Here is a 57,671-nt window from a genome sequence, read left to right as displayed (position 1 = left end):
CCGAGCGCCGCCGAAGTACTGACCCATTTCACCGACTTCCTCGGCCAGTTCCTGCCCGACGAAGAGCGTTACAGCGATGCCGACATCCAGCCGAGCGAGGATCCCAACCAGATTCAGCGCGACGCCCTGGAGCGCCTCAAGGCCCTGCTCAATGAGCACATGAGTGACGAACGCCTGCTGATGACCTGGTTCGGCCAGTTCATGACCGAGCCCAAGTACCCCGAGCTGGTTGCCGGCATCGAGATCGAGGAAGAGGACTTCCTCGGCGCACTGGAAGATGGCGCGATCCTCATCCGCAACCCCAGCGCGCGCATGGCCTGGTCGGAAGTCGGCGAAGACCTGGTGCTGTTCGCCAGCGGCCAGAGCCGCCTGGTTTCCGCCCGCCAGCGCGAGCTGTTGAAGCTGATCTGCAGCGCCGATGCGTTACATGTGGAAAACCTCGGCGCCTGGCTGGCCGACGACGAGGGGCGTACCCTGCTATGGGAACTGGTCAAGCAAGGCAGCCTGGGATTTGCCGATGAGTGAGATCACTGTCCGTGTCGCGGACTGGCATAGGGACAATGCCGAGCTTCGTCGCATCCGCGATAGCGTATTCGTCGCCGAGCAATCGGTACCGCCGGAGCTGGAATGGGACGCCGAGGATACCGACGCCGTGCACTTTCTCGCCGAGGAAGGTGATTACCCGGTGGGTACCGCACGCCTGCTACCCGATGGCCATATCGGTCGCGTTTCGGTACTCAAGGACTGGCGCGGCCTCAAGGTCGGCGAAAAACTGATGCAGGCAGTGATCGCCGAAGCGGAAAAACGCGGCCTGCATCAGCAAATGCTCACCGCTCAGGTGCACGCCACGCCGTTCTATGAAAGGCTAGGCTTCAGGATTGTCAGCGACGAGTACCTCGACGCCGGCATACCGCACGTGGATATGGTGCGCACCAGCCAGTAGAGACCGAAATGAACGACAAAGACGACCCGGTCGAACCGATCGATACGCCAGAAGCCATCGAGCTGGCAGCCATCGAATTCGAGTCGCCGGGGCGTTTTACCGTGCACAACCCCGAGCCCATCACGCCAGATGCGGCGCGATGGGAGCCGGCCCCGTTCATACTCGGCCAGCACGAGCGTCTGGAGCGTTTCAGCCAGCCCCAACAGGCTCGAGCCCACATCCTGGCGCTGATCCAGCAGGCGCAGCGCAACCTGTGCCTGTACAGCGACGACCTGGAGCCCTGGCTCTATCACCACAGCAGCATGCAGCAGGCCTGCACCCGATTCCTGCTGAGTAGTCCTCGGGCGCGCCTGCGCATCCTGCTGCGCGACCCGACCCGCGCCGTGAAGGAAGGTCATCGCCTGCTCGCCCTGTCACGCCGACTGTCCTCCAACCTGCATATCCGCAAACTCAATCCGGATTACGCCAGTGAGGAACTGGCCTTCCTGATCGCCGATGACAGAGGCCTGTTCGTGCGGCCTGAACTCGATCAACAATCCGGCTACGCCCTGTACAACGATCCGGCGCGCGTGCGCCAACGCCAAACCCAGTTCGACCAGGCCTGGGATACCAGCATCACCGACCCTGATCTGCGGAGCTTTCTGCTATGACCCTGCGCACGCTGTTCGCCGCCCTGCTTCTCGGCCTGTGCCTGCCGCTGCAAGCGGCCACCGAGGTAATCCCACTGAATTACCGCACTGCCGATGACGTACTCGACGTGGTGCAGTCAATGCTCGGCAACGAGGGCAAGGTCAGCGCCTATGGCAACCAACTGATCGTCAATGCGTCACCGGCCAAGATCGGTGAAGTGCGCGTGTTGTTGCAGCAACTCGACACCCGCCCGCGTCGCCTGCTGATCACCGTGGAGAGCGCCGACAGCAATTACCAGAACGACCGCGGCTATCGCGTCGATGGCACGCTCAGTGCCGGCAATGCCGGAGTACAGGTCGGCCGCGGCGAAGTGAACGGTCGCGACCAGGTGCGCATCATCCGCCGCAGCACCGACAGCCGTGGCGGCGGCACCCAGCAGGTACAGGCCACCGAAGGTTATCCAGCGCTGATTCAGGTCGGCCAGAGCGTGCCGCTGACCACCACCAGTACCGGTCCTTACGGCCAGATTTACCAGGATACTCAGTACCGCGACGTGACCCGCGGCTTCTACGTAACGGCCAGCCTCTCTGGCGAACTGGTCCACGTTGCCATCAGCAGCCAACGCGATCGCGTCAGCAACAGCCGTCCCGGCGTGATCGATGTGCAAAGCACCGATACCCGCGTCAGCGGCCGACTCGGCGAGTGGATTACCTTGGGTGGCGTCAGCGAGGAAACCAGCTCCAGCGGCCGTGACGTGTTGCGTCGACACACCACCCAGGGCCGCGAGGACATGTCGCTGCGCCTGAAGGTCGAAGCGATCGACTGACACCCCGACCAAAGTCGAATCCCTTTCCCTCGCAAGAACGATGGACAACTCACGCAACCCGCGAAATGCCTGAAACGCCCACCCCATGGGCTGCCGAGCGTGACCAGCCAGTCGTCTACTGAATATGTAGTAGTTTTAAAAAACCACTACAAAACGTTTGACGAAGCATTTTCCCAGAGGCATGATGGCCTCGCTCCCGCTAGCCAGGGGTCCTGAAAAGGATCTCCAGACCGCCCGCGAAGTACTTCGCAGCGGTCCGTGTCCCAACAGCCCACAAGGCCGTACGACGAGGTTGCGACTGGAACGAAGTTGTCCTGAGGGACGGGGAAGCGTTTAGCGTCAGACAGATCGAAAGCCCAGCAGGTGCCCAAGGTTTCCACGAGCCAACCGGCCCACGCGATGCTCTCGAACTGTTCGCCACATCTCCCCTCCTCGCGGTCAATCCTCGCCCCAGCCGTATTCTCGCCGTCAAAGTGGAAGCCTCCCGCAGCCGCTGCATCCGTGCACGCATTGCGTGGGTAGTCGGTGCTCAACCAACACATTTTTTGAAGGATTGACCATGTCCGCATATCAAAACGACATCAAGGCTGTAGCCGCTCTGAAAGAGAAGTTCGGCAGCAGCTGGAGCGCTATCAACCCCGAGTCCGTCGCCCGTATGCGCGCTCAGAACCGCTTCAAGACCGGTCTGGAAATCGCTCAGTACACCGCTGACATCATGCGCAAGGACATGGAAGAGTACGACGCCGACTCCTCCGTCTATACCCAGTCTCTGGGTTGCTGGCACGGCTTCATCGGTCAGCAGAAGCTGATTTCGATCAAGAAGCACCTGAAGACCACCAACAAGCGCTACCTCTACCTGTCCGGCTGGATGGTTGCCGCTCTGCGCTCCGACTTCGGCCCGCTGCCAGACCAGTCGATGCACGAGAAGACTGCCGTCTCCGACCTGATCGAAGAGCTGTACACCTTCCTGCGTCAGGCCGACAGCCGCGAACTGGATCTGCTGTTCACCGCCCTGGACGCTGCTCGCGCAGCTGGCGACCAGGCCAAGGCTGCCGAGATCCAGAACCAGATCGACAACTACGAAACCCATATCGTGCCGATCATCGCCGACATCGACGCTGGTTTCGGTAATCCGGAAGCCACCTACCTGCTGGCCAAGCGCATGATCGAAGCAGGCGCCTGCTGCATCCAGATCGAGAACCAGGTTTCCGACGAGAAGCAGTGCGGCCACCAGGACGGTAAGGTGACCGTTCCTCACGCCGACTTCCTCGCCAAGATCGCTGCCGTTCGCTACGCCTTCCTCGAGCTGGGCATCGACAACGGTGTGATCGTTGCACGTACCGACTCTCTGGGTGCCGGTCTGACCAAACAGATCGCCGTGACCAACGAGCCGGGTGACCTGGGCGACCTGTACAACAGCTTCCTGGACTGCGAAGAAGTGTCTGCTGCCGACCTGGGCAACGGCGATGTCGTGATCAACCGCGGCGGCAAGCTGCTGCGTCCGAAGCGCCTGCCGTCCAACCTGTTCCAGTTCCGTGCTGGCACTGGTGAAGACCGCTGCGTACTGGACTGCATCACCAGCCTGCAGAACGGCGCCGATCTGCTGTGGATCGAGACCGAGAAGCCGCACGTTGGCCAGATCAAGGCCATGGTTGACCGCATTCGTGAAGTCATCCCCAACGCCAAACTGGTGTACAACAACAGCCCGTCCTTCAACTGGACCCTGAACTTCCGTCAGCAGGTGTTCGACGCCATGGTTGCCGAAGGCAAGGACGTTTCCGCCTACGACCGCGCCAAGCTGATGAGCGTCGAGTACGACGAGACCGAACTGGCCCAGGTTGCCGACGAGAAGATCCGTACCTTCCAGCGCGACGGTTCGGCCCACGCCGGCATCTTCCACCACCTGATCACCCTGCCGACCTACCACACTGCCGCACTGTCCACCGACAACCTGGCCAAGGGCTACTTCGCCGACCAGGGCATGCTGGCCTACGTGAAGGGCGTGCAGCGTCAGGAACTGCGTCAGGGTATCGCCTGCGTCAAGCACCAGAACATGGCTGGCTCCGACATCGGCGACAACCACAAGGAGTACTTCGCTGGCGAAGCCGCTCTGAAGGCGAGCGGCAAAGACAACACCATGAACCAGTTCCACTAAGAACGGTTCCTCTGCTGCGGACCACGCATCCGCAGCAGCCTGTTTGCCTAATCCGCCCCGGCTTTGCCGGGGCTTTTTTATGCCTGGGCGCAGGGTGTGTCCCGCGTACCAATGCCAGCACAAACACCTGTACTGCCTGCTCTGCAAGAGCCTTGCGACACCCGACGAAGCGGCGCCAAACAGAGGATGGTCGTTAGACCTCCGAGCAGTTTTGTGCAATGGCGCACAGACGCTGTCACTATTCCGTCGTTTTCCTTGGTTAGCGTCATGACTCCGTCGATCAGCCTGACAAGGAGCCCTCCATGCGCAATGAACAAGAGCAAAACGTGCTATTCGGCAATGGCGATGAACCGCTCAGCAACGCCTCCAGCAATCCTCATATCAATGACCTGATCGAAGCCGGCCTGAGCCGCCGCCAGGTGGTCGCCAGCGGCGCTGCGCTCGGCGTCATGGGCTTTCTCGGCGTCGCCATGCCCGGCAGTGCCGAGGCCGCGGACAACCCGCTCAAAGACCAGCTCAAGGAGCTGCTGGAACGCCTGAAGAAACGCAGCAAGCGCCTGCCGTTCAATCCGGTGGCGGTTACCCGTGCCGATACCATCACCGTGCCAGCCGGCTACAAAGCCACCACCTTCATCCCCTGGGGCACGCCGATTCGTGGCAGCTTCCCGGCATTCCTCGACAACGCCGGCAACAGTGCCGCCGATCAGGCTGACCAGATCGGCATGCACCATGACGGCATGCACTTCTTCCCCATCGACGGTCAGCGCGGCGGCGGTCACAAGAGCGACCACGGCCTGCTGGTACTCAACCACGAGTACATCGACGCGCCGCTGCTGCACCCCAATGGCCCCACCCTGGTCGGCGGCAAGCGCAGCAGCGCCGATGAAGTGCGCAAGGAAATCAACGCCCACGGCGTTTCGGTAGTAGAAGTGCGCCGCGTGCGTGGCCAATGGGAGGTGCTGCCCAGCGCCCGCAACCGCCGCATCACGGGCGCCACACCGATGCAGATCAGCGGCCCAGCACGCGGTCACGCCCTGCTCCAGACTCGCTACAGCCCCGATGGCACCGCCACCCGCGGCACGCTGAACAACTGCGCCAACGGCTTCACGCCCTGGGGCACTTACCTAACCTGCGAGGAAAACTGGGCTGGTTATTTCGCCAGCGGCGATACTGAGCGCCCGCGTGAAATGACCCGCTACGGTGTCGGCAGCGCCAGCCGCTACGGTTGGGATCACCTGTCCGGCGACGAGTTCCAGCGCTTCAACGCCACCCGCCTGGCCGCTGAGGCTGCAGGCGACTATCGCAACGAGCCGAACCACTTCGGCTGGATCGTCGAGATCGATCCCTTCGCACCGGAATCGGCCCCGGTCAAGCGCACCGCACTGGGCCGCTTCGCCCACGAAGGCCTGGTATTCGCCCCGGTCAAACCGGGCAGTCCAGTGGTCTGCTATTCCGGCGACGATTCGCAGAACGAGTACATCTACAAGTTCGTCAGCCGCAGCAGGTACGTACCGGGTCGCAGCAACGGCAGTCTGCTCGACGAGGGCACCCTCTACGTGGCGCGCTTCAAGGCCAACGGCAAGGGGGATTGGCTGGCCCTGGACATCAAGGACAAGGCCTTCCAGGCCGCCTGCAGGGCTGCCGGGGTAAGCTTCGCCGACCAGGGCGAGGTACTGATCAACACCCGCCTGGCTGCCGACATCGTCGGCGCCACCAAGATGGATCGGCCGGAATGGGGCGCGGTGAACCCGAACAACGGTGATGTCTACTTCACCCTCACCAACAACAGCTCGCGCACCGTCGTAGACGCGGCCAACCCGCGCCCTGCCAACGCCTACGGCCACATCATCCGCTGGCGTGAGCAGAGCCGCGATTATGCTGGCCGCGAGTTCGTCTGGAGCCTGTTCCTGCTGGCCGGGCCGGAGAACGACAGCCTCGACCCCAACGGCAGACCGCTGACCGCCGACAACCGCCTGGCCAGCCCGGACGGCCTGTGGTTCGACGACGAAGGCCGTCTGTGGATCCAGACCGACATGAGCGGCAGCCAGCTCGCCAGCGGCCCGTTCGGCAACAACCAGATGCTGGTGGCCGAACCCACCACCGGTGAGGTCAAGCGCTTTCTGGTCGGCCCGGTGGGTTGCGAGGTCACCGGCATCACCGCCACACCGGACTTCCGCACGCTGTTCGTCAACATCCAGCACCCGGGTGAAGGCTCGACTCCGACGGATTTTCGCAGCACCTGGCCGGACGGCCCCGGCCGCCGCCCACGCTCGGCCACCGTGATCGTCACGCGCGAAGACGGCAAGCCGCTGTTCTGATCCAAACACCTGCCCTCTCGCCCACGACGAAAGGGCAGGCCCTCCATTCGCTGCATGGACAGGCAAAACGCGACTGCAACTTCTAAGCTGCAAGGCAATCGACTCGCGCAAGGACTGCTCATGCCCCGCTCCATTCTGCTGTTCGGCAGCTGCATTCTGATTTGCAGCATGACACTCGCCTGGTACTGGCAACGCCCCAACGCCGAAGAACCTGCCACCTCAGCATCAGAGCAAACACCAGTGCAACCGGCCGCACAAGGCAGCGCCTCGCCTTCCCCAGCCAATCTGAGCCCCGAGCAAATGCACCTGTTGGCCAGGCCCGAAGTCCAGCAGCAGGAACGCCGCCTGGATTTTCATCGGCGCTACAGAGGGTTCATCGAGCACGCCACGGAACTCGACAGCCGCAGTCGCGAAGCACAAGCGCAAGCGTTGAGTGAGGGCGTCGATGCACTGGAACAGCGAGGGGAATTGGCGCTAAGCGAAGCCCTGTTGTTGCAGATCGCCCTGATCAAGGCAGTCAGCGAAGACGAAGCCGAGCAGAAGAGACGCGCTGAAGCGCTGATCAAGCGTTACCAGGCCATTAGCACTGAGCGTGAGGCCAAACTGGCGCAACGATCTGACCCGAACTTCGAACGCTACAAGGCCGAGGAAAGAAATATCGTCGAAGAAGTGCTCGGCCTGCAGAACATTCCCGATGGACTCACTCGTGATCAGTACCTCAGGCAACGCCTGCAAGAAGCTCGCGAGCGCAGTTACCAACAAACTCCGGATGGCTGAACGCGGCAACAACCCAAGCTGCCGCCGCGTTACCTTCGCGCCGCTTCAGAGCAACTGGTCCAGCAGGTAATAGAGCAGATTGAATGGTTTGTTGCGGTCAGCCACATCGCTGCTTTCCGAAGCATCCAGTACCTGCCCACTGCCATCGAGAACACTGCTGACGAAGTTATCCAGTTGCAGATTCTGCTCCTGGATATCGGAGTTGGCGAACTCGATGATGCTGGTGCAGTGGCTTTCGTTGACGTTACGGAATTGCGGGAAATAACCACCGACATTGCCCAGGCTCGCCAGTTGGCTGCGCAGACGCGTGGTATCCGTTGCCCAGCGCTGCTTGATCAGTGCTTCCTTGGTAGCCTGATTCGGCGCGTTGACGATCTCAGGGTAGAAACGCTCGTAGGAATAGGACGAATAGTTCAGGTCCTGCCAGAAATGCGTATGCCCCATGCGATCACCCGGCAGATTGCTCGAAAGCGCCGGATACAGGCTGCCCAGATCGTTGCTGTTGAAGCCTGGCAGGCGCGCCTGCAGGTATTGCAACGGTCCCTGCGCCGCATCCAGCCCCCAGGCCTGACGGATCAGGGTCTGCAACGGATAGGACGGATAAGCCTGGTTGTCGCCAGCCAGCGCGGTATAGACGGGCCCGGAATCATTGATCAGGTAACCCCGGTTTGGCGCGATGTCCTGGCGCAGGTTGGCGTAGTTGGTCAGGCTGCCCGCGCCGCCTGCACTGCATCCGGTGGTGAGCATCTGGGTCGGCCGCGGCAGATTGTCCTTCAGCCACCCCACCACCGCGCGCATGTTGCGCAAGCCGTTGTGGTGCCACACCAGCGGAGGATTTACCCCCTGCGGGTCTTCGTATACCGCCACCTTGTCGCCGGAGTAGATATCACCCGTGCAATACGGCACATAGACCATGTTCCAGTTCTGCGTCTTGACGCGCGTCCAGGGGTGCAGACGCACGACGAAGGGACTCACCAGACTGGCGCCGGGGTTGAGCAGCGACATGTAGTCGTCGGCGATACCATCGGGATTGCGCGCGCCACGTATGCCGCTTTGCCCGCTGCAACTGGCGTAATCCCAACAGGCGCCACCACCTTCCAGATAAACGATGGTATTGCGCGTGTTCGGCACTCGATTGATGAAGAACTTGTAGGGCGAGCCATTGCCGCACACCGCACCGGTCTGTGGCGCCATCTGAATCGTTTGCCAGCCGTAGTAATTGCCGGGATTGAAGCCGCTATTGAAGCCACTCGGATTGGCCAACAGGGGATACGGCGCCACACGCTGCGCAGGCGTCACCGGATTATCGGCCCTGGGCGGCGACACCAGGTTGCTCAGGCTCTGCCAGAAACTGTAATCCCCCAATTCCGCGCTGGCAGGCGCGCTCAGGGCTAGCAACAGAACGGTGGGGACAATACGGCGCAAAGACTGGACAACAGGCATGGCAAAACCCCTCATGTTGTTATTCGTACGAAGGGTCGGCATACCCAGGCAGGGGCAACTTCGCAGACCCAGCGAATGGTGGGCACTGCTTGATCGATGGCATATCGCTCTCTGGCGATTCATGCACGCTAGTACAAAATCAGCCAGGCAGCCTCACTGAATGAATAAAATTTGGTAATAGAGCAGGCCGTTAAATATGCACTATTGGAATTTAACGCGACGCTCTGCTGCTTTGGCCTTAACACCAAAGTGGCAGTGAATTGCTTATCTCGCCGAGGCTCATCAGATCTCGAAATGAGGCAGATTAGTCAGGTGAATGGCTCCTGGAAATTGCCAGAACAGAGCTGTCAGCTATAGTCCTGAAACGTCGGCCCATGCGGTTCACTGCAGAATTGCATCGATGCGACAAGTCAATCAGAAGCTCGACAGAAACGGTCAAACTGCGCGAATAATTTTTCTCTGAAAAATTTACTTACAGTTGGCCTGCACATAGTATTGTATACACACTTCGCGCCAGCGCCCTTGACGGTGTTTGGCAGCTACTAAATTAAAAGCCGTTCCTTAATTCAAGGAGTACCGGCATGCCTGATGCGGTAACGACCATGTCCCAGAACTGGGCTTTCGCTGTGTTCTTGCTGGGTGTCTGCGGGCTCATCGCCTTCATGCTTGGCCTTTCCAGCCTGCTCGGCAGCAAGGCTTGGGGACGCAGCAAGAACGAACCCTTCGAGTCGGGCATGCTTCCCACCGGCAGCGCGCGTCTGCGCCTGTCAGCCAAGTTCTATCTGGTCGCGATGCTCTTCGTGATCTTCGACGTTGAAGCCCTCTATCTCTTCGCTTGGGCAGTCTCGGTGCGCGAAAGCGGCTGGGCGGGCCTGATCGAAGCTACAGTTTTCATAGCAATTCTGTTGGCAGGTCTTGTCTATCTTTGGCGTATCGGCGCGCTCGATTGGGCACCGCAGGGACGTCGTGAACGGCAGGCGAAGCTGAAACAATGAGGCTTTGGCGATGCAATACAAACTTACTCGGGTCGACCCGGATGCGCCCAACGAGGCGTATCCGATCGGCCAGCGGGAGGTCGTCTCCGACCCGCTGCTAGAGGATCAGGTTCACAAGAACATCTACATGGGCAAGCTCTCAGACGTGCTCAACGGCGCGGTCAACTGGGGGCGCAAGAATTCCTTGTGGCCGTACAACTTCGGCCTGTCCTGCTGCTATGTGGAAATGACCACCGCCTTCACTGCCCCGCATGACGTGGCGCGTTTCGGTGCGGAAGTCATTCGTGCATCACCGCGCCAGGCTGACTTCATGGTCATCGCCGGCACCTGCTTCATCAAGATGGCGCCGGTCATCCAGCGTCTCTACGAGCAGATGCTGGAGCCCAAGTGGGTCATCTCCATGGGTTCATGCGCCAATTCCGGCGGCATGTACGACATCTACTCGGTCGTTCAGGGCGTGGACAAGTTCCTCCCCGTGGACGTCTACATTCCCGGCTGCCCGCCCCGTCCGGAGGCGTTCCTGCAAGGCTTGATGCTGCTGCAGGAATCCATCGGCCAGGAGCGCCGCCCGCTATCCTGGGTCGTTGGCGATCAAGGCATCTACCGTGCCGAAATGCCTTCGCAGAAGGAACAGCGACGCGAGCAGCGAATCGCCGTTACCAACCTGCGTAGCCCCGACGAAGTCTGAGCCGATGCTTGCCTGCGCAAGCATCACGCCCACTTTCTACGTTGATCGACAGCGACCGAGACCATGACTCAAGACACCGTTGTGTCCATACCACCTTACAAGGCTGACGACCAGGACGTCGTCGCCGAACTGCGCGCCCGTTTTGGCGACGACAGTTTCACCCTGCAAGCGACCCGCACCGGCATGCCGGTCCTCTGGGTCGCCCGTGAGCGCCTCATCGAAGTGCTCACCTGCCTGCGCAACCTGCCGCGCCCCTACGTGATGCTCTATGACCTGCACGGCGTCGACGAGCGCCTGCGCACCCAGCGTCGCGGCCTGCCGGACGCCGACTTCACGGTGTTCTATCACCTGATGTCGCTGGAGCGTAACAGTGACGTGATGATCAAGGTCGCCTTGTCCGAGCGCGACCTCAACCTGCCCACCGCCACCAGCATCTGGCCCAACGCCAACTGGTACGAGCGCGAAGTCTGGGACCTGTACGGCATCACCTTCACTGGCCACCCGCACCTGAGCCGCATCATGATGCCGCCGACCTGGGAAGGTCACCCGCTGCGCAAGGACTACCCGGCGCGCGCCACCGAATTCGATCCGTTCAGCCTGACCCTGGCCAAGCAGCAACTGGAAGAAGAAGCCGCGCGCTTCCGCCCCGAAGACTGGGGCATGAAACGCGGCGGTGAGCACGAGGACTACATGTTCCTCAACCTTGGCCCCAACCACCCGTCCGCGCACGGTGCCTTCCGCATCATCCTGCAGCTCGACGGCGAAGAGATCGTCGATTGCGTGCCCGAGATCGGCTACCACCACCGTGGCGCCGAGAAGATGGCCGAACGGCAGAGCTGGCACAGCTTCATCCCCTACACCGACCGCATCGACTACCTCGGCGGGGTGATGAACAACCTGCCCTACGTGCTCTCGGTGGAGAAACTCGCCGGTATCAAGGTGCCGGCCCGCGTCGACGTCATCCGCGTGATGCTCGCCGAGTTCTTCCGCATCACCAGCCACCTGCTGTTCCTCGGCACCTACATCCAGGACGTCGGCGCCATGACCCCGGTGTTCTTCACCTTCACCGATCGCCAGCGTGCCTACAAGGTGATCGAAGCCATCACCGGCTTCCGCCTGCACCCGGCCTGGTATCGCATCGGCGGCGTCGCTCACGACCTGCCACGCGGTTGGGACAAACTGGTCAAGGAATTCGTCGACTGGCTGCCCAAGCGCCTCGACGAATACGAGAAGGCGGCGCTGAAGAACAGCATCCTCAAGGCCCGAACCATCGGTGTGGCGCAGTACAACACCAAGGAAGCACTGGAATGGGGTACCACCGGTGCCGGCCTGCGCGCCACCGGTTGCGATTTCGACCTGCGCAAGGCGCGCCCCTACTCCGGCTACGAGCACTTCGATTTCGAGGTGCCGCTGGCCGTCAATGGCGACGCCTACGACCGCTGCATGGTGCGTGTGGAAGAGATGCGCCAGAGCATCCGCATCATCGACCAGTGCCTGAAGAACATGCCGGAAGGCCCGTACAAAGCGGACCACCCGCTGACCACGCCGCCGCCGAAAGAGCGCACGCTGCAGCACATCGAAACCCTGATCACCCACTTCCTGCAGGTTTCCTGGGGCCCGGTCATGCCGGCCAACGAAGCCTTCCAGATGATCGAGGCGACCAAGGGCATCAACAGCTACTACCTGACGAGCGACGGCAGCACCATGAGCTACCGCACCCGGATTCGCACGCCCAGCTTCCCCCACCTGCAGCAGATCCCCTCGGTGATTCGCGGCAGCATGGTGGCGGATCTGATCGCCTACCTGGGCAGTATCGACTTCGTCATGGCCGACGTGGACCGCTGATCATGAACACGCTTATCCAGACAGACCGTTTCGTTCTCAGCGAAACCGAGCGCTCGGCCATCGAGCACGAGATGCACCACTACGAAGACCCGCGCGCGGCCAGCATCGAAGCGCTGAAGATCGTGCAGAAAGCCCGCGGCTGGGTGCCGGACGGCGCCGCCGATGCCATCGGCGCGATCCTTGGCATTCCGGCCAGCGACGTCGAGGGCGTGGCCACCTTCTATAGCCAGATCTTCCGCCAGCCAGTCGGCCGTCACGTGATTCGCGTGTGCGACAGCATGACCTGCTACATCGGCGGCCATGAGTCGGTGGTCAGTGAGATGCAGAAGCAACTTGGCATCGGCCTTGGCCAGACCACCAGCGATGAGCGTTTCACCCTGCTGCCGGTGTGCTGCCTGGGCAACTGCGACAAGGCTCCGGCGCTGATGATCGACGACGACACCTTCGGCGATGTTCAACCTGACGGTGTCGCCAAGCTGCTGGAGGCCTACAAATGAAAACCCTGACCTCCATCGGCCCAGCCAACCGCATTACCCGCAGTGAAGAAACTCATCCGCTGACCTGGCGCCTGCGTGACGACGCCCAGCCGGTATGGCTGCAGGAATACCAGCAGAAGAACGGCTACGCGGCCGCACGCAAGGCACTGACCGAAATGGCCCAGGCCGACATCGTGCAGACCGTCAAGGAATCCGGCCTCAAGGGTCGCGGCGGTGCAGGCTTCCCCACGGGGGTGAAATGGGGCCTGATGCCAGCCGACGAATCCATGAACATCCGCTACCTGCTGTGCAATGCGGACGAAATGGAGCCCAACACCTGGAAAGACCGCATGCTGATGGAACAGCTGCCCCACCTGCTGGTGGAAGGCATGCTGATCTCCGCGCGCGCGCTCAAGGCTTATCGCGGCTACATCTTCCTGCGTGGCGAGTACGTCGACGCCGCGGCCAACCTCAACCGCGCCATCGAGGAAGCCAAGGCCGCCGGCCTGCTGGGCAAGAATATCTTCGGCTCAGGCTTCGATTTCGAGCTGTTCGTGCACACCGGCGCCGGCCGCTACATCTGCGGCGAGGAAACCGCGCTGATCAACTCGCTGGAAGGCCGCCGCGCCAACCCGCGCGCCAAGCCGCCCTTCCCCGCTGCTGTCGGCGTCTGGGGCAAGCCCACCTGCGTCAACAACGTCGAGACCCTATGCAACGTGCCGGCCATCGTCGGCCAGGGGGTGGACTGGTACAAGGGCCTCGCCCGTCCGGGCAGCGAAGACCACGGCACCAAGCTGATGGGCTTCTCCGGCAAGGTGAAGAACCCCGGCCTGTGGGAACTGCCGTTCGGCGTCACGGCGCGCGAGCTGTTCGAGGATTACGCCGGCGGCATGCGCGATGGCTACAAGCTCAAATGCTGGCAGCCCGGCGGCGCCGGCACCGGATTCCTGCTGCCCGAGCACCTCGAAGCGCAGATGTACGCCGGCGGTATCGCCAAGGTCGGCACGCGCATGGGCACCGGCCTGGCGCTGGCGGTGGACGACTCGATCAACATGGTCTCGCTGCTGCGCAACATGGAAGAGTTCTTCGCCCGCGAGTCCTGCGGCTGGTGCACGCCTTGCCGCGACGGCCTGCCCTGGAGCGTGAAGATCCTTCGTGCCCTGGAGCGTGGCGAAGGCACCCGCGAGGACATCGCCACCCTGCTCGGCCTGGTCAACTTCCTCGGTCCGGGCAAGACCTTCTGTGCTCACGCGCCGGGTGCCGTGGAGCCGTTGGGCAGCGCGATCAAGTATTTCCGTGAAGAGTTCGAGGCCGGTGTGGCCCAGGTGGCGACCACGCCCCGCATGCCGGCAAGTACGAGCTGAACAGACGAATTCCCTTAGCCAGCCGCTTTAATCAGCGGGTAAACGAAGACTCAAAGAAATGGCCACTATCCACGTAGACGGCAAAGATTTCGAAGTCGATGGTGCAGACAACCTCCTGCAGGCCTGCCTGTCCCTCGGACTCGATATCCCCTACTTCTGCTGGCACCCGGCGCTTGGCAGCGTCGGGGCGTGCCGGCAGTGCGCGGTCAAGCAGTACAACGACGAGAACGACACCCGTGGTCGTATCGTCATGTCCTGCATGACGCCTGCCACCGACAACACCTGGATCAGCATCGACGACGAGGAGTCCAAGGCGTTCCGCGCCAGCGTCGTCGAATGGCTGATGACCAACCACCCGCACGACTGCCCGGTGTGCGAGGAAGGCGGTCACTGCCACCTGCAGGACATGACGGTGATGACCGGGCACAACGCCCGTCGTTATCGCTTCACCAAGCGTACCCACCAAAACCAGGAACTCGGCCCCTTCATCGCCCACGAGATGAACCGCTGCATCGCCTGCTACCGCTGTGTGCGCTACTACAAGGATTACGCTGGCGGCACCGACCTCGGCGTCTACGGCGCGCACGACAACGTGTACTTCGGCCGTGTCGAGGACGGCACGCTGGAAAGCGAGTTCTCCGGCAATCTGGTCGAGGTCTGCCCGACAGGCGTATTCACCGACAAGACCCACTCCGAACGCTACAACCGCAAGTGGGACATGCAGTTCGCCCCGAGCATCTGCCACGGCTGCTCCAGCGGCTGCAACATCAGCCCCGGTGAACGCTACGGCGAGCTGCGCCGTATCGAGAACCGCTTCAACGGCTCGGTGAACCAGTACTTCCTATGCGACCGTGGCCGCTTCGGCTATGGCTATGTCAACAACGCGGATCGCCCACGTCAGCCGCTGCTGGCTGGCCAGGCCATCGGCATCGATGCCGCGCTGGACAAGGCCGCCGAGCTGCTCAAGGGCAAGCGCGTGATCGGCATTGGCTCGCCGCGTGCCAGCCTGGAATCCAACTTCGCCCTGCGCGAACTGGTGGGTGCCGACAACTACTACAGTGGTATCGCTGCGGGCGAGCTGGAGAACATCCGCCTGATCCGCGACATCCTGCAAAACGGCCCGCTGCCAACGCCGACCCTGCGCGATGTCGAGCTGCACGACGCCATCTTCGTCCTCGGCGAAGACCTGACCCAGACCGCCGCACGCATGGCCCTGGCCCTGCGCCAGGCGGTCAAGGGCAAGGCCACCGAGATCGCTGCCGGTGCGCGCATTCAGGACTGGCACATGGCCGCCGTGCAGAACGTTGCGCAGCATGCTCGTCACCCGCTGTTTATCGCCAGTGTCACGGAAACCCGCCTGGACGACGTGGCCGCCGAAAGTGTGCACGCTGCCCCTGCTGATCTGGCTCGCATCGGTTTCGCCGTGGCTCACGCCATCGACCCGAGCGCACCGGCGGTCGACGGCCTGGAAGCCGAGGCGCAAGCGCTGGTAAAGCGCATCGCCGACGCCCTGCTGGCAGCCCAACGCCCGCTGATCGTTTCCGGCGCCTCGCTTGGCGACAAAGCCCTGATCGAAGCCGCCGCCAATATCGCCAGCGCGCTGAAGAACCGTGAGAAGAATGGCTCGCTGAGCCTGGTGGTACCGGAAGCAAACAGCCTGGGCATGGCACTGCTGGGTGGCGAGTCCGTCGATGCCGCGCTCGATGCGCTGAGCAACGGCCAGGCCGATGCCGTGATCGTGCTGGAAAACGACCTGTACCGCCGCGCCGAGACCGCCAAGGTCGATGCCGCGCTCAGCGCCGCGCAGGTGGTGATCGTCGCCGATCACCAGCGTACCGCCACCAGCGAACGCGTCCACCTGCTGCTACCGGTGGCCTCCTTCGCCGAAGGCGACGGCACCCTGGTCAGCCTCGAAGGTCGCGCCCAACGCTTCTTCCAGGTTTATGAGCCGAGCTACTACGACGCCGGCATCCTGATCCGTGAAGGCTGGCGCTGGCTGCACGCGCTGCACAGCACCCTGCAAGGCAAGGCCTTGGACTGGACGCAGCTGGATCAGGTCACCGAGGCCTGCGCCGCCAGCAATCCGCTGTTGGCCGGCATCAAGGACGCCGCGCCGAGCGCCTCGTTCCGTATCAAGGGACTCAAGCTCGCCCGCGAGCCACACCGCTACAGTGGGCGCACCGCCATGCGCGCCAACATCAGCGTGCACGAGCCGCGTCAGCCGCAGGATCAGGACACTGCCTTCGCCTTCTCCATGGAAGGCTATGCCGGCAGCAAGGAAGACCGGCAGCAGATTCCCTTCGCCTGGTCGCCGGGCTGGAACTCGCCGCAGGCCTGGAACAAGTTCCAGGACGAGGTCGGCGGCCATCTACGCGCCGGCGACCCCGGCGTGCGCCTGCTCGAAGCCGCCGGTAACGCCCTGCCCTGGTTCGCCGTCAACGCTGCGTTCAACCCGGCAGCCGGCACCTGGCAGGTGGCGCCGCTGCACCACCTGTTCGGCAGCGAGGAAAACTCCGCGCGCGCCAAACCGATCCAGGAGCGCATGCCCGAGCCCTACGTGGCCCTGGCCCGCGAGGAAGCGGCTCGCCTGGGCGTGAACGACGGTGCGCTGCTGGCCGTGCGCATCAACGGCCAGGCGCTGCGCCTGCCGCTGCAGGTGCGTGATGACCTGGCCGTCGGTCTGGTCGGCCTGCCGGTTGGCTTGCCGGGCATTCCGGCAGCGGTCACAGGCGCCAGCGTGACCATGCTGCAGGAGGCCGCGCAATGAGCTGGTTGACGCCCGAACTAATCGAGATCGTCATCGCGGTACTCAAGGCCATCGTCATCTTGCTGGTGGTGGTGGTCTGCGGCGCGCTGCTGAGCTTCGTCGAGCGGCGTCTGCTCGGTTGGTGGCAGGATCGCTACGGCCCCAACCGTGTGGGGCCGTTCGGCATGTTCCAGATCGCCGCCGACATGATCAAGATGTTCTTCAAGGAGGACTGGACGCCGCCGTTCGCCGACAGGTTCATCTTCATCCTGGCACCGATGATCGCCTTCGCGGCGATGCTGATGGCCTTCGCCATCATCCCCATTACCCCGACCTGGGGCGTGGCGGATCTGAACATCGGCATCCTGTTCTTCTTCGCCATGGCGGGTTTGTCGGTCTATGCCGTGCTGTTCGCCGGCTGGTCGAGCAACAACAAGTTCGCCCTGCTCGGCAGCCTGCGCGCCTCGGCCCAGACCATCTCCTACGAGGTGTTCCTGGCCCTGGCGCTGATGGGCGTGGTGGCACAGGTCGGCTCGTTCAACATGCGCGACATCGTCGATTACCAGGCGCAGAACCTGTGGTTCATCATTCCGCAGTTCTTCGGCTTCTGTACCTTCTTCATCGCTGCCGTCGCGGTGACCCACCGTCACCCGTTCGACCAGCCGGAAGCCGAGCAGGAGCTGGCCGATGGTTACCACATCGAATACGCCGGGATGAAATGGGGCATGTTCTTCGTCGGCGAGTACGTCGCCATCGTCACCGTGTCGGCCTTGCTGGTAACGCTGTTCTTCGGTGGCTGGCACGGCCCGTTCGGCATCCTGCCGCAGATTCCGTTCTTCTGGTTCGCGCTGAAAACGGCCTTCTTCATCATGATCTTCATTCTGCTGCGCGCGTCCATCCCACGCCCGCGCTATGACCAGGTCATGGCCTTCAGCTGGAAGTTCTGCCTGCCGCTGACCCTGATCAACCTGCTGGTGACCGGCGCCGTCGTGCTGGCCACGGCCCAGTAAGAGGAGATTTACAAAGCAGCGAACGAAGGTCAGGCAAGGCGAAGTTCGCCGAAAAAGCGGAGTGTACGAGTAGTACATGAGCATTTTGAGGTGGACTTCAACGCAGCATGACCGAGTGCAGCAATTTGTAGATTTCCTCGTAGGAGAGATGAGAATGTTCAAATACATCTGGGACGTGCTGGTCGGTACCGGCACCCAACTGCGCAGCCTGGTCATGGTGTTCAGCCATGGCTTTCGCAAGCGCGACACCCTGCAATACCCGGAAGAGCCGGTCTACCTGCCGCCGCGCTACCGTGGCCGCATCGTCCTGACCCGCGACCCCGACGGCGAGGAACGCTGCGTAGCCTGCAACCTGTGCGCCGTGGCCTGCCCGGTGGGCTGCATCTCGCTGCAGAAGGCGGAAACCGACGACGGTCGTTGGTACCCAGAGTTCTTCCGCATCAACTTCTCGCGCTGCATCTTCTGCGGTCTGTGCGAGGAAGCCTGCCCGACCACCGCGATCCAGCTCACCCCGGATTTCGAGATGGGCGAGTTCAAGCGCCAGGATCTGGTGTACGAGAAGGAAGACCTGCTGATCAGCGGCCCCGGCAAGAACCCGGACTACAACTTCTACCGCGTTGCCGGTATGGCCATCGCCGGCAAGCCCAAGGGCGCCGCGCAGAACGAGGCCGAGCCGATCAACGTGAAGAGCCTGCTGCCTTAGGAGTTTCTGATGGAATTCGCGTTTTACTTCGCCGCCGGTGTGGCGGTGGCAGCAACGGTCGGGGTGGTCACCAACACCAACCCGGTGCATGCCCTGCTCTACCTCATCGTCTCGCTGCTAGCGGTGTCGATGGTGTTCTTTGCCCTCGGTGCGCCCTTTGCCGGCGCGCTGGAAATCATCGTCTATGCCGGCGCCATCATGGTGCTGTTCGTCTTCGTGGTGATGATGCTCAACCTTGGCCCGGCTGCCGCCGACCAGGAGCGCCGGTGGCTGACGCCTGGCATCTGGGTCGGCCCGGCGATTCTCAGCGCCCTGCTGCTCGGCCAGCTGCTCTATGTGCTGCTGAACCACGTCAGCGACGCTCATATCGGCCACACCACAGTGGAAGCCAAGGCCGTCGGTATCAGCCTGTTCGGCCCCTACCTGCTAGCCGTAGAGCTGGCCTCCATGCTGCTGCTCGCCGCACTGGTCGCTGCCTACCACCTGGGCCGCCATGACGCCAAGGAGCCCACCGTATGACCGGCATACCTCTGGAGCACGGCCTGGCCCTGGCCGGCGTGCTGTTCTGTATCGGCCTGGTCGGCCTGATGGTGCGGCGCAACATCCTGTTCATTCTGATGAGCCTGGAAGTGATGATGAACGCCGCTGCGCTGGCCTTCGTCGTCGCCGGCGCCCGCTGGGGCGCGGCTGACGGCCAGGTGATGTTCATTCTGGTGATTACCCTGGCAGCCGCTGAGGCCAGCATCGGCCTGGCGATCCTGCTGCAGCTGTATCGCCGCTTCAACACTCTGGATATCGACGCTGCCAGCGAGATGCGCGGATGAACCTTCTAGCCCTGACTCTATTCTTCCCGCTACTCGGCTGGCTGCTGCTGGCCTTCTCGCGCGGACGCCTCTCGGAAAACACCAGCGCGCTGATCGGCGTCGGCTCCATCGGCCTGGCGGCGGCCAGCGCCGCCTGGGTCATCGCGGCTTTCCTCGGCAACCCGCCGGCCGGCAGCGCCTACAGCCTGACCCTATGGCAGTGGATGAGCGTCGAAGGCCTGGCGCCGAGCTTCACCCTGCATCTGGACGGCCTGTCGGTGACCATGCTCGGCGTGGTCACCGGCGTGGGCTTCCTCATTCACCTGTTCGCCAGTTGGTACATGCGCGGCGAGGAAGGCTATTCGCGCTTCTTTGCCTACACCAATCTGTTCATCTTCAGCATGTTGCTGCTGGTTCTCGGCGACAACCTGCTGGTGCTGTTCTTCGGCTGGGAAGGCGTGGGCCTGTGCTCGTACCTCTTGATCGGCTTCTACTACAAGCACGTGCCCAACGGTAACGCGGCGCTCAAGGCGTTCATCGTCACCCGCGTCGGCGACGTGTTCCTGATGATCGGTATGTTCCTGCTGTTCATCAACCTCGGCACCCTGAACATTCAGGAGCTGATGGTGCTGGCACCGCAGCAATACGTGGCCGGTGACGCCTGGCTGTGGCTTGCCACGCTGATGCTGCTGGGCGGCGCGGTGGGCAAGTCCGCCCAGTTGCCGCTGCAGACCTGGCTGGCCGACGCCATGGCCGGCCCGACCCCGGTGTCGGCGCTGATCCACGCGGCGACCATGGTCACCGCTGGCGTCTACCTGATCGCCCGTACCCATGGCCTGTTCCTGCTGACCCCGGAGATTCTCGAACTGGTCGGCATCGTCGGTGGCGTGACCCTGGTACTGGCCGGTTTCGCCGCACTGGTGCAGACCGACATCAAGCGCATCCTCGCCTACTCGACCATGAGCCAGATCGGCTACATGTTCCTCGCCCTGGGCGTTGGTGCCTGGGATGCGGCGATCTTCCACCTGATGACCCACGCCTTCTTCAAGGCCCTGCTGTTCCTCGCCTCCGGTGCAGTGATTCACGCCTGCCACCACGAGCAGAACATCTTCAGGATGGGCGGCCTGTGGAGGAAGCTGCCGCTGGCCTACGCCAGCTTCGTCGTCGGTGGCGCGGCACTGGCTGCCCTGCCGCTGCTGACCGCTGGTTTCTACTCCAAGGACGAAATCCTCTGGGAAGCCTTCGCCAGCGGCCACAGCGAGCTGCTCTACGCCGGCCTGGTCGGTGCCTTCCTGACCTCGATCTACACCTTCCGCCTGACCTTCATCGCCTTCCACGGCGAGCCGAAGACCGAGGCGCACGCCGGTCATGGCATCGCCCACAACCTGCCGCTGATCGTGCTAATCGTGCTGTCCACTTTCATCGGTGCCTGGATCACCCCGCCGCTGGCCGGTGTGCTGCCGGAAAGCGCCGGCCATGCCGGTGGCGAGGCCAAGCACAGCCTGGAACTGCTGTCGGGGCTGATCGCCGTGAGCGGTATCGTCATCGCCGCCCTGCTCTTCCTCGGCCGGCGCCGCGTCGCCTCCACCGTGGCGCAGAGCGCACCGGGCCGCCTGCTGAGCGCCCTGTGGTTCGCCGCCTGGGGCTTCGACTGGCTCTACGACAAGCTGTTCGTGCGCCCTTACCTTGCGCTCTGCCATCTGCTGCGCCGCGACCCCATCGACCGCGGTATCGGCCTGATTCCACTGCTCGCACGCGGTGGCAACGCTACCTTGGTGCGCAGCGAGAACGGCCAGGTGCGCTGGTACGCCGCTTCGATCGCCGGGGGCGCCGTACTGGTGCTCGCCGCCATCCTCTTTCTGAGTTAAGGAAAACAGCCTGTCATGATTCTGCCCTGGCTAATCCTGATTCCCTTCATCGGCGGCCTGCTGTGCTGGCAAGGCGAGCGCTTCGGCCACGTCCTGCCGCGCTGGATCGCCCTGCTCACCATGGGCCTGCTGTTCGGCCTCGGCCTGTGGCTGTGGGCCAGCGGTGATTTCACCCTGGCACCCGCTCCTGGCGGCGGCCCGCGCTGGGCCCACGAGTTCGTCATCGACTGGATTCCGCGCCTGGGCATCACCATCCACTTGGCGATGGATGGCCTGTCGGTGCTGATGGTGGTGCTTACCGGTCTGCTCGGCGTGCTGTCGGTGCTGTGCTCGTGGAACGAGATCCAGAACCGTGTCGGTTTCTTCCACCTCAACCTGATGTGGATTCTCGGTGGCGTGGTCGGTGTGTTCCTCGCCGTCGATCTGTTCCTGTTCTTCTTCTTCTGGGAAATGATGCTGGTGCCGATGTATTTTCTCATCGCGCTGTGGGGTCACAGCGGCAGCGACGGCCGTACCCGCATCACCGCCGCCACCAAGTTCTTCATCTTCACCCAGGCCAGCGGTCTGATCATGCTGGTGTCGATCCTGGCCCTGGTGTTCGTGCACTTCAACCAGACCGGCGTGCTGACCTTCAACTACGCCGACCTGCTGAAGACCGAGCTGGCGCCGAGCACCGAGTACCTGCTGATGCTCGGTTTCTTCGTCGCCTTCGCGGTGAAATTCCCGGTGGTGCCGGTACACTCCTGGCTGCCGGACGCCCACGCCCAGGCGCCGACCGCAGGTTCCGTGGATCTGGCCGGCATCCTGCTGAAGACCGCCGCCTACGGCCTGCTGCGTTTCGCCCTGCCGCTGTTCCCCAACGCCTCGGCCGAGTTCGCACCGATCGCCCAGTGGCTCGGCGTGTTCGCCATCATCTATGGCGCCCTGCTGTCGTTCGCGCAGACCGACATCAAGCGCCTGGTGGCCTACTCCAGCGTCTCGCACATGGGCTTCGTGCTGATCGCCATCTACTCCGGCAGCCAGATCGCCCTGCAGGGCGCGGTGGTGCAGATGGTCGCCCACGGTCTGTCCGCCGCGGCGTTGTTCATCCTCTGCGGCCAGCTCTACGAGCGCGTGCATACCCGTGACCTGCGCCAGATGGGCGGCATCTGGGCGCGCATGCCGTGGCTGCCGGCCATCAGCCTGTTCTTCGCCGCTGCCGCGCTGGGCCTGCCGGGCACCGGCAACTTCGTCGGTGAATTCCTCATCCTGATCGGCAGCTTCCCCAGCGCGCCCTGGGTCGTGGTGCTGGCCGCCACCGGCCTGGTGCTCGGCTCGGTGTACGCCCTGGCGATGATCCACCGCGCCTACTTCGGCCCGGTGCAACAGGAGGCGCCGCTGCCGGGCCTTAAAGCCCGCGAGCTGGCCATGGTACTCGGCCTCGGCGTACTGCTGATTCTGCTTGGCGTTTACCCGCAACCGGTGCTCGACACCTCCGCTGCCAGCATGCATGGCGTGCAGCAGTGGATGGCTGGCGCCCTCGATCAACTCGCCTCGGGCCGGTAAGGGTAAGGATTAGAGACTCATGGAACATCACGCTGTCGAATTTACCCTGCAACACCTGATCGCCCTGCTGCCGCTACTGGTGACCAGCCTCACCGCCGTGGTGGTGATGCTGGCCATCGCCGCCAAGCGCAATCACGCCCTGACCTTCATCCTCTCGGTGGTGGGCCTGAACCTGGCGCTGCTGTCGTTGATTCCGGCACTGGAAGTGACGCCGCTGGAAGTCACCCCGCTGCTGCTGATCGACACCTTCGCGTGCTACTACATGGCGCTGGTGCTGGCCGCCAGCCTGGCCTGCGTCACGCTGATACATGCCTACCTGGGCGGTGCATCGGGCAAGGGCTACCCGGGCAACCGCGAGGAGCTGTACCTGCTGGTGCTGCTCTCCGCCGCGGGCGGCCTGGTGCTGGTCAGCGCCCAGCATCTGGCAGGCCTGTTCATCGGTCTGGAACTGCTGTCGGTGCCGACCTACGGCATGATCGCCTATGCCTTCTTCAACAAGCGCTCGCTGGAGGCCGGCATCAAGTACATGGTGCTGTCGGCGGCAGGCAGCGCCTTCCTGTTGTTCGGCATGGCATTGTTGTATGCCGAATCCGGCAACCTGGCCTTCGCCGATATCGGCGTCAGCCTGGCGCGCGAGAGCAGTCAACTGGTGCAGATCGGCATCGGCATGATGCTGATCGGTCTGGCCTTCAAGCTGTCGCTGGTACCCTTCCATCTGTGGACGCCGGACGTCTACGAAGGTGCCCCTGCGCCAGTCGCAGCCTTCCTGGCCACTGCCAGCAAGGTGGCGGTATTCGCCGTGCTGCTGCGCCTGTACCAGATATCTCCGGCCATGAGCGGCGGCTGGTTGAGCGACCTGCTGACCCTGATCGCCATTGCCTCGATCCTGTTCGGCAACCTGCTGGCACTGCTGCAGAACAACCTCAAACGCCTGCTCGGTTACTCGTCGATCGCCCACTTCGGTTACCTGCTGGTGGCGCTGATCGCCAGCAAGGGCCTGGCGGTGGAAGCCGTGGGCGTGTACCTGGCCACCTACGTGCTGACCAGCCTGGGTGCGTTCGGTGTGATCACCCTGATGTCCACGCCCTACAGCGGCCGCGATGCCGACGCGCTATACGAATACCGTGGCCTGTTCTGGCGCCGCCCGTACCTGACCGCTGTGCTCACCGTGATGATGCTGTCGCTGGCCGGCATTCCGCTGACCGCAGGTTTCATCGGCAAGTTCTACGTGATCGCCGCCGGTGTCGAAGCGCAACTGTGGTGGCTGCTCGGCGCCATGGTGCTGGGCAGTGCCATCGGCGTGTTCTATTACCTGCGGGTGATGGTCACGCTATTCATGCGCGAACCCAACATGCATCGCCACGATGCACCCTTCGACTGGGGCCAGCGTGCCGGCGGCATCATGCTGCTGGTGGTCGCCCTGCTCGCCTTCATCATCGGCGTGTACCCGCAGCCACTGCTGGAGCTGGTCCAGCACGCCGGACTGCTTGCCCTGGCGCAGTAAACGAACAGCCGCCGCAGATGCGGGGGCTTTCTTTTAAGCATCGCGGCTAAAGCCTCTCCCACAGTCTTCACTGCGATCTGTGGGAGGGGCTTTAGCCGCGAGCTTGTTGCGCTATCGGCGAGCCACCAGAAACAGACGCGGAAACGGCAGCAACACCCGACCATCGGCCTGCGCCGGATAGGCTTCAGCAATCGCCGCCTGATAACGCTCGAGGAAAGCTGCCTGCTGCTCGGCCTCCAGTGGCTGCAGGAACGGCAGCAACGCCGTTGACTTGAACCACTCCACCACCGCCGCGGCATTGTCCAGCACATGGAAGTAGGTGGTGCGCCAGATATCCAGCTCGCTGGCATGGGCGCCGAGGATGTCGTAATAGGCCTGCGCGCTGTGTCGCTCGGCATGGCGCACCTCGCCGATTTGTGCAGCCCAGGGCCCGTCGGCAGCCACCTCGCGGGCCAGACGGTGTGCCGGCTCCTGCAGGTTGTCCGGCGTCTGGATCGCCAACCAGCCACCGGGCGCCAACTGCGCCAGCAATCTCGGGTAGAGCTGCGCGTGATCCGGCAACCACTGCAGCGAGGCGTTGGCCAGGATCAACTGCGGTGCGCGCTCGGCCTGCCAATGCTGGATATCCGCCAACTGGAAGGTCACCTGCGGCAGGCGTTCGCGCGCCGCGCGCAGCATGTCGTCACTGCTGTCGATACCCACCACCCGCGCCTGTGGCGCATGAGCCTGCAATACGGCAGTGGAATTACCGGGGCCGCAGCCCAGGTCGACCGCCAGCTCGGCATCATCGCGCGGCACCGCCGCCAGCAGATCATGCACGGGGCGGGTACGCTGACGTTCAAACAGGGAATACTGCTGGGCGGACCAACTCATCGCATCACTCCTCGATTTCAATCGCGGGCCACAGGATAACAGGCTGACCGCCCCCCAAGGCTTTCGCTGAAACCGGCAAGTTTCCGCTCTCGTCTGACACATGCATGGCGGATATCCGCCACCCAATGTGCGACACGTCACAGCCCTTTTCACACGCCAGGCAGGTTGGCGGAATTTCGCCACAATGGCATAAGCCTTGCGATGGTAAGTCGCCAGCTTCGTTCATCCGCAACAGCTACCAGCGGCTGAGCGACCGCCAAAGTGACCAACACGACGTAGCCGAAAAGGCTCCGCAACCTGATAAGAAGAAAAGGAAGCAGTATGTTCAATACAGTTCGCGTCATGGCCATCTGCGCCATGGCGTTCGCCTCTCTCAGCGCAACCAGCGCGCTGGCCGATGAACCTATCCTGATCAAGTTCTCCCATGTCGTGGCCGATGCCACTCCCAAGGGCCAGGGCGCACTGCTGTTCAAGCAACTGGTCGAGGAACGTCTGGCCGGCAAGGTGAAGGTCGAGGTCTACCCGAACTCCAGCCTCTTTGGCGACGCCAATGAGCTGGAAGCCCTGCGTAACAACGATGTTCAGTTGCTGGCACCGTCTCTTGCAAAGTTCGAGCAGTACACCAAGCAACTGCAGGTGTTCGACCTGCCGTTCCTGTTCGATGACCTGGATGCGGTCAACCGCTTCCAGAAACGCGCCAAGGGCCGCCAGTTGTTGCGCTCGATGGAAGACCACAACATCGTTGGTCTGGCTTACTGGCATAACGGCATGAAGCAACTTTCCGCTACCCGCGCGCTGAACATGCCTGGAGATGCCAACGGTCTGAGCTTCCGCATTCAGCCATCGGCGGTACTGGAGGCACAATTCGGCCAGGTGGGCGCAAATAGTCAGAAACTGCCGTTCTCGGAAGTCTTCAAAGCACTACAGAGTGGCCAGGTACAGGGAGCGGAAAACCCCTGGTCGAACATCTATAGCCAAAAGCTGCATGAAGTGCAGCCCTTCATCAGCGAAACCAACCATGGCGTGCTGGACTACATGCTGGTGAGCAATTCGCGCTTCTGGTACGGCATCCCGCATCAGATCCGGATGGAGCTGGAAGCCATCATCGATGAGGTCACCTACGTGGTGAACAAACAGGCCGAGGCCGCCAACCAGGCCGACCGCCAGCGCATCGTGGATTCTGGCCGCAGTCAGGTCATCAACCTGACCGCCGAGCAGCGCCAGGCCTGGCGCGATGCGATGCGTCCGGTATGGGAACAGTTCCAAGGGCAGATTGGCAGTGACGTGATCAAGGCGGCACAGACGGTGAACCGCAAGCATCGCGAATGACCCACAGCCGGCGTGGCGGTTTTCCGCCATGCCGGCTGTTTACTTACCTCACCTACTGGGGCGCCTGCTGCAGTCGTTCCACCTGCCAGCCACCGCCGAGAGCAGCGATCAGCTGCACACTGGCAGTCAGTCGGCTACCCAGTAGCGTGAGATTGGTGCGTTCGTTGTTCAGCGCGGTGGCCTGTACGGTAACCACGCTGTTGTAGTCGACGGTACCAGCGCGGTACTGGTTCTCGATCAAACGCAGCGACTCGCGCGCCGCATCCAGCGCCTCCTGCTGCACCCCGCTCTCCTGCTCCAGCACGCGCAACTGCACCAGGTAATCCTCCACTTCACGAAAGCTGTCCAGCACGGCCTGGCGGTATTGCGCCACGGTCTGGTCATAGACGGCTTCGCTACGTTCCAGCTCCGCACGCCGCGCGCCGCCGTCGAACAGGGTCAGTGCCAGTTGCGGGCCGAGCGACCAGAAGCGATTGGGTACCTCGATCCAGTCGGCGAAGCTGCTGCCGCGATAGCCACCGGTCGCCGAAATGCTCAGGTCCGGGAACCAGGCCGCTTCCGCCACGCCGATTTGCGCATTGGCTGCCATCACCCGGCGCTCGGCCGCGGCGACGTCAGGGCGACGTTCGAGTAACTGCGACGGCAGCGCCACAGGTACCTCGGGCAGCGCTGGCAGGCTCTCGCGCGGTGCGATGGACAGCTCGGCTGGGCTGACGCCGACCAGCACGGCAATGGCATGTTCGAGCTGCGCGCGCTGCCACTCGAGATCGATTGCCTGCGCCTGCGTGCTCTTGAGCTGAGTGGTGGCCTGGGTCACGTCGGACTTGGGCACGATGCCGGCTCGATACTGGTTCTCGGTCAGGCGCAGCGAGCGCGCGTAAGCGGCCACTGTCGCGTCGAGCAGGCGCTTCTGTTCGTCGAGGATGCGCAGTTGCAGGTAGTTCTGCACCAGTTCGCTCTGCAGGCTCAGGCGCGCAGCGGCAAGATCGGCGGCGCTGGCCTCGAATTCGGCGCGGCTGGCCTCCAGGCCCCGGCGCAGCTTGCCCCAGAGATCCAGCTCCCAGGCTGCATTGAGGCTGAGGTCATAACTCTTGGAAATGCTTGACGCTCCGGAACCGCTGACGGTGACGCCATCGGCGGTACGAATGGTGCTGTCACCACCACCCTGCCCGGCCCGAGTCACCCCGGCGCTGCCGGACAGCGTTGGATAGAAGCTGGCCCGTGCACCGCGCACCAATGCTCTTGCCTGGCGGTACTGGGCCTCGGCAGCGGCCAGGTTCTGGTTGGACAGCTGCAGGCGCTCGGCCAGTGCATCCAGCTCGGCGTCGCCGTACAGCGCCCACCAGTTGCCACGCTCCAGAACATCTGCCGGCGCGGCGGCCTTCCAGCCCTCGACCTGTTTGAACTGTGCAGGTGCCGCCAGTTCGGGGCGCTGATAGTCAGGCCCCAGGGCGCAGCCGCCCAGCACGCCGGCCAGCAGCAAGGAGACAAGAGTACGGGCGAAAGGAGCTCGATTCATAACGGATTTTCCAACGAAGCATCGGTGCGCACGCCACGCCAGCGGTTGACGCGATGGCGCAGGCGGTCGAAGTAGAGGTAGACCACCGGAGTTGTGTAGAGGGTAAGCATCTGGCTCAGCACCAGACCACCGACGATGGTGATACCCAGCGGCTGACGCATCTCCGAACCTTCGGCACTGCCCAGCACCAGCGGCAAGGCGCCAAGAATCGCAGCCAGGGTGGTCATCATGATCGGCCGGAAACGCAGCAGACAGGCCTGACGAATCGACTCCTGCGGGCTGAGGCGTTCGCCCCGCTCCAGTTGCAGGGCCAGATCGACCATCAGGATGGCGTTCTTCTTGACGATACCGATCAGCAGGAACAGACCCAGCAAGGAGATCAGGCTGAACTCCATGCCTACCAGTTGCAGCGCGAGCAAGGCGCCAACGCCGGCCGACGGCAAGGTCGAGAGGATGGTCAGCGGATGCACATAGCTCTCGTAGAGCACGCCCAACACGATATACACCACCACCAGTGCCAGCAGGATCATCAGCGGCTGATTGCCCTGGGTCTGCTGGAAGGCCGCGCCAGTACCGCCCAGCATGCCCTGAACTTCGGTGGGCAGGCCGACCCGCGCCACGGCATTGTCGATGGCGCGGCTGGCCTGATCCAGGCTGACCCCTTCGGCCAGGGAAAAGCCGATGTTCTCGGCGGCGAACTGGCCCTGGTGGTTGACCCGGTCCTCTTCCAGGCTGCGCTCCCAACGGGCGAAGGTGGACAGCGGCACTCGTGCGCCATCGGCGGTAATCAGCTGAATCTGGTCCAGTGCCTCGGGATGCTGGGCGTAACGCGGGTTGATCTCCATCACCACGCTGTACTGGTTCAGCGCCTCGTAGATGGTGGAAACCTGACGCTGACTGAAGGCGTTGTTGAGCACTGCGGTGATCATGCTCATCTCAACGCCAAGGCGCTGCGCAGCCTCGCGGTCGACGACCAGGCGAATCTGCTGGGCGCCCTCGTTCTCGTTCGCGTCGATATCGGTCAGTTCGGGCAGCGCGCGCAGCGCCTCACGCACCTTCGGCAGCCACTCACGCAGGGCATCGAGATCACCCGAAAGCAGCATGTACTCGTTCTCCGAGCTACGCCCTTCGCGCCCACCAATCTGCAGATCCTGATCCGGCATGAGGAACATGCGCCCACCAGGCACCTTCGGCACAGTGGCACGCAGGCGATTGATGACCTGCTGCGACGACACGCCACGCTCATTCACCGGCTTTAGCCGCACGATCATGAAGGCGTTGTTGATCCCCCCCGAGCCACCGATAAAGCCGGCCACACTGTCCACTGCAGGATCGGCCAATACGGCATTGCGGAAGATCTCCATCTTTGGCTGCATGACCTGGAATGACAGTCCATCATCACCGCGGATAAAACCGATCAGTTGGCCAGTATCCTGCTGCGGCATGAAGGTCTTGGGGATGCTGACGAACAGGTAGACGTTCAGCGCGATGGTGGCCAGCAGGCTGATCACCATCAGCAACGAATGGCGCAGCGCCCAGTCCAACGAACGCCCGTAGACGACCAGAACCCGTGCCTGCAGGCGGTCGCCCCACTGCTGCAGGTGACTGCGCGACTGCTCGTCCTCGGCCTTCAGCCAGCGCGCGCAAAGCATCGGCGTCAAGGTCAACGATACCAGCAGGGAAATCACCACCGCCACGGCCAGGGTGATAGAGAACTCGCGAAACAGCCGCTCGACGATACCGCCCATGAACAGGATGGAGATGAATACCGCCACCAGCGACAGGTTCATCGACAGCAAGGTAAAGCCCACCTCGCGCGTGCCTTTGAACGCCGCCGCCATCGGCTTCTCGCCGTTATGGATGTGTCGGGCGATGTTCTCCAGCACCACGATGGCATCGTCCACCACCAGCCCGGTGGCGATGATCAGCGCCATCAGCGACAGGTTGTTCAGCGAGAACCCCAGCAAGTACATGGCGGCGAAACTGCCGATCAGCGACACCGGCACCGCCAGTGCCGGAATCAGCGCTGCGCGCCAACGCCCGAGAAACGCCAGCACCACCAGGATCACCAGGCCCACGGCGATCAGCAGGGTCTGCTCGGCCTCGTGCAGGGTGGCGCGGATTACCGGCGAGCGATCCATCGCCACTTCCAGCTCGACGCTGGCTGGAATCACCTCGCGTAGCGCCGGCAGCTCGGCGCGGATGTCGCTGATGGTCTGCAGTATATTCGCCCCGCTCTGCCGATTGATCACCAGCAGCACCGCTTCCTTGTCGTTGTAGAAGCCGCTGTTGTAGCGGTCTTCGACGCCATCGGTGACCGTGGCTACGTCGCCCAGGCGCACGGCGGCGCCGTCCTGGTAGCGGATGATCATCGGCAGGTAATCGGCGGCCTTGGCCAACTGGTCGCTGGCCTGCACCTGCCAGCGGCGCTGCTCGTCCTCGACCGCGCCCTTGGGCCGCAGGGCATTGCTAGCAGCGATGGTCTGGCGCACTTCGTCCAGCGCAATGCCATAGTGATCGAGCAGGCGCGGCTCGAGGGAAACCCGTACCGCCGGCAGCGAACTACCCCCGACCTGCACCTCACCCACGCCACCAACCTGGGCCAGTTTCTGCGCCAGAATGGTCGAGGCCACGTCGTACAGCTGGCCCTTGTTCAGCGTGGCACTGGTCAGCGACAGCACCATGATCGGTGCCTGCGAGGGATTGATCTTGCGGTAGCTGGGCATGGTGCGCATGCCGCTGGGCAGCAGTTCGCGCGCCGCATTGATCGCTGCCTGCACCTCACGCGCGGCGGTGTTGATGTCCTTGTCCAGGTCGAACTGGATCATGATCCGCGTGCTGCCCTGGCTGCTGCGGCTGTTCATCTGGCTGACCCCGGCGATCGAGCCGAGCGAGCGCTCCAGCGGCGTGGCCACGGTCGAGGCCATGATCTGCGGGCTGGCACCAGGCAGGTTGGCCTGCACGGTGATGGTGGGGAAATCCATCTGTGGCAGCGGCGCCACCGGCAGCAGGCCAAAGCTGACGCCACCGAGCAGCATGATCGCCAGGCTCAGCAGCAGGGTCGCCACCGGGCGGCGGATAAAGGGGGCGGAGAGGTTCATGCGCGATTGGCCCCAAGGCTTCGCCAGTCCTGTAGGAGCGGCTGGGCGGCATTCCGCTTCAGCCGCGAATCTCCTGCAGTGAACTGTTCGCGGCTGAAGCCGCTCCTACGACGGGGGTTCATACCGCGACTCCGGCAGCGCTACGCCCGCTGACGCGGCGTGACAGGCGATCGAAGTAGAGGTAGATCACCGGCGTGGTGAACAGCGTCAGCACCTGGCTGACCAGCAGGCCGCCGACCATCACCAGCCCCAGCGGCTGGCGCAGCTCGGCGCCGGAGCCCGAGGCGAGCATCAGCGGGATGGCGCCAAACAGCGCGGCCAGGGTGGTCATCAGGATCGGGCGGAAACGCAGCAGCGCCGCCTGGTAGATCGCCGCCTCGGGCACCATGCCCTGATGCCGTTCAGCCTCGAGGGCGAAGTCGATCATCATGATCGCGTTCTTCTTGACGATACCGATCAGCAGGATGATGCCGATGATGGCGATCAGCCCCAGGTCGTTACCGGTCAGCAGCAATGCCAGCAGCGCACCGACGCCCGCCGACGGCAGCGTGGAAAGAATGGTGATCGGGTGGATGTAACTCTCGTAGAGCACGCCGAGCACGATATACATGGTGACGATGGCGGCCAGAATCAGCAGCAAGGTCGACGACAACGACGCACGGAACGCCTCGGCGGCCCCCTGGAACTGGGTGTTGATGCCGCCCGGCAGGCCGATTTCCTGCTCGACCCGCTCGATCACCGCCACTGCCTCGCCCAGCGACACGCCAGGCGCCAGGTTGAACGACAGGGTCACCGCCGGGAACTGGCCGATATGGTTGACCAGCAGGCTGGCTGGCCGCTCCTCGACATGCGCCAGGGACGACAACGGCACCTGCTGGCCGTCACCGGTGGCTACATGAATCTGACGCAGCGCGGCCAGGCCGATACGCCCGCCATCGCGGCTCTCCAGCACCACGCGGTACTGGCTGGCCTGGGTGTAGATGGTGCTGATCTGGCGCTGGCCAAAGGCGTCGTACAAGGCATCGTCGATGGTGCCGACGTTGATACCCAGGCGCGCCGCGGCGTCACGGTCGATATCCAGGAACACCTGCAAGCCGCGGTTCTGCAGGTCGCTGGCCACGTCGGTCAGCTCCGGCTGCTCGCGCAGCGCCTCGACCAGACGCGGCGTCCAGGTCTCCAGCAGCGCGCTGTCGGGCGACTCCAGGGTGAACTGGAACTGGGTGCGACTGATGCGATCCTCGATGGTCAGATCCTGCACCGGCTGCATGAACAGTTCGATACCGGGAACCTTCGCCAGCTCAGGACGCAGACGCTCGATTACCTCACTGGCGGTGACGTCGCGCTCGGCGTGGGTTTTCAGGTTGATCAGCAGACGGCCGCTGTTGAGCGTCGGATTGTCGCCATCCACGCCAATCGACGAGGACAGACTGGCCACCGCCGGATCACGCAGGATGACATCCGCCAGGCGCTGCTGACGTTCGCTCATGGCAGCAAAGGAAATCGACTGCGGCGCCTCGGAAATACCCTGGATCACGCCGGTGTCCTGCACCGGGAAGAAGCCCTTGGGCACGGCCAAGTACAGCAGCACGGTCAGGCCCAGGGTCGCCACGGCCACCAGCAGGGTCAGCGGCTGATGCCTGAGCACCCACTGCAGCCAGACGCCATAGCGTTCGATCATGGCGTCGATGGCGCCACCGGCGGCGCGATAGAAGCGCCCTTCCTGCTCGGGTTTCTCGGCCTTGAGCAAGCGCGCGCACATCATCGGCGTGAGGGTCAGCGACACCACCAGGGAAATCAGGATGGCCACGGCCAGGGTGATGGCGAACTCGCGGAACAGCCGTCCCACCACATCGGCCATGAACAGCAGCGGGATCAGTACGGCAATCAGCGACAGGGTCAGCGAAACGAGGGTGAAGCCGATCTGCCGGGCCCCCTTGAGTGCGGCGTTGAGCGGCGTCTCGCCCTCCTCCAGATGGCGGGCGATGTTCTCCAGCATGACGATGGCGTCGTCGACCACGAAACCGGTAGCGATGGTCAGCGCCATCAGCGTCAGGTTGTTGATGGTGAAACCGGCCAGGTACATCACACCGAAGGTGCCGATCAGCGACAGCGGCACGACGATGGACGGGATGATGGTCGCCGACAGCTTGCGCAGGAACAGGAAGGTCACCATCACCACCAGGGCGATGGCCAGCAGCAGTTCGTGCTGCACATCGCGCACGGCAGCGCGGATGGTCTGCGTACGGTCGGTGAGCACCTTGACCTCGACACTGGCCGGCAGGCCCTCGGTCAGGTGTGGCAGCAGGGTCTGGATGCGGTCGACCACATCGATGACGTTGGCACCAGGCTGACGCTGCACGTTGACCAGTACCGCCTGATTGCGGTTGGCCCAGGCGGCCAGGCGCTCGTTCTCGGCGCCATCGATGATCTCGGCGACATCCTTCAGGCGCAGCGCGGCGCCGTTCTCGTAACTGAGGATCAGCTCGCGGTATTCGTCGACCGATTTCAGCTGGTCATTGGCGTCGAGCTGCGAGACACGGGTCGGGCCGTCGAAGTTACCCTTGGGCTGGTTGACGTTGCTGGCCGTGATCAGGCTGCGCACGTCGGCCAGGCTCAGGCCGTAGGACGCCAGCGCCTCCGGGTTGACGCGAATACGCACCGCCGGACGTTGCCCGCCGGCCAAGGTCACCAGGCCGACACCGCTGGTTTGCGCGAGCTTCTGCGCCAGGCGGGTATCGACCAGGTCGTTGACCTGCGGCAGCGGCATCGTCTTTGAACTCACCGCCAGGGTCAGCACTGGCGTATCGGCCGGGTTGACCTTGTTGTACACCGGCGGCGCCGGTAGATCGCCAGGCAGCAGATTGCTCGCCGCGTTGATCGCCGCCTGCACTTCCTGCTCGGCCACCGCCAGGGAAACATCCAGATTGAAGCGCAGGGTGATCACCGAGGCGCCGCCCGAACTGGTCGAGGACATCTGTTTGAGCCCGGCCATCTGCCCGAACTGGCGCTCCAGCGGCGCCGTCACGGCACTGGTCATCACATCCGGACTGGCGCCTGGATATAAGGTCAGCACACGGATGGTCGGGTAATCCACTTCCGGCAGCGCCGACACCGGTAGCAGGCGATAGGCGATCAGACCGCTGAGGAAGATCGCCACCATCAACAGCGTGGTGGCGACCGGCCGCAGGATGAAGGGGCGGGAAATATTCATGCGTCGTTCCGTGCTGCGCCCGGACGTGCGGAGCCATCGCGCTTGCCCTGGCGATCTCCAGGCTCGTTGGCCGCGCCGTCGGGGCTCTGCACCAGGTTCGGGTCGACCACTTCCACCTCGCTGCCGTGGCGCAGGCGGTCGGTGCCCTCCAGCACCAGCCGTTCGCCAGGCTGCACGCCACCGGCCACCAGGCTGCGCTCAGCGTCGCTGGCGGCGATGGTGACCTGACGGATGCTCACCCTGTTATCGTCACCCACGACGTAGACGAAGGTACCCTGGGTGCCGAACTGCACCGCAGCGGACGGAATGATGGTGGCGGCCTCACGGGTTTCAACGCGCAGACGCACGTTGACGAACTGATTGGGGAAGAGCATCTGCTCGGCGTTGTCGAAGCGCGCCTTGAGCTTGACCGTACCGGTGGTGGTGTCGATCTGGTTATCCAGGCTTTCCAGCACACCCTCGGCCAGTTTGAGACGCTCACCACGGTCCCAGGCCTCGACGGCCAGGGTCGTGCCGCCGCGGCGGCGCTGCAGCACGGCAGGCAGATCGCCCTCGGGGATGGTAAAGATCACCGCAATCGGATCGGCCTGGGTGATTACCACCAAAGGCGTGGTATCGCCGCTGCTGACCAGGTTGCCGATATCCAGCTGACGTAGGCCGAGGCGACCGTCGATGGGCGCGCGAATCTGGGTGAAGTCGAGGTTGAGCTTGGCCGTGGCGACATCGGCCTGGTTGCTCTGCAGACTGCCACGGTACTGATTGACCAGCGCCTGCTGGGTGTCCAGGGTCTGTTTGGCGATGCTGTCTTCGTCGTACAGCCCCTTGTAGCGCTGCAGGTCCAGTTCGGCGTTCTTCAGTTGCGCCTGGTTTTCCTGCAGCGCCCCCTGCGCCTGCTGCAAGGCCACCTGATAAGGACGTGGATCGATTACCGCCAACAGGTCGCCAGCCTTGACCTGCTGGCCCTCCTCGAACAGCACCTTGACCAGCTCACCGTCGACCCGCGAGCGTACGTTGACCGTGTTGTAGGAAGTTACCGTGCCAAGCGCCTTGAGCTCGATGGCGAACTCACCCTGCTTGACCTCGGCCACGCGCACCGGCACCGGCCCCATGTCTCCGAAACGGCCACGGCCCATCTGCTGGCTTTCTGGCTCGCTCGGCCAGAACCACCACAGCAGCAGAAGCAGCACAGCGAGCAACGTCAGGCCAATCAGCCACTGACGGGAGGAATTCGATGGAGACGGGGAAGCATTCGACATGGCAGGCGCAATATCACTTTTAAGGGGAGTCGGCACGATAAGCACTGGCCCGCGTCAAGCAAAGCCCATTTACCCGCTTTTTACGCTGCCCTTACGTTACTAACTGTTTGAGTCCGCGAAAAAATCTGGATCGGGCAAGGACTGTCGGCGTGCTCAGAACGTTCGGCTTGGTGCACAAATAAAAACGGCCTGCAGAGCAGGCCGTCTGGTTTTACTTGCCAATTACTTGAGCGCGGCCAGGGCAGCTGCGTAATTCGGCTCATCAGCGATTTCGCCAACCAGCTCGCTGTGCAGCACCTTGTCGTTTTCATCCAGCACTACCACGGCGCGCGCGGCCAGGCCGGTCAGCGGGCCGCTGGCGATGGCCACACCGTAGTTCTTGAGGAAGTCGGCGCCACGCAGGCTGGACAGGTTGACCACGCTTTCCAGACCTTCGGCACCACAGAAACGTGCCTGGGCGAACGGCAGATCAGCGGAGATGCACAGCACCACGGTGTTGTTCAGTTGACCGGCTTCGGCGTTGAACTTGCGCACGGAAGTAGCGCAGGTCGGGGTGTCGACGCTGGGGAAGATGTTCAGCACCTTGCGCTTGCCAGCCAGGCTGGCCAGGGTGACGTCGCTCAGGTCGCCAGCGACCAGGCTGAACGCTGGTGCCTGTTGGCCAACCTGCGGCAGTTGACCCTCGACCTGCACCGGGTTGCCTTTGAGAGTGACTTGCGCCATGGGAGTTTCCTTATCGTTCAGGGAGTTGAAGGGCAAATGTGTGACATGGGGTTCGCCGTGGCGAATGCTCCATCGAATGGCAGGTCACGGCCCGACCATGCGTCCAGACTAGCGCAGAAGCGCCGCCGATACACCCGCAGCCATGTAGGGATTTAGCAAAAGGTGGCGCGACCATCAGAAGTCCCGGCGATAGAACAGGTCGAGCGAGCTGGCCAGACCGCTGGCGGCCTCAAGATACAGGCGCCGGCTCAGCTCGTAACGCAGCGCGATGGTGTTGGCCGGCTCGAACACGCCCACGCCGTAACGCAGACTCAGGCGCTCGGTGATATTGCCGCTGGCCACCACACTGGTGGTCACGCCACTGCCCTCGGTGTCGAGCTGAAAATCCTGAATGCCCAGACTGGTGGCCAGGCTGGTGGTGAGCGAACTGCTGCCGGCCAGGCCAAGCGCCAGCGCTGCCTGGCCAAGCATGTTGTTGTCCCCCGTGCTTTGCCCCAAAGGCCGACCCAGTACCAGATAGGACAGCGCCTGTTCCTGGCTCATGGCCGGCTCGGCGAAGACCGTGGTGCTCGGCTGCTCGGCGCTGCCGGACAGACGGATACCGGCGACGACCGTGTCGACCCGGCGAATCGCTTCCACATCGAGGAACGGCTGATCGATGGGCCCGGTGAACAGCAGGCGTGCGCGGCGAATGGTCAGGCGCTGGCCGTAGGCGCGATAGCGGCCATTGACCAGATTCAGTTCACCGCGGGTATCGAGGTTATCGCCGATGTGCACGCGTCCACGCAGGTCGGCAGTCAGGCCGAAACCGCTGAAGGCCAGTTTGTCCTGCCCCACCTCGACATCGACATCCATGGCGACGCCCATGCCCTGCTCAGCTTCCGGGGTTTCACGACCGACCACCCGTGCATCACCGGAAACCTTGACCGTCGATGGCGGTAGTTCACGTACGCTGATCAAGCCACGCGGCACGCCAACCCTGCCGCTGACGGCCAGACGCTGGGCACGCAGCTGCAATTGCAAATCAGGCTCGACTTCCAGCTCGGCATAGGGCTCGACCTTCACCGGCAAACGCTGTCCCTGCAATGCCAGATCGCCGCTCAGCCCCTCGGCCCAGGTCAGTTCGCCACGCAGATTGCCACGCCCCTGCTCACCGCTGCGCCAGTCGCCGGAGAGCTGCACCTGCTCGCCCGAGATCAACGCCTGCAATTGCAGGTTCTCCAGGCTGATCGGCAGTTCGCTGCCGGACAACTCGCCGTCATCCAGACGTAGCTGGCCGTTGATCTGCGGCGCCAGCAGTTGGCCACTTATATTGCCGCTGCCCTGCAGCTTGCCTTCGAGCCTTTCCGCCATGGGTACGAAGGGACGCAGCACGGCGAGATCGAAACCGCTCAATCGAAACTCACCGCTGACCGGCTTGCTCGCCGGGCGTGGATCGATCTGCGCCTGCAGCAGCAACTCACCCAGGCGGCCACTGACGAAACGCAGCTCGCTGACTACACGCTGTGGTCGCAGCGTGCTGTCCAGACGCAGGCTGTCGTAGGGAAAGTCCAGCCACTGCTCTTCATCCGGCTGACGAATACGCAGATTGCCAGCGCCAGCATCGAGCCTGATCTGGCCGTTGGGACCGCTGTCGGGTAGCTCGACTTTCAGCTGTCCATCGAGACGGCCCTGCCAGGCGAAATCCTCGGGCAGCCAGGGCTGCAGGCTGGCCAGGGGGAAATTCTCCAGGCGCCAGTCCAGGCTGGGCTGCGGCATCAGCCGCTGCTGCCCGCCGCACAGGCTGGCATCGCCGGACTGCCAGCAATGCGCGCCCAGGTTCATGCGGCCGCTGGCCAAGCGCTCCAGGGTCGCCGCCTGCTGCAATTGCCAATCCTGCCCGCCGCTCTGTACACGGCCACTGGCAATACGACCGCGCCAGTCGCCCTGCTCGTTCAAGCCACCGTCCAGGGCCAAAGCCAGCTGCAGCAGCGGACCTTGCAGATCGATGTCCAGCGCCTGGCGACGCTGATCGCCACGACCTTCGGCCTGCAAGCGCCCAAGGTAGGTATCGCCGATGCGGATACCACGCAGATTCAAACCGATGCGCGCCTGCTGGCGGGCATCCAGCGTCGCGTCCAGCTGCAGGCGACGCAGACTGGGGTCGCCAAACGCAAGACGCTCCCCACTCAGCGCAAGCTGGCCTTGCGGCGCCTGCAAGGTGCCCGCCACGGACAACTGGCCCTGTACCTGCCCTTGCAGACCGGGCCAGAGTTGCCCCAGACGCGGTAACACCAACTCCAGCTGACCACGCAAACGCTGATCCAGAGCGCCCTGGCCGCTGATCCGGTTATCACCCAGACGTACCAGCAACCGCCCGAGCTGCCACTGCTCGCCGCTACCGGCACCCTGTACCTGCAATTGCACTGGCTGGCCACGCAGACGGCCATTGAGGTCGATATCGGCCTTGGCCTGCAGCGCACCGGCATTGAAGCTGCCCGAGGTATTCAGCGGCCCTGCCAGATTACCCGACATTTCCGCCAGCCAGTAGCCCGGGTCGAGGGCGCTGAGCTGCAGCATGGCCTGCCAGTCGACGCCGTCGGCAAAACCGACCTTGACCACCCCTTCGGCGCGGCCCTGGCCAGCAACCAGCTGCAATTGCGGCAGGCTGACCTGGCCGAGATCGCCACTGACCGGACTGCTCAGGCTGAAGGCACCCGCAGGCCCCTGCAACTGCGCAGCGAAGTTACCCAGGTAATTGCCTTCGCTATAGCTGACTTCGGCCTGCAGTTGTTGCAGTGCCACGGGTGGCGGCTCGTCCAGCGGGTACAGACGCTGCCAGGGGAAACTCAGCCAATCGAGCTTGGCATCGGCCTGAAACGCTTTGCTCCAGGCGAGCGTACCGCTGAGCTGCAGATGCTGCTGATCCTCGGCCTCGATTCGCAGCAATTCGATATCCGCCCCCCTGGCATCGACCCTGCCGCGCAAGGTCAGCGGCATCGGTGCCTGCTCGGCGGGCAGAGTGGCGCTGCCGTCGATGCGATAACCGCTGCTCAGGTCACCCTTTGCCGACAACGTCAGCGCCTGCAGGTGCAGCGTCTGCGGCAAGGCACTGCTGGCCTGAAAATCCTGGCTGGTTAGGCGCAGTTCGGCGGGCAGGTGCTCGGCCAGCGCCTGCACCTGTCCTTCGAGACGGGCGTCGAGATAGCCGCTGCTGTCAGCCTCGATCTTCAGGCTGCGCTGCAATTCGCCAGCTACCTGCAGCGCCACCTGCCAGGCCTTGCCATCGACTTCCGGTAACTGCAGGCGGCCGCTCAGGGCCAAGGGCCAATCGCCCTGCGGCGTCAGCTGGCCACTGAGGTCCAGGCTCAGGTCATCACGTTGCAAGGCCAGGCGCTGCAGCTCCACACCCTGCTCGTTCCAACTGGCGATCAGTTCGAGATCGCTCAGTTGCGTCTGGCCGTCCAGGCGCAGTTCGCCCAGCTGGATATCGCCCAATTGCAAGCGCAGTGGCAGTTTGAGGTTAGGCAGGCTCAACGGCTCATCGCTGCCCTCCCCACTGTCGGGCAGGGTCACGGCAATCTGCTGCAGATGCAGACGATCCAGGCACAGCGTCAGGCGCAGCAGGCAGGACGGCGACCAGACCATGTCCAGCTGCTGCAGCTCAACCCGCATATCATCTTGCTGCCAGATCAGCGCATCGGCCTGCCAGGCACCGCCCAGGCGTCCTGCGAAGTTGTCGACCTGCAAGCCTGGCACCTGGGCCAGCAGCCAACGGCTACCACCCTGGGTACCGAGCAGCGTCCACAAAGCTGCTACGAGCAGCAACACCAGACCGAGCAGACCGCCGGCCAGCCATTTCAGCAGGCGCCGACTCATAGCTCAGGCCCCATGGAGAAATGCAGGCGCACGCCACCGTCGTCGTCCAGCGCATGAGCGAGGTCCAGGCGCAGCGGGCCAACCGGCGATACCCAGCGCACGCCGAAGCCGACGCCGGTCTTCAAGGTGGGAATGTCCAGCGAATTGAAAGCGTTACCCTGATCGATGAAGGTCGCCAGGCGCCACTTGTCGGTGAGGCTGTACTGGTACTCGGCGCTGGCAGCAAACAGGTAACGGCCGCCAATCTTGTCGCCGCGATTGTTCTCCGGCGACAGGCTCTGGTAGTCGTAGCCACGCACGCTCTGATCGCCACCGGCGAAGAAGCGCAGCGACGGCGGCACGGCAGAAAAACCATTGGTTTCGGTACCGCCAAACTGTACCCGCCCGAGCAGACGGTGATTGTCGAATACGGTAGTCAGGCCCTTGAGCATGACGTTACCGTGCAGCACGTTGGCGTCGGACAGCACGCCATCGACAGCGCCGCGCAAGTCGAACTGCACGCGGTAGCCCTGGTTCGGGTCGAGGCGGTTGTCGCTGCGCAGCAGCGAGTAGCTGACGCCCGGCATCAACAGGGTGCTCAGCCCGGAATCGTCGCCCAGGCGATATTCCTCACGCTGCCATTTCACCGACAGCACGCGCTGCCAGCCACCGGGGCGCTGGCTGTGCCATTCCGGACCGAGGGTGAGTAACCGGCTCAAGCTGTCCTTGCTGGCCAGCTCCTCATATTGATAGCCGCCGGCCAGGCGCAGTTTGTCGGTCAGTGGCGGGTCACCGGGAATGTCGTACCACAGGCCAACGTTCTGCCGCGGGGCGGACAATTCGGTTTCCACCCCGTAGCTGTGCCCCTGCGGATTGCGCCAGTGGCGCGTCCAGTTGGCGCGCAGGCGCGGCCCGACGTCGGTGGAAAAGCCCAGCCCCAGGCCCATGGTGCGCGGCTCGCGCACCTGCAGCGCCACCGCCACGGGAATACGCAACTGGTCGGCCTGAGTCGGGATGGCATCGACCCGCACCGATTCGAAATAGCCACTCGACTGCAGCGCCTGATACAGCTCGGCGATCAATTCGGAGTCGTAGGGTGTGTCCGGATCGAACGGCACCATGCGCAGCAGCAGCTCTTTATCGAACGGGAAGTCACCGCTGAAGGCGATATCGCCCAGGCTGTAACGCGGCCCGCTGACGAACACCAGCTCGATATCGGCCACGCCGGCGGCCGGATCGATTTCCAGGCGCTGCCGGGAGAATCGGCCGTCGAAGAAGCCATAGCGCGAGGCCTGATTCTGGATCAGTCGCTTGGCATCCTCATAGCGCCCATGGTTGAGCACCGAGCCTGGCTGCAAACGACCGGCACTGGGTACACGAAAGGCAGACAGCTCGCTGGCAGGCCCTTCGATACGAATGTCGACGCTGCGCAGGCGAATGCGCTCGCCGGGCTCGACCTCGATCACCAGGCGCGGCGTTGCGCCCTCTTCGATACGGCTACGAATGCGCGCCTGGTAATAACCCAGGGCCTGAGCCGCCTTGTCGGCCTCGTTCTCGGCGATACGACGCAAGCGCCGCAACGACTGCGCGTCACGCCCATCGAGGCTGCCGACATAACCTTCGATATTGGCCTTGAGAGCCGAATTGCTCGGAGTGATTCGTACGTCGAGTTCGCTCGCTGCGAAAGCACCCGTACTGATCAGCAGCAGCGCCAGGCTACGCTGAAAATGTCCATATACGCTCATGGCGGAGGATGCTACCACGGAGCAGAGCCCACGCCAGAGCCGTTGCACGTGCGCCAGACAGCCGGAGTTCAGGCGCTGGCTCTGACCACCGGTTGCGGGTTGGGATGAAAGAACACGTGTTCGACCACCGGGCCTATGGCCAGCTCGCCGATTTCCTCGTAGCCCTGGCGCCGGTAGAAATCCAGATAGCGCGCATTGCCGGTATCCAGCACCACGCCTTGCGAGCCGCTGTCCTGTGCACACCAGTCGTGTAGCGCCTCGAGCAGCTGCTCGCCGCGATGCTGCCCCTGAAACTCGGGGTGAATGCCCAGTAGCGGCAGCACATGGTAAGGCCCGGGCGGCAGGCTGCTGAGCACCGCATCGTGGTACTCGAGATAGCGCTTGGTGCAGCTGAAACCGGTGCTCAGCAGCATGCGCAGACGCCACCCCCAGCTTTCGGTGATATCCAGGCGGCGCTGCGGTGGCGCGATCAGTGCTGCGCCGATCAGGCGGTCATCGATCAGCAGGCCAATGGCTGGCAGATCCTCGGCGAAGTGCTGCTGCACAAGTTCGCGAATCGTCGCGCGCACACGCTGATCAAAACCCGGTCGCTGCGCTTCGAACAGGTAGGCGAAGGTCGGCTCGTGGCGATAGGCGTGGTAGAGCAGCGAACGGACCTCGCGGGCGTAACCACCATCGAGCATGCGCACTTCTGCTGGAGCGTTGTTGGGCATGGCAGACCTCTGTTGTTATGCGTTGTGGGTCAGGCGCGTCCCAGCCAACTTAGCACCACCTCATGACGCCCGCCAGGCGCTGGCCGCGAGCGCCGAGGATCGGCTAGCATCGCCGTTTAATCTGAAAGTCGCGCAGCGACACCTTCACTCATACCCTTCTCCCTCCGGGAGAAGGTGGCGCGAAGCGCCGGATGAGGGAGGGCATGCCGCGAAGGCTTTCATCATCCGGGATGCTTCTCTTGGCATGCCCGTTAGCCCAGGACCCGCTGCCCATGAAAATCGTCTCCTTCAATATCAATGGCCTGCGTGCGCGCCCTCATCAACTGCAAGCCTTGGTCGAAAAACACCAGCCGGATGTGATCGGCCTGCAGGAAACCAAGGTGGCCGATGAGCAGTTCCCCGAAGCCGAGATCCGTCAGCTCGGCTACCACGTGCATTACCACGGCCAGAAAGGCCACTATGGCGTCGCCCTGCTCTCGCGTCAGGAGCCACTGAGCCTGCACAAGGGGTTTCCCGGCGATGGAGAAGACTCTCAACGCCGCTTCATCTACGGCACCTTCGCCGATGCCAATGGCAACCCGGTCACCGTCATGAATGGCTATTTCCCGCAGGGCGAAAGCCGCGATCACCCGGTGAAGTTCCCGGCCAAGCAGCGCTTCTATGCCGACCTGCAGCAACTTCTGGTGGAGCACTTCGATCCGCAGCAGGCGCTAGTAGTGATGGGCGACATCAACATCAGCCCGGAAGATTGCGACATCGGCATCGGCGAGCCCAATCGCCTGCGCTGGCTGAAAACCGGCAAGTGCAGTTTCCTGCCGGAGGAACGCGAGTGGCTGGCGACGCTGAGGAACTGGGGCCTGGTGGACAGCTTCCGCCACCTCAATCCCGAGGTGAATGACCGTTTCAGTTGGTTCGACTACCGCAGTCGCGGCTTCGAAGACGAGCCAAAGCGCGGCCTGCGCATCGACGTGATCCTCGCCAGCCAGCCGCTGCAGGCGCGCTTCAAGGATGCCGGCATTGATTACGACCTGCGTGGAATGGACAAGCCATCGGACCATGCGCCGATCTGGCTGGAACTGGCGTGAGACTGGGCGCGTGTAGATGACGCGCCCTGTAATATGACTGCAACTCGACTGACTTAATCTGCGCGGCACTTTCTCTCACCCACTAGAAGGTGCCTGCCGCATGCCGCGCGCCCTGCCTGCCATCGACCGCGACCTCTGGGGTCGTACTCTGTCCCTGCTGCTGATCGGTTTCATCTGCTACGCCCTCCCTCTTTCCGTCTTCGCCGCACTACCAGCCTCCGAGGGTAACCAACCGGTACTGCGCATCCAGGGCTCCAACACCATTGGCGCCAAGCTCGGCCCGGAGCTGGTCAAAGGGCTGTTCGAAGCTCAGGGCCTGCACGATATCCACAGTGAAGAAGGTGCCCGGGAAAACGAGCAGCGCCTGCTCGCGCGACGGGCCGACGGTCGCCAGGTGATAGTCGAAGTTGCCGCTCACGGCTCCGGCACCGGTTTTACCTCGCTCAAGGACGGCAGCGCCGATCTGGCCGCCTCGTCGCGGCCAATCAAGGATGGCGAAGCCGCTACCCTGGCGACCCTTGGCGATCTGCGCAGTCCGCAGAGTGAACAGGTCATCGCCATCGATGGTCTGGCGATCATCGTCCATCCATCGAACCCGATTGGAACGCTGAGTGTGGAGCAGATCGCGCAGCTGTTTTCCGGCGAGATCGGAGACTGGGCTGCGCTGGGCGGCAAACCCGGCAAGGTTCGCCCCTACGCACGCGATGACAATTCCGGCACCTACGACACCTTCAAGGAGCTGGTGCTGGCTCCAGGCGGGCGCGCACTCGCCGCAGGCGCGCAACGCTTCGAATCCAGCACCCAATTGTCCGACGCGGTGAGCAGCGATGCCAATGGCATCGGTTTCATTGGCCTGCCCTACATCCGCCAGGCCAAGGCTGTCGCCGTCGCTGCGGGTAATTCTCAGCCGATGCCACCGAGCACCACGCTGATCGCCACCGAGGACTATCCCCTGGCACGCCGCCTGTTTCTCTACAACGACCCGCAACTGGCTAATCCCTGGGTACGCGCGCTGATCGACTTCGCCCACAGCCCACGCGGCCAGGCCATTGTCGACAATAGCGGTTTCATCGCCCAGACCGTCCAGGCGGTCAAGGTCGCCGCGGATGCGCAGATGCCAGCGGAGTACCAGCAACTGGCAAAGCAGGCGCAGCGCCTGTCGGTGAACTTTCGCTTCCAGGAAGGCAGCGCAACGCTGGATAACAAGGCCCATCGCGATTTACAGCGAGTACTGGACTATCTCAAGCAACACGACAAGCTGCAGGACAAGGTGGTGCTGGTGGGTTTCGGCGATCCGAAGAGCGACCCCGAGCGCGCCGAACTGCTGTCGAAACTGCGCGCCATGGCCGTGCGCCGCGAGCTGGCCAAACAAGGTGTGCTGTTTCGTGAAATCACCGGTATGGGCAGCGAGCTACCGGTGGCGGCCAATGATCAGAACAATGGCCGTATCCGTAATCGCCGCGTCGAAGTCTGGGTCTACTGACGCCTGAAAATATTTCCTTACAAAGGGCTTGGCAGAGTGAGGGCTCGGCGCTAGTCTTTGCAGCGCGTGACGCCGGGCCCCTCTGGCGGTGAGTATTCTCACCGTGATGTCGGAGTCACTGAGTCGATTTCTTTCAACTCAGGCAGACATAAGGGAGGGCTCATGGACGCTCTACTTGCATTTTTGACATCCCCCATCTTCGGTACCCCCGGCTGGTTCTGGCTGGCCTTTCTGGTACTGATCATCACCCTTCTGGTACTCGACCTCGGCGTGCTGCATCGCGATCAGCATGAAATCGAGATGCGCGAGAGCCTGCTGCTGTATTCCGGCTATTTCAGTGTCGGCGTCGCCTTCGGCGGCTGGATCTGGTGGCAGCTCGGCGGTACCAAGGCGATGGAGTACTACACCGGCTTCCTGGTGGAGCAATCGCTGTCGATGGACAACGTCTTCGTCATGGCGATGATCCTCGGCTACTTCAACATCCCGCGTAAGTACCAGCACCGCGTGCTGTTCTGGGGCATTCTCGGGGTGATCGTGCTGCGCGCGATCATGATCGGTCTGGGCACGGCCCTGGTGCAGCAGTTCGACTGGATTCTCTACCTCTTCGGTGCCTTCCTGCTGTTCAGCGGCATCAAGATGCTGCGCAGCGGCGGTGACGAAGAGTCGCATCCGGACCTGGCGCAGAATCCGGTGATCCGCTTCGTGCGCAAGCACATTCGCGTCACCGATGAGCTGCACGAAGGCAAGTTCCTGGTGCGTCTGAAGGATCATGTCAGTGGCAAGCCGCTGCTCTATGCCACCCCGCTGCTGCTGGCGCTGGTGCTGATCGAACTGGCCGACCTGGTGTTTGCGGTGGACAGTGTGCCGGCGGTACTGGCCATCTCGCAGGACCCGTTCATCGTCTACACCTCGAACATATTCGCCATTCTTGGCCTGCGCGCGCTGTACTTCGCTCTGGCCGCACTGATGCACCGCTTCATCTACCTGAAGTACGCCCTGGCGCTGGTGCTGATGTATATCGGCGGCAAGATCTTCCTGCACGACCTGATCAAGGTTCCCGCCCTGCTCTCGCTTGGCGTCACCCTGGGACTGCTGGCAGGCGGGGTGATCCTGTCGCTGCTCAATACCCGCGACCAGAGAGCCCCGGAACACTGAGAAACGGCGTAGCCCAACAAAGTCGACGACTGACAAACAAAGAGGCCCGCAGATGCGGGCCTCTTTGCTTTGGCTTGCGGGATCAGCGGCTGGCTTTCATCACGTCGCGGGGCACGTACTTGCCAATCTCGAACTTGCCGATGGCTGCGCGATGCACCTCGTCCGGGCCATCGGCCAGGCGCAGGGTGCGCTGCATGGCGTACCAGTAGGCCAGCGGGAAGTCGTTGGAGACGCCCGCGCCGCCGTGCATCTGGATCGCCCGGTCGATCACCTTGAGCGCCACGTTGGGCGCCACCACCTTGATCTGGGCGATTTCGCTGGCGGCGATCTTGTTGCCCACGGTATCCATCATGTAGGCCGCGTTCAGGGTCAGCAGACGCGCCTGGTTGATCTCCATGCGCGAATCGGCGATGTGATCGATATTGCCACCCAGACGCGCCAGCGGCTTGCCAAAGGCGGTCCGCGAAACGGCGCGCTTGCACATCAGCTCCAGGGCGCGCTCGGCCATGCCGATCGAACGCATGCAGTGGTGGATACGGCCCGGGCCGAGGCGTCCCTGGGCGATCTCGAAGCCACGCCCTTCACCGAGCAGTACGCTCTCGTAGGGCACGCGCACGTTCTCGAACAGCACTTCAGCATGGCCATGCGGCGCGTCGTCATAACCGAACACCGGCAGCGGGCGCAGTACGGTGACGCCTGGCGCATCCATCGGCACCAGGATCATCGAGTGCTGCTGGTGGCGCGGCGCGTCCGGGTTGGTCAGGCCCATGAAGATCATCACCTTGCAGCGCGGGTCGCAGGCACCGGAGGTCCACCACTTGCGGCCATTGATGACCCACTCATCGCCTTCGCGGCGAGCATTGGCCTGCATGTTGGTGGCGTCGCTCGAAGCCACGCCTGGCTCGGTCATGGCGAACGCGGAACGAATCTCGCCGGACAGCAGCGGCTCCAGCCATTGCTGCTTTTGCGCCTCGTTGCCGTAGCGCACCAGCACTTCCATGTTGCCGGTATCCGGCGCGGCGCAGTTGAACGGCTCGGGGCCGATCAGCGAACGTCCCATGATCTCCGCCAGCGGTGCGTACTCGGTGTTGGTCAGGCCGGCACCGTAGTCCGACTCGGGCAGAAACAGGTTCCACAGACCTTCGGCTTTGGCCTTGTTCTTCAGCTCCTCCATGATCGCGGTCGGCTGCCAACGATCACCTTCGGCCACCTGCTGCTCGAACACCGCTTCAGCCGGGTAGACGTGCGCCTCCATGAATGCGCTGACGCGCTCACGCAGCTCTTGAACCTTCGGGGAATAGGCGAAATCCATGGAATTACCTGTTTGCAATAAAGGGTGAGAGGTTGTGGAAATGATGCTAGAACAGCGCTTAAGATTTATCTAACCTATTTTCAGCGTGTATGAACATTCATAACCGATATATGATCGATTGAAATCGACGCCCCCTGGAGCACTGCCGGCATGAACCTGACCAAGGTGGATCTGAACCTCTTCATCGTCTTCGACGCCATCTACACCGAGGCCAACCTGACCCGTGCCGGGCAGATCGTCGGCATTACCCAACCAGCGGTTTCCAACGCCCTCGCCCGTCTGCGCGAAACCTTCAACGATCCGCTGTTCGTGCGTACCGCACAGGGCATGGTGCCGACGCCGATGGCGCAGAACATCATCGGCCCGGTGCGCAACGCCCTGCAGTTGCTGCGCGTTTCCGTGCAGGAAAGCCGCACCTTCAACCCGCAGCAGGCCGGCAAGACCTACCGCATCAGCATGACCGACCTGTCGGAGCAGATCCTCCTGCCACCGCTGTTCCAGCGCCTGCGTCGCCTGGCGCCGAACGTGTGCATCGAGAGCTTTCTGGCCAAGCGCCGCGAAACCACCAAGGAACTGGCCGCGGGCCGTCTCGATTTTGCCGTCGACGCGCCACTCAATACCGACCCGCAGGTTCGTCACGTCAAGTTGTTGGATGATCGTTACGTCTGCGCCATGCGCCAGGGGCATCCGCTGGCCAAGGACAAGATCAGCCTCGACGAATACCTGTCACTGAGCCACATCCATATCTCCAGCCGCCGCAGTGGCCTTGGCTACGTGGATCTGGCCCTGGGCAAGATGGGCATCCAGCGCAAGATTGCCCTGCGCTCGCAGCACTACCTGATGGCCGGTAGCGTGCTGCAGCAGACCGACATGGTGATGACCGTGCCGGAGCGCTTCGCCCGCCGTCACAATCTGCATCATGTGGCACTGCCGGTCGGCGATGTGCCGGCCCTGGAAACTCACCTGTACTGGCACGAAAGCACCGATCAGGACCCGGCCAACCGCTGGATGCGCGAGCAGATGATCGAGCTGGCGCAGCAGGTCGCCGCGCAGGAGAAAAAGGCCGAGCAAGCGGCTAATAACTGACCGCTCGGCATTGAACGCAAAAAGGCCCGCATTAGCGGGCCTTCTCGTTGTTGCGGGGTTCAATCAGCGAGCGATCTTGCCATCCACCGACAGCTTGCCGGCGCCTTCGAACACCAGCGCTACGCTGATGGCCAGCAGAGCCAGGGCGAACTCGTAGCCATTGTTGCTCATGAAGAAACCGTTGGCGAAGTGCACAGTGAAGATCGCCACCAGCATGGTCACCGCCAGTACCGCCGCAGCCGGACGTACCAGCAGACCGATGATCAGCGCCACGCCGCCGAAGAACTCGGCGCTACCAGCCGCCAGCGCCATCAGGTAGCCCGGAGCCAGACCGATGCTTTCCATCCACTGCGCCACGCCAGCCAAGCCATAACCACCGAACCAGCCAAACAACTTCTGCGCGCCATGGGCGGCGAAGGTGATGCCGGCGACGATACGCAGGATGGTGATGCCGAAGCTGGCCTGGGTGGCGGTGATGTTCTTGATCAGGTTGTTCATTACAGCGCTTCCTTCGTGTGTGGGAGTTGATGGCGCACAGAATAGCCAATTTATTCGATTAAAAAACAGCAAAATACCGGTAATTAATATCGAATAAATAAATATTTAGTTGGCCGTCAGACGCTGCCTTTGCGGTTCGAGCAGATAGCGCTCACGGTCATAAGCAAGGTAGTACTTATTCACCGCATTCACATAACTCACCACGCCCATGCCCATCTGCTCCATGGCCACACGTTCGACCTGGAAGAACCACTGATTGGGATTGAGGCCACGCCTGCGTGCTTCGGCGCGCAGGCTCTGCACCCGCTGCGGCCCCAGGTTGTAGCCAGCCAGGACGAAGGCCATGCGCTCGCGCTCGTTGAGCTGCGGGCTGTTGAAGAAGTTGCGGCGGATCATCGCCAGGTACTTGCTGCTGGCCTGGACGTTACCGTCGAGGTTCTGGATGTTGCTCACCCCGACGCTACGCGCCGCCGCCGGGGTAATCTGCATCAGCCCGGTCGCGCCGCTGGCGCCGCGCGCCGATGGGTTCAATGTTGACTCCTTGAATGCCAGCGCAGCCAGCATCAGCCAATCGAAACCCTGCTGCTCGGCATGCTGCTGCAGCACCGGGCGCACCTTCTCCAGACGCTGTCGTTCAGTGCGCCCCAGTGGCGAATGCACCTTGTACAGCCGTCGATAGACGCGCTGGAACGCCGCATCCTGGTCGGCCGGGCTCTGATAGCTACTGAAGAAACGGTCAATGCTGGCACGCAGCATCGGCGCATCGGGGCGCACGAACCATTTCATGTCGCCATCGCGCGCCAGGATCAGATGCTTGTCGACGCGCAACTTGGGCATCACCTTGGCCCAACGCTCGGCGATCGGCAACTCCACCGCAGTGCGTTCGAAGATGCCGGCCTGAACCATTTCCAGTACATCTTCGACGGCCAGGCTGGGGTCGACCCACTCGACCACGATGGGTGGCAGCTTGCGATCAGCCAGCTGCTGGTTGATCAACCGTAGCGCGTCACCCACGGCGCTACCCGCTGGCAATGAAAGACTACGCCCGGCCAGCTGTTCGAGGCTGCGGTAATGCCGGTTGCCTTGCTTCGATACCAGCACCAGCGGTACTTCGCGGCGAATCGCCGTACTGGCACTGACATCGTGCCCGGTGCGTACATTGAGCAGTTCGCCGGGGGCGACCAGGTCGCCCTCGCCGCGCTGCAATGCGCCTAGCAACTGATCCTTGGCTTTGGGGATGATCTTCAATCTGAGGCTGCGACCATCTCGAGAATTGCGGTTGAGGTACTGCTCGAATGCCCGCAGGCGATGGTATTCGACGCCAATGCTCTGGCCCTTGACCGAGCCCGAGCTGTTACGGCTCTGGTTGACCAGCACGCGCAGCTCACCGCTGCTGCGAATCGTCGGCAGATCACGCGCACTGCGAGCCTGGCTGCCTACCTCCGGCGGGCCGGCCACGCGCGCACTGACCGACAACGGCAGCGCGGCCAACAGGCACAGGATCAGCAGCAATCGCGACATCGACTCTCCAGAGAAGGCGGTTGGCCGCCGAAACCTTGATCCGGTTGGCAACCTGCTGCATGCCCTTGCACGACAGACCGCACCAGCCGTAAACCCGCCAAACAGGTTCCCAAGGCTGGCGGGGCGCGGAGATTGGCACAGCCAGACGCTGCAGCGCCACCCCACAACCTTGCATCAACCTTAAAAACAGCGACCAACTTATTGTTTTAAATCGACTTCCTGACGAACGGACACCATCTGCTATTCTGCCCCTTCGCGTTCAACAGGTGGCACCATGCAACTCATCGATATTGCCGTCAATCTCACCCACCCCAGCCTCGCGGTGCAGGCCGAGGCGCTACTCGAACGCGCTTATGCAGCCGGCGTGTGTCAGCTGGTGCTGACCGGCACCAGTCTGAATGAAAGCGAAGCCAGCCTCGCACTTTGCCGACAGCTGGATAGCAGCGGTGAACGCTTGTTCAGCACCGCCGGGGTTCATCCGCACGACGCCAGCTCGTGGAACGGTGCCAGCAGCCGCGCGCTCAAGGCGTTACTAGCCGAGCCACAAGTGCGCGCCGTAGGCGAATGCGGACTGGATTTTGATCGCGACTTCTCGCCACGCCCGGCACAGGAAAAAGCCCTGGAAGAACAGCTAGCCCTAGCCGTCGAACTGCAGATGCCGGTATTTCTACATGAGCGTGAAGCCAGCCAGCGCCTGCTGGAAATCCTGCGCAACTACCGCGATCAGTTGCCCGCAGCGGTGGTGCACTGTTTCACTGGCGAGCGGCGCGCGCTCTATGCCTATCTCGATCTCGACCTGCATATCGGCATCACCGGTTGGGTCTGCGATGAGCGTCGCGGCACGCACCTGCATCCGCTGCTCAAGGACATCCCCGGCAAGCGCCTGATGCTGGAGACCGATGCGCCCTTTCTGCTACCGCGCAGCCTGCGGCCAAAGCCCAAGAGCGGGCGTAACGAGCCCGCCTTTCTCGGCGAGGTGCTGCGGGAGGTGGCGTTGCACCGCGGGCAAAGCGAGGAAACCCTGGCAGCACAGACCACAGCCTGTGCGCGAGCGTTCTTCGATCTACCAGCCATACTGCAGGGCTCGACACCAGAGTATTGATTGACGTCAAGACTCTGGCCATTCATCGAGGCATACTGCTGGCACTTAGCCGGCAGTTGAAAAACTAGCTACGTTGCCATTGCTGCGTTAAAAACAGGCTCACAGTCGCAGACTGAACGCGCTTTAGCGCGGCCCCGAAGGGGTGAGCGAAGCGAATCAAGTGCTCATTTACAACTCGTAAAGTCGGGCGCGACCCCGGTCGTTTTTCGCCTGTTTTTGCGGGGCCGCCATCGGTATTGCACTGGCTGCCTCGCCTACATTTTTTCAACGGCCTGCTAGCCAATAGCGAACGCAGCGAGACGGATAACAACAGCATGGGCGCCTGGATCAGCGATCTTTCTCTCAAATACAAATTCTGGGCGGTCAACGCCGTCGCCTTCGTCATCAGCCTGATGCTGGTGCTGTTCGCCCTGCATACCGAGCAACAGGCACGCAGCGCCGATGCCAGGAAGGCTGCAATCGCGCAGGCGCGCCTACTCCAGCAGTGGCCGCAGCAGGCAGCACTGCCCAATTCGAGCAACATCCAGATGGGCAACGGCAGCCTGCCAGGCGCTCAAGGTGGCCCCGACGCCAGTGGTTGGCAGGCAGTGAAGCATGACGCCCGGTTCGGCGACTCGCCGGTGATCGGCGCGCAGCGTGTCACCCTCAGCGATGGGCGCACTCTGGCAATCATGGCGCGCGCGCCCAGCCTGCTCGACCTGTTCGCCCAGCACGCACTGACCTACGCCATCGCAGTCGCCGTGTTGATGCTGTTGCTGCTGGCTGCCTCGCAGCTGTTGATCCGCTTTCTCTTGAGCCACCTCAACACCCTCAAGGACGTGATACTGCAAGCCGAGCGCAGCGGCGACCTGTCCCTGCGCGTACCGCTGAGCAGCCGTGATGAGGTCGGTCAGATGGCTGCCGCCTTCAACGCCATGCAAGCCGGCTATCAGCGCGTGGTCGGCACCGTCGGCCAGGTGGCTGGCGAGCTGAACAGTGGCACCCGCGATATGGCCGAGCGCATGGGAGCCGTGCGCCAGGGCATGCTCAGCCAGCAAAGTGAAACCGACCAGGCCGCCACCGCGATCAACGAGATGTCGGCGACCGTGCAGCATATCGCCGATCACGCTGGCACCACCCGCGATCAGTCGCTCAATGCCGATCAGCTAGCGCGCGCAGGCCAGCAGGTGGTCGAACGGGTCGAGCAATCCATCGCGGCCCTGTCGCAAGGTGTGGGCCAGAGCGCCGCCAGCATCGAGCGCCTGGCCGAAGACAGCCAGCACATCAGCCGCGTGGTCGGTGTGATTCACGGCATCGCCGAACAGACCAACCTGCTCGCCCTCAATGCGGCCATCGAGGCCGCCCGCGCCGGTGAAATGGGCCGCGGTTTCGCCGTGGTCGCCGACGAGGTACGCAACCTGGCCAAGCGCGTGCAGGAGTCCACCGACGAAATCACCCAGATGATCGGCAACCTGCAAGGCGGCACCCGCGACGCCGTAGAGTTCATGCGCGAAAGCTCGGAGAACGCCAACCATTGCGTACAACTGGCGCAAGAAGCCGGCGAGTCACTGGCGGCGATCACCGCCGCCGTGGCGCTGATGCGTGACAGCAATACGCAGATCGCCGTGGCCGCCACGCAGCAGAGCCAGGTGGCCGAAGAGATGAGCCGCTCGGTGGTGGGCATCCGTGACGTCACCGAACAGACCGTCGGGCAGACGCTAGAGTCGGCCGCCACTAGCCAGCAACTCGCCCAACTGGCAGGCGAGCTGAACAAGGCCATCCGCCAGTTGCGCCTGTAGAGGGTGCCGTTTAGGCAGAAGCCTATCTGCGCCATAGCCAGGAGCAATTCGCTCTGCATGGGCGGCACTCCTAGACTCGCTTCATCGAGTCGAGGATCGCCCCATGAGCAAACGTCACCCCAACCTGCTGGCCTGGCAATGGCGTCATTACGCCAGCCAGCATCGGCACCCCACCAACCTGCTGCTGCACCTGATTGCAGTGCCGCTGTTCCTGCTATCGCTGGTTGTGCTGCTGATCGGCCTATGGCATCTGCGGTTCGTGCCATTGGCGCTGGGCAGCATCGGCCTGATCGCCTCCTTGGCGCTGCAAGCTCACGGCCACAGACTGGAACAGCAGCCAGCGGAACCCTTCGCCGGCAAGAGTGATGCGGTGAAGCGTCTGCTACTGGAACAGTGTGTGACCTTCCCGCGCTTTCTTTTCAGCGGCGCGTGGTGGCGCGCCTGGCGCCAACGTCGGCGCCACTGAATCAGGCAAAAACGGTCACGGTCTGCCGGCTCAAGGCGATCAGCTCACCTGCAGCGGTCCACATCGCAGCAGCCACGTGCCCGTAACCGTCGCGGGCATGTTCGATATCCGCGCGATACAGGCACCAGTCTTCACTGCTGAGGGTGTGTAGGGGCTGGACGAACTCGATGGTCCAGGTCAGCGAGCTGCCCGGCGCCGGGCTTTTCAGATACGGCAGTACCGCAGGCGGCCAGGCATCGACCAGTGCCAGCACATGCGCCTCGCTGAGCGCCTGCGGTTCGCGCTCACCGCGCAAGCGCACCCAGCCGCCCATCTGCCGCGACGGCGTGTTGCTGAAAGGCATGCCGCCAATCCCCCAACGCATGGCCAGAAAGCGGGTGAACTCCGGCGTGACATTGCGCACGTAGGGCAACTCCTGGCACTGCTCGACCGGCGTGATCTGCGGCGCGGCAAGTGCCTCCACGGCAATCGCCGAAGGACGCGAGGCGCCAAAGCTGCCCTGCACCACGGTCACTACCTGGCCGTCCTGAACCGCACGCAGGGACATCTGGCTGACCGCCTTGCCCTCGCGCAGCACCTCGGCCTGGAAACTGACGGGAACATCCGGCGCCACCGGCCCGACGAAGGTGATGGCCAGCGAGCGCACCGGTCGGCCCTGCGGCACCTTGGCGCGCATCGCCTCGAACGCCAGTGCCGCCACCAGGCCACCGAAACTGGCGCGTCCCTGCCCCCATTCGGCCGGAATCACTACGGCATCGGGATCGCGGCGCACCGCTTCGAGCATTTCGGAAAAGATCATAGGCACCTCGGCATTCATCGATGGCGATGATCTTAGGGGATGGCGACAACTGAACGATAGCCTGTATGGATGCCTATTCGGTCATATTTGCGGCGAAAATGTCGTCTTATTGCGCATTGGGAAAATCGCCATACAGCGCCAACAAGGCTCCATCAGCGCGCTGCTCAGCGGCCTGCTGAGCCTGCAGCCAGATTGCCCGACAGGGGCTCAGCGACTCAATCGCGTCGGCCTGCGCCAGCCATTGCAGGTGGTCGTGCCAGTCGCCCAGGGCGCTTTGCGCACGTTTGAGCCTGAGTTGCGCCGCCTTGCTCAAACGACTGTGTGCCGGGTAGGTTTCAGCGGCGTAGCGCACACGTTTGATCAGCAGACGCAGGCGATGACGGTCATGCGCCGGATCGCGCAACGCGCGGGCCAGTTGTCGTTGCTGGCGTCGCAAACGACGTCGGATGCGCTTGTCTACATCGTTCAATTGGCCTTGCCTGGCAGCATCACGCCAATTCGCCGGCCAGCTGTCGAGCAACAGCATCAGGTCGGCCAATTCACGACTGCTGGCAATGGCAGCGTAACCTGCGGCGCGCTGGCTCTCATCGGCAGGCGCCAGATGGACCAGGCCCAGGCGCGCCAACTCGGCCACCAGCACCTCACGATCACGCAGTGGCCCGCTGAGGCGGCCCAGCACAGCGGCACCCTGTTCCAGAGCCTCCACCGCTGGCAGACCGCGCAACGGACGCAACAGACTGCGCAATTGCCGCAAGGCAATGCGCAGGTCGTGCAACGCCTCGGTGTCGGTGCAGTCGGCCAGCCGCGCCTGGCAGGCATACAGCCGTACCTGCAGAGCCAGGACGCGCCCCAGGCAATGTTCGATGAAATCGCTCATGCTCGCTCCTCTCAAACGGCGATGTGCCCAGGCTAACAGCCCGGCCATTCACTCACACATGTGGCCCACAGGCCGTTGAAAAACGACCTGCCTATGGGCGCTAACGCGACAGGCGCCAGGGTAATGCTTTGCGCAAATCACTCAACGCCTGCCGCAGGGCATCACGCGAAGCTGGCCCGCCAGCATAGCGCTGCTGCTCGAAGCAACGGGCAAATGTCTCGATCTGCGCCGCCTGCTCAGGCAGCTGCTGCGCCGCACGCAACGCGAAGGAGCGCGCACCCTCACCCGCTTCTCGGCGCACGTCATGGCGCGCCAGCAGCCGCTCGAACTTGCGAAAAGCCTGGCGTTGCGGATCAGGTCGTTGTTGCCAGGGCTTGAGCAACCACAACGCCAGCAGGCCAATCAAAAGAGCGCCAGTGCCCACCAGAGCGAGCGCCAGGCGCTGCCAATCGAGACCGCCGAACCAGTTCTGCAGCAGTTTCAGCTGCTGCTCACCCTGGTAACCCAGCACCCAGCGCTGCCAGCCGTAATTGAGGTTCTCCCAGCTCATGCGCAGTTGATTGAGCCAGGCCAGCTCGCGGTAGCGCAGCGGCGAGAAGGGCTGGTCCTCGAGAAAGCCATCCTCCTCGGTCAAGGCCTCTTCCAACCCTTGTTCGATACGCTCCGGCGCGACCTGAAATGTCGGATCGACGCTGCGCCAGCCGCGGCCCGGCTGCCAGTACTCGACCCAGGCATGGGCGTCGAACTGACGTACCTGGATGTAGTTGCCGTTAGGATTGAGCTCGCCGCCCTGATAACCGGCGACCACCCGTGCGGGGATACCCGCGGCACGCAGCACGAAGGTCATGGCGCCGGCATAGTGCGCGCAGAAGCCGCGTCGGGTGTTGAACAGGAAATCGTCGATGCTGTCGCTGCCCAGAGGCTGTGGGCGCAACGTGTAGACGTACGGCTCATGGTTGAAATGCTGCAGCACTGCCGCCACCAGCGCGTCAGCCTGCGGATACTGCGCCTTCAGTTCAGCCGCCCAGGCGCGACTGCGCGGGTCGCCCTGCTGGGGCAATTGCAACGCCTGACGGATACCTGGCGGTTCGGCCTGCGCCTGCCGCACGGCCTCAGGCCAGGAGCGCACCTGGTACAGCAACGGCCGATCCACCGGACGCAGTCTCTGCCAACGGAAGTCGTTCATCATCCGCCCGCTGTCCTGCGCCATCTCGCCGACATCCAGCGCGTACAGCCAGCGCTTGCCGCTGGGCTGCATGATGATGCTGTAATCGAGCGGCTCACCGGCCTTGTTCCACTGCGGAGCTACGGGTATGTCGGCGTAGCCGGACTGCGACCAGCGCCGGCCATCGAAGCGCTCCAGCGTCAGAGCACGCCAGTACAGCTGCCCTCTGGGCGGCACTTCACTCTCAAAACTGGCGCGAAAGGCCAGTGCCGAGGAGCGACTGAGCTCGGCGATATCGGCCGGCTCCATACTGTCCGACAGCCCCGTGACGCCCTTGTCGTTAGGCAGTGGCAGCGACCACAACGGACCCATGCGCGGAAAGAACACGAACAGCAGAA

44 protein-coding genes (2 of these 44 running past the window's edge) are annotated in these 57,671 nt (G+C 63.2%); 28 read left to right on the top strand and 16 right to left on the bottom strand.

Annotation, left to right across the window (positions count from 1 at the left end; genetic code table 11):
• From BM186_RS09315 to BM186_RS09285, 7 genes are all read left to right on the top strand, one after another.
• Positions 1-525, top strand: the 3' portion of a protein-coding gene (locus BM186_RS09315; RefSeq protein ID WP_074914872.1) for a ribosomal protein uL16 3-hydroxylase. The gene continues 642 nt to the left of window position 1, outside the view; only the last 525 of its 1,167 coding nucleotides appear in the window; the start codon falls outside the window, past its left edge; its stop codon occupies positions 523-525.
• The gene (locus BM186_RS09310) at positions 518-943 is read left to right on the top strand and encodes a GNAT family N-acetyltransferase (protein WP_036999437.1); all 426 of its coding nucleotides are present in this window, start codon (positions 518-520) and stop codon (positions 941-943) included. Before BM186_RS09315 ends, BM186_RS09310 begins: the two co-directional genes overlap by 8 nt.
• Positions 944-951: 8 nt before the next feature.
• Positions 952-1,593 carry a DUF7931 domain-containing protein gene (locus BM186_RS09305; RefSeq protein ID WP_074914870.1) on the top strand — a complete coding sequence of 214 codons (642 nt, stop codon included), beginning with the start codon at positions 952-954 and terminating at the stop codon, positions 1,591-1,593.
• Positions 1,590-2,399 (top strand): secretin N-terminal domain-containing protein, encoded by an 810-nt coding sequence (locus BM186_RS09300; protein ID WP_074914868.1) that lies wholly within the window; start codon positions 1,590-1,592, stop codon positions 2,397-2,399. Before BM186_RS09305 ends, BM186_RS09300 begins: the two co-directional genes overlap by 4 nt.
• Positions 2,400-2,958: 559 nt before the next feature.
• A complete protein-coding gene (locus BM186_RS09295; RefSeq protein ID WP_072424095.1) occupies positions 2,959-4,554 on the top strand; it encodes an isocitrate lyase in 1,596 nt (531 codons plus the stop codon).
• A gap of 302 nt (positions 4,555-4,856) precedes the next feature.
• Complete coding sequence (locus BM186_RS09290; RefSeq protein WP_074914866.1) at positions 4,857-6,872, top strand: PhoX family protein; 2,016 nt, start codon at positions 4,857-4,859, stop codon at positions 6,870-6,872.
• A gap of 120 nt (positions 6,873-6,992) precedes the next feature.
• Positions 6,993-7,649 (top strand): hypothetical protein, encoded by a 657-nt coding sequence (locus BM186_RS09285; protein WP_074914864.1) that lies wholly within the window; start codon positions 6,993-6,995, stop codon positions 7,647-7,649.
• Positions 7,650-7,694: 45 nt separating this feature from the next.
• On the opposite strand, the gene BM186_RS09280 is transcribed toward BM186_RS09285, so the two are convergent.
• Positions 7,695-9,092, bottom strand: a complete 1,398-nt coding sequence (locus BM186_RS09280; RefSeq protein WP_074914861.1) for a pectin acetylesterase-family hydrolase — start codon at positions 9,090-9,092, stop codon at positions 7,695-7,697.
• A gap of 581 nt (positions 9,093-9,673) precedes the next feature.
• Here BM186_RS09280 and BM186_RS09275 point away from each other — a divergent pair.
• From BM186_RS09275 to nuoN, 13 genes are all read left to right on the top strand, one after another.
• Positions 9,674-10,087 (top strand): NADH-quinone oxidoreductase subunit A, encoded by a 414-nt coding sequence (locus BM186_RS09275; RefSeq protein ID WP_024308132.1) that lies wholly within the window; start codon positions 9,674-9,676, stop codon positions 10,085-10,087.
• 10 nt (positions 10,088-10,097) lie between these two features.
• On the top strand, positions 10,098-10,775 hold the full coding sequence (locus tag BM186_RS09270; RefSeq protein ID WP_037055875.1) for a NuoB/complex I 20 kDa subunit family protein: 678 nt from the start codon (positions 10,098-10,100) through the stop codon (positions 10,773-10,775).
• A 63-nt stretch (positions 10,776-10,838) separates the two neighbouring features.
• Positions 10,839-12,620, top strand: coding sequence for an NADH-quinone oxidoreductase subunit C/D (gene nuoC, locus BM186_RS09265; protein ID WP_074914858.1), 1,782 nt, complete (start codon positions 10,839-10,841; stop codon positions 12,618-12,620).
• A gap of 2 nt (positions 12,621-12,622) precedes the next feature.
• Entirely contained in the window at positions 12,623-13,117 is a 495-nt protein-coding gene (nuoE, locus tag BM186_RS09260; RefSeq protein ID WP_074914856.1) for an NADH-quinone oxidoreductase subunit NuoE, read from the top strand.
• Positions 13,114-14,460 (top strand): NADH-quinone oxidoreductase subunit NuoF, encoded by a 1,347-nt coding sequence (gene nuoF / locus BM186_RS09255; RefSeq protein WP_074914854.1) that lies wholly within the window; start codon positions 13,114-13,116, stop codon positions 14,458-14,460. Before nuoE ends, nuoF begins: the two co-directional genes overlap by 4 nt.
• A gap of 58 nt (positions 14,461-14,518) precedes the next feature.
• The gene (nuoG, locus tag BM186_RS09250; RefSeq protein ID WP_074914852.1) at positions 14,519-17,227 is read left to right on the top strand and encodes an NADH-quinone oxidoreductase subunit NuoG; all 2,709 of its coding nucleotides are present in this window, start codon (positions 14,519-14,521) and stop codon (positions 17,225-17,227) included.
• Complete coding sequence (gene nuoH, locus BM186_RS09245; protein WP_072424102.1) at positions 17,224-18,216, top strand: NADH-quinone oxidoreductase subunit NuoH; 993 nt, start codon at positions 17,224-17,226, stop codon at positions 18,214-18,216. The genes nuoG and nuoH overlap by 4 nt, the downstream gene beginning before the upstream one ends.
• A 154-nt stretch (positions 18,217-18,370) precedes the next feature.
• Entirely contained in the window at positions 18,371-18,919 is a 549-nt protein-coding gene (gene nuoI, locus BM186_RS09240; RefSeq protein WP_041979355.1) for an NADH-quinone oxidoreductase subunit NuoI, read from the top strand.
• Between the two features lie 9 nt (positions 18,920-18,928).
• Entirely contained in the window at positions 18,929-19,438 is a 510-nt protein-coding gene (gene nuoJ, locus BM186_RS09235; protein WP_072424103.1) for an NADH-quinone oxidoreductase subunit J, read from the top strand.
• Complete coding sequence (gene nuoK, locus BM186_RS09230) at positions 19,435-19,743, top strand: NADH-quinone oxidoreductase subunit NuoK (RefSeq protein ID WP_003460477.1); 309 nt, start codon at positions 19,435-19,437, stop codon at positions 19,741-19,743. Before nuoJ ends, nuoK begins: the two co-directional genes overlap by 4 nt.
• Entirely contained in the window at positions 19,740-21,590 is a 1,851-nt protein-coding gene (gene nuoL / locus BM186_RS09225) for an NADH-quinone oxidoreductase subunit L (RefSeq protein ID WP_074914850.1), read from the top strand. The genes nuoK and nuoL overlap by 4 nt, the downstream gene beginning before the upstream one ends.
• Positions 21,591-21,605: 15 nt before the next feature.
• Positions 21,606-23,135 (top strand): NADH-quinone oxidoreductase subunit M, encoded by a 1,530-nt coding sequence (nuoM, locus tag BM186_RS09220; RefSeq protein WP_074914848.1) that lies wholly within the window; start codon positions 21,606-21,608, stop codon positions 23,133-23,135.
• Between the two features lie 19 nt (positions 23,136-23,154).
• Positions 23,155-24,639: an NADH-quinone oxidoreductase subunit NuoN gene (gene nuoN / locus BM186_RS09215; RefSeq protein WP_072424106.1), complete on the top strand. Its 1,485-nt coding sequence runs from the start codon at positions 23,155-23,157 to the stop codon at positions 24,637-24,639.
• Between the two features lie 111 nt (positions 24,640-24,750).
• Here the strand turns inward: nuoN and tam are convergent, their stop codons facing one another.
• Complete coding sequence (tam, locus tag BM186_RS09210; RefSeq protein ID WP_074914846.1) at positions 24,751-25,512, bottom strand: trans-aconitate 2-methyltransferase; 762 nt, start codon at positions 25,510-25,512, stop codon at positions 24,751-24,753.
• Positions 25,513-25,833: 321 nt separating this feature from the next.
• Here tam and BM186_RS09205 point away from each other — a divergent pair, with 321 nt between their 5' ends.
• Entirely contained in the window at positions 25,834-26,841 is a 1,008-nt protein-coding gene (locus tag BM186_RS09205; protein ID WP_072424108.1) for a TRAP transporter substrate-binding protein, read from the top strand.
• A gap of 52 nt (positions 26,842-26,893) precedes the next feature.
• On the opposite strand, the gene BM186_RS09200 is transcribed toward BM186_RS09205, so the two are convergent.
• The 8 genes from BM186_RS09200 to BM186_RS09165 form a co-directional block, all read right to left on the bottom strand.
• Positions 26,894-28,360, bottom strand: a complete 1,467-nt coding sequence (locus BM186_RS09200) for an efflux transporter outer membrane subunit (RefSeq protein WP_072424109.1) — start codon at positions 28,358-28,360, stop codon at positions 26,894-26,896.
• Positions 28,357-31,461, bottom strand: coding sequence for a multidrug efflux RND transporter permease subunit (locus tag BM186_RS09195; protein WP_074914843.1), 3,105 nt, complete (start codon positions 31,459-31,461; stop codon positions 28,357-28,359). Before BM186_RS09195 ends, BM186_RS09200 begins: the two co-directional genes overlap by 4 nt.
• Before the next feature lie 118 nt (positions 31,462-31,579).
• On the bottom strand, positions 31,580-34,672 hold the full coding sequence (locus tag BM186_RS09190; protein ID WP_072424111.1) for an MdtB/MuxB family multidrug efflux RND transporter permease subunit: 3,093 nt from the start codon (positions 34,670-34,672) through the stop codon (positions 31,580-31,582).
• Entirely contained in the window at positions 34,669-35,928 is a 1,260-nt protein-coding gene (locus BM186_RS09185; RefSeq protein ID WP_072424112.1) for an MdtA/MuxA family multidrug efflux RND transporter periplasmic adaptor subunit, read from the bottom strand. The genes BM186_RS09190 and BM186_RS09185 overlap by 4 nt, the downstream gene beginning before the upstream one ends.
• 222 nt (positions 35,929-36,150) lie before the next feature.
• Positions 36,151-36,651: a thiol peroxidase gene (tpx, locus tag BM186_RS09180; RefSeq protein ID WP_072424113.1), complete on the bottom strand. Its 501-nt coding sequence runs from the start codon at positions 36,649-36,651 to the stop codon at positions 36,151-36,153.
• Positions 36,652-36,825: 174 nt separating this feature from the next.
• A complete protein-coding gene (locus tag BM186_RS09175; RefSeq protein ID WP_074914841.1) occupies positions 36,826-40,509 on the bottom strand; it encodes a translocation/assembly module TamB domain-containing protein in 3,684 nt (1,227 codons plus the stop codon).
• Positions 40,506-42,233 carry an autotransporter assembly complex protein TamA gene (locus BM186_RS09170; RefSeq protein ID WP_074914839.1) on the bottom strand — a complete coding sequence of 576 codons (1,728 nt, stop codon included), beginning with the start codon at positions 42,231-42,233 and terminating at the stop codon, positions 40,506-40,508. The genes BM186_RS09175 and BM186_RS09170 overlap by 4 nt, the downstream gene beginning before the upstream one ends.
• 68 nt (positions 42,234-42,301) lie before the next feature.
• Positions 42,302-42,946: a GNAT family N-acetyltransferase gene (locus tag BM186_RS09165; RefSeq protein ID WP_074914837.1), complete on the bottom strand. Its 645-nt coding sequence runs from the start codon at positions 42,944-42,946 to the stop codon at positions 42,302-42,304.
• Positions 42,947-43,218: 272 nt separating this feature from the next.
• Here BM186_RS09165 and xthA point away from each other — a divergent pair, with 272 nt between their 5' ends.
• From xthA to BM186_RS09150, 3 genes are all read left to right on the top strand, one after another.
• Complete coding sequence (gene xthA / locus BM186_RS09160; protein WP_074914835.1) at positions 43,219-44,031, top strand: exodeoxyribonuclease III; 813 nt, start codon at positions 43,219-43,221, stop codon at positions 44,029-44,031.
• A 100-nt stretch (positions 44,032-44,131) separates the two neighbouring features.
• Entirely contained in the window at positions 44,132-45,514 is a 1,383-nt protein-coding gene (locus BM186_RS09155; protein WP_074914833.1) for a substrate-binding domain-containing protein, read from the top strand.
• 162 nt (positions 45,515-45,676) lie between these two features.
• The gene (locus BM186_RS09150; protein ID WP_074914831.1) at positions 45,677-46,669 is read left to right on the top strand and encodes a TerC family protein; all 993 of its coding nucleotides are present in this window, start codon (positions 45,677-45,679) and stop codon (positions 46,667-46,669) included.
• Between the two features lie 82 nt (positions 46,670-46,751).
• Here BM186_RS09150 and BM186_RS09145 read toward each other — a convergent pair whose 3' ends face one another.
• The gene (locus BM186_RS09145; protein ID WP_017677111.1) at positions 46,752-47,981 is read right to left on the bottom strand and encodes an acyl-CoA dehydrogenase; all 1,230 of its coding nucleotides are present in this window, start codon (positions 47,979-47,981) and stop codon (positions 46,752-46,754) included.
• A 150-nt stretch (positions 47,982-48,131) separates the two neighbouring features.
• Here BM186_RS09145 and BM186_RS09140 point away from each other — a divergent pair, with 150 nt between their 5' ends.
• Positions 48,132-49,067: a LysR family transcriptional regulator gene (locus tag BM186_RS09140; RefSeq protein ID WP_074914829.1), complete on the top strand. Its 936-nt coding sequence runs from the start codon at positions 48,132-48,134 to the stop codon at positions 49,065-49,067.
• 63 nt (positions 49,068-49,130) lie between these two features.
• Here BM186_RS09140 and BM186_RS09135 read toward each other — a convergent pair whose 3' ends face one another.
• A complete protein-coding gene (locus BM186_RS09135) occupies positions 49,131-49,565 on the bottom strand; it encodes a DoxX family protein (RefSeq protein ID WP_017677113.1) in 435 nt (144 codons plus the stop codon).
• A gap of 105 nt (positions 49,566-49,670) precedes the next feature.
• Complete coding sequence (locus BM186_RS09130; protein WP_017677114.1) at positions 49,671-51,086, bottom strand: MltF family protein; 1,416 nt, start codon at positions 51,084-51,086, stop codon at positions 49,671-49,673.
• Positions 51,087-51,360: 274 nt separating this feature from the next.
• Here BM186_RS09130 and BM186_RS09125 point away from each other — a divergent pair, with 274 nt between their 5' ends.
• From BM186_RS09125 to BM186_RS09115, 3 genes are all read left to right on the top strand, one after another.
• Entirely contained in the window at positions 51,361-52,188 is an 828-nt protein-coding gene (locus BM186_RS09125; RefSeq protein ID WP_074914827.1) for a TatD family hydrolase, read from the top strand.
• A 314-nt stretch (positions 52,189-52,502) separates the two neighbouring features.
• Positions 52,503-53,966: a methyl-accepting chemotaxis protein gene (locus BM186_RS09120; protein ID WP_074914825.1), complete on the top strand. Its 1,464-nt coding sequence runs from the start codon at positions 52,503-52,505 to the stop codon at positions 53,964-53,966.
• A gap of 103 nt (positions 53,967-54,069) precedes the next feature.
• A complete protein-coding gene (locus tag BM186_RS09115) occupies positions 54,070-54,432 on the top strand; it encodes an Mpo1-like protein (protein ID WP_074914823.1) in 363 nt (120 codons plus the stop codon).
• Position 54,433: 1 nt separating this feature from the next.
• Here the strand turns inward: BM186_RS09115 and BM186_RS09110 are convergent, their stop codons facing one another.
• From BM186_RS09110 to BM186_RS09100, 3 genes are all read right to left on the bottom strand, one after another.
• Positions 54,434-55,231 (bottom strand): acyl-CoA thioesterase, encoded by a 798-nt coding sequence (locus BM186_RS09110; protein WP_074915247.1) that lies wholly within the window; start codon positions 55,229-55,231, stop codon positions 54,434-54,436.
• Positions 55,232-55,337: 106 nt separating this feature from the next.
• On the bottom strand, positions 55,338-56,108 hold the full coding sequence (locus tag BM186_RS09105) for a CHAD domain-containing protein (protein WP_074914820.1): 771 nt from the start codon (positions 56,106-56,108) through the stop codon (positions 55,338-55,340).
• A 100-nt stretch (positions 56,109-56,208) separates the two neighbouring features.
• Positions 56,209-57,671 carry the 3' portion of a transglutaminase TgpA family protein gene (locus BM186_RS09100; protein WP_074914817.1) on the bottom strand. 523 nt of this gene lie beyond the right edge of the window, so only the last 1,463 of its 1,986 coding nucleotides appear in the window; its start codon lies off the right edge, out of view; it ends in the stop codon at positions 56,209-56,211.

The sequence above is a fragment of the Ectopseudomonas toyotomiensis genome (genome assembly GCF_900115695.1).
Classification (GTDB): Bacteria; Pseudomonadota; Gammaproteobacteria; order Pseudomonadales; family Pseudomonadaceae; genus Aquipseudomonas; species Aquipseudomonas toyotomiensis.
This window is presented reverse-complemented; position numbering and strand designations above follow the sequence as displayed.

What these genes read in the sequence shown, in the direction of transcription:
- BM186_RS09310 (WP_036999437.1), top strand. Translation starts at nt 518, where the DNA reads ATGAGTGAGATCACTGTCCGTGTCGCGGACTGGCATAGGGACAATGCC.
- BM186_RS09305 (WP_074914870.1), top strand. Translation starts at nt 952, where the DNA reads ATGAACGACAAAGACGACCCGGTCGAACCGATCGATACGCCAGAAGCC.
- BM186_RS09300 (WP_074914868.1), top strand. Translation starts at nt 1,590, where the DNA reads ATGACCCTGCGCACGCTGTTCGCCGCCCTGCTTCTCGGCCTGTGCCTG.
- BM186_RS09295 (WP_072424095.1), top strand. Translation starts at nt 2,959, where the DNA reads ATGTCCGCATATCAAAACGACATCAAGGCTGTAGCCGCTCTGAAAGAG.
- BM186_RS09290 (WP_074914866.1), top strand. Translation starts at nt 4,857, where the DNA reads ATGCGCAATGAACAAGAGCAAAACGTGCTATTCGGCAATGGCGATGAA.
- BM186_RS09285 (WP_074914864.1), top strand. Translation starts at nt 6,993, where the DNA reads ATGCCCCGCTCCATTCTGCTGTTCGGCAGCTGCATTCTGATTTGCAGC.
- BM186_RS09280 (WP_074914861.1), bottom strand. Translation starts at nt 9,092, where the DNA reads ATGCCTGTTGTCCAGTCTTTGCGCCGTATTGTCCCCACCGTTCTGTTG.
- BM186_RS09275 (WP_024308132.1), top strand. Translation starts at nt 9,674, where the DNA reads ATGCCTGATGCGGTAACGACCATGTCCCAGAACTGGGCTTTCGCTGTG.
- BM186_RS09270 (WP_037055875.1), top strand. Translation starts at nt 10,098, where the DNA reads ATGCAATACAAACTTACTCGGGTCGACCCGGATGCGCCCAACGAGGCG.
- nuoC (WP_074914858.1), top strand. Translation starts at nt 10,839, where the DNA reads ATGACTCAAGACACCGTTGTGTCCATACCACCTTACAAGGCTGACGAC.
- nuoE (WP_074914856.1), top strand. Translation starts at nt 12,623, where the DNA reads ATGAACACGCTTATCCAGACAGACCGTTTCGTTCTCAGCGAAACCGAG.
- nuoF (WP_074914854.1), top strand. Translation starts at nt 13,114, where the DNA reads ATGAAAACCCTGACCTCCATCGGCCCAGCCAACCGCATTACCCGCAGT.
- nuoG (WP_074914852.1), top strand. Translation starts at nt 14,519, where the DNA reads ATGGCCACTATCCACGTAGACGGCAAAGATTTCGAAGTCGATGGTGCA.
- nuoH (WP_072424102.1), top strand. Translation starts at nt 17,224, where the DNA reads ATGAGCTGGTTGACGCCCGAACTAATCGAGATCGTCATCGCGGTACTC.
- nuoI (WP_041979355.1), top strand. Translation starts at nt 18,371, where the DNA reads ATGTTCAAATACATCTGGGACGTGCTGGTCGGTACCGGCACCCAACTG.
- nuoJ (WP_072424103.1), top strand. Translation starts at nt 18,929, where the DNA reads ATGGAATTCGCGTTTTACTTCGCCGCCGGTGTGGCGGTGGCAGCAACG.
- nuoK (WP_003460477.1), top strand. Translation starts at nt 19,435, where the DNA reads ATGACCGGCATACCTCTGGAGCACGGCCTGGCCCTGGCCGGCGTGCTG.
- nuoL (WP_074914850.1), top strand. Translation starts at nt 19,740, where the DNA reads ATGAACCTTCTAGCCCTGACTCTATTCTTCCCGCTACTCGGCTGGCTG.
- nuoM (WP_074914848.1), top strand. Translation starts at nt 21,606, where the DNA reads ATGATTCTGCCCTGGCTAATCCTGATTCCCTTCATCGGCGGCCTGCTG.
- nuoN (WP_072424106.1), top strand. Translation starts at nt 23,155, where the DNA reads ATGGAACATCACGCTGTCGAATTTACCCTGCAACACCTGATCGCCCTG.
- tam (WP_074914846.1), bottom strand. Translation starts at nt 25,512, where the DNA reads ATGAGTTGGTCCGCCCAGCAGTATTCCCTGTTTGAACGTCAGCGTACC.
- BM186_RS09205 (WP_072424108.1), top strand. Translation starts at nt 25,834, where the DNA reads ATGTTCAATACAGTTCGCGTCATGGCCATCTGCGCCATGGCGTTCGCC.
- BM186_RS09200 (WP_072424109.1), bottom strand. Translation starts at nt 28,360, where the DNA reads ATGAATCGAGCTCCTTTCGCCCGTACTCTTGTCTCCTTGCTGCTGGCC.
- BM186_RS09195 (WP_074914843.1), bottom strand. Translation starts at nt 31,461, where the DNA reads ATGAACCTCTCCGCCCCCTTTATCCGCCGCCCGGTGGCGACCCTGCTG.
- BM186_RS09190 (WP_072424111.1), bottom strand. Translation starts at nt 34,672, where the DNA reads ATGAATATTTCCCGCCCCTTCATCCTGCGGCCGGTCGCCACCACGCTG.
- BM186_RS09185 (WP_072424112.1), bottom strand. Translation starts at nt 35,928, where the DNA reads ATGTCGAATGCTTCCCCGTCTCCATCGAATTCCTCCCGTCAGTGGCTG.
- tpx (WP_072424113.1), bottom strand. Translation starts at nt 36,651, where the DNA reads ATGGCGCAAGTCACTCTCAAAGGCAACCCGGTGCAGGTCGAGGGTCAA.
- BM186_RS09175 (WP_074914841.1), bottom strand. Translation starts at nt 40,509, where the DNA reads ATGAGTCGGCGCCTGCTGAAATGGCTGGCCGGCGGTCTGCTCGGTCTG.
- BM186_RS09170 (WP_074914839.1), bottom strand. Translation starts at nt 42,233, where the DNA reads ATGAGCGTATATGGACATTTTCAGCGTAGCCTGGCGCTGCTGCTGATC.
- BM186_RS09165 (WP_074914837.1), bottom strand. Translation starts at nt 42,946, where the DNA reads ATGCCCAACAACGCTCCAGCAGAAGTGCGCATGCTCGATGGTGGTTAC.
- xthA (WP_074914835.1), top strand. Translation starts at nt 43,219, where the DNA reads ATGAAAATCGTCTCCTTCAATATCAATGGCCTGCGTGCGCGCCCTCAT.
- BM186_RS09155 (WP_074914833.1), top strand. Translation starts at nt 44,132, where the DNA reads ATGCCGCGCGCCCTGCCTGCCATCGACCGCGACCTCTGGGGTCGTACT.
- BM186_RS09150 (WP_074914831.1), top strand. Translation starts at nt 45,677, where the DNA reads ATGGACGCTCTACTTGCATTTTTGACATCCCCCATCTTCGGTACCCCC.
- BM186_RS09145 (WP_017677111.1), bottom strand. Translation starts at nt 47,981, where the DNA reads ATGGATTTCGCCTATTCCCCGAAGGTTCAAGAGCTGCGTGAGCGCGTC.
- BM186_RS09140 (WP_074914829.1), top strand. Translation starts at nt 48,132, where the DNA reads ATGAACCTGACCAAGGTGGATCTGAACCTCTTCATCGTCTTCGACGCC.
- BM186_RS09135 (WP_017677113.1), bottom strand. Translation starts at nt 49,565, where the DNA reads ATGAACAACCTGATCAAGAACATCACCGCCACCCAGGCCAGCTTCGGC.
- BM186_RS09130 (WP_017677114.1), bottom strand. Translation starts at nt 51,086, where the DNA reads ATGTCGCGATTGCTGCTGATCCTGTGCCTGTTGGCCGCGCTGCCGTTG.
- BM186_RS09125 (WP_074914827.1), top strand. Translation starts at nt 51,361, where the DNA reads ATGCAACTCATCGATATTGCCGTCAATCTCACCCACCCCAGCCTCGCG.
- BM186_RS09120 (WP_074914825.1), top strand. Translation starts at nt 52,503, where the DNA reads ATGGGCGCCTGGATCAGCGATCTTTCTCTCAAATACAAATTCTGGGCG.
- BM186_RS09115 (WP_074914823.1), top strand. Translation starts at nt 54,070, where the DNA reads ATGAGCAAACGTCACCCCAACCTGCTGGCCTGGCAATGGCGTCATTAC.
- BM186_RS09110 (WP_074915247.1), bottom strand. Translation starts at nt 55,231, where the DNA reads ATGATCTTTTCCGAAATGCTCGAAGCGGTGCGCCGCGATCCCGATGCC.
- BM186_RS09105 (WP_074914820.1), bottom strand. Translation starts at nt 56,108, where the DNA reads ATGAGCGATTTCATCGAACATTGCCTGGGGCGCGTCCTGGCTCTGCAG.